Origin of the sequence: Chitinophaga sp. CC14 (assembly GCF_048957795.1) — a bacterium.
Taxonomy (GTDB): domain Bacteria; phylum Bacteroidota; class Bacteroidia; order Chitinophagales; family Chitinophagaceae; genus Chitinophaga; species Chitinophaga ginsengisegetis.
This window is the reverse complement of sequence record NZ_JARBFY010000003.1, coordinates 980,414-1,038,084: the sequence shown is the minus strand read 5'-3', so window position 1 is coordinate 1,038,084 and position 57,671 is coordinate 980,414. Positions and strand designations below refer to the sequence as shown.

The 57,671-nt window shown below is 45.6% G+C and carries 51 protein-coding genes and 1 tRNA gene (1 of these 52 cut by a window edge); 18 read left to right on the top strand and 34 right to left on the bottom strand.

The window, feature by feature from the left end:
- Positions 1 to 2,280: the 3' portion of a beta-L-arabinofuranosidase domain-containing protein gene (locus PV783_RS14360; protein ID WP_420988503.1), read on the top strand. It extends 90 nt beyond the left edge of the window; 2,280 of the gene's 2,370 nt are visible here — the last part of the coding sequence; its start codon lies off the left edge, out of view; its stop codon occupies positions 2,278 to 2,280.
- Between the two features lie 76 nt (positions 2,281 to 2,356).
- On the opposite strand, the gene PV783_RS14355 is transcribed toward PV783_RS14360, so the two are convergent.
- The 7 genes from PV783_RS14355 to PV783_RS14325 all read right to left on the bottom strand — a co-directional run bounded on the left by PV783_RS14355 (position 2,357) and on the right by PV783_RS14325 (position 12,822).
- Complete coding sequence (locus PV783_RS14355) at positions 2,357 to 4,339, bottom strand: alpha-L-arabinofuranosidase C-terminal domain-containing protein (protein ID WP_420988502.1); 1,983 nt, start codon at positions 4,337 to 4,339, stop codon at positions 2,357 to 2,359.
- Positions 4,340 to 4,707: 368 nt separating this feature from the next.
- Positions 4,708 to 5,427 (bottom strand): NUDIX hydrolase, encoded by a 720-nt coding sequence (locus PV783_RS14350; RefSeq protein WP_079468207.1) that lies wholly within the window; start codon positions 5,425 to 5,427, stop codon positions 4,708 to 4,710.
- A 90-nt stretch (positions 5,428 to 5,517) separates the two neighbouring features.
- Entirely contained in the window at positions 5,518 to 7,200 is a 1,683-nt protein-coding gene (locus PV783_RS14345) for a sodium:solute symporter family transporter (protein ID WP_079468208.1), read from the bottom strand.
- A 92-nt stretch (positions 7,201 to 7,292) separates the two neighbouring features.
- Positions 7,293 to 8,771: an L-arabinose isomerase gene (gene araA / locus PV783_RS14340; RefSeq protein WP_079468209.1), complete on the bottom strand. Its 1,479-nt coding sequence runs from the start codon at positions 8,769 to 8,771 to the stop codon at positions 7,293 to 7,295.
- A 10-nt stretch (positions 8,772 to 8,781) separates the two neighbouring features.
- Complete coding sequence (locus PV783_RS14335; protein WP_079468210.1) at positions 8,782 to 9,480, bottom strand: L-ribulose-5-phosphate 4-epimerase; 699 nt, start codon at positions 9,478 to 9,480, stop codon at positions 8,782 to 8,784.
- 7 nt (positions 9,481 to 9,487) lie between these two features.
- Complete coding sequence (locus tag PV783_RS14330; RefSeq protein WP_079468211.1) at positions 9,488 to 11,161, bottom strand: ribulokinase; 1,674 nt, start codon at positions 11,159 to 11,161, stop codon at positions 9,488 to 9,490.
- Between the two features lie 110 nt (positions 11,162 to 11,271).
- On the bottom strand, positions 11,272 to 12,822 hold the full coding sequence (locus tag PV783_RS14325) for an alpha-N-arabinofuranosidase (RefSeq protein ID WP_420988501.1): 1,551 nt from the start codon (positions 12,820 to 12,822) through the stop codon (positions 11,272 to 11,274).
- Between the two features lie 347 nt (positions 12,823 to 13,169).
- Here PV783_RS14325 and PV783_RS14320 point away from each other — a divergent pair, with 347 nt between their 5' ends.
- Genes PV783_RS14320 through PV783_RS14310 form a run of 3 tightly spaced genes read left to right on the top strand, consistent with a single transcriptional unit; the run spans position 13,170 to position 15,090 of the window.
- On the top strand, positions 13,170 to 13,703 hold the full coding sequence (locus PV783_RS14320) for a hypothetical protein (protein ID WP_420988500.1): 534 nt from the start codon (positions 13,170 to 13,172) through the stop codon (positions 13,701 to 13,703).
- Between the two features lie 39 nt (positions 13,704 to 13,742).
- Positions 13,743 to 14,450: a dipeptidase PepE gene (pepE, locus tag PV783_RS14315; RefSeq protein ID WP_420988499.1), complete on the top strand. Its 708-nt coding sequence runs from the start codon at positions 13,743 to 13,745 to the stop codon at positions 14,448 to 14,450.
- A gap of 49 nt (positions 14,451 to 14,499) precedes the next feature.
- Positions 14,500 to 15,090, top strand: a complete 591-nt coding sequence (locus PV783_RS14310; protein ID WP_420988498.1) for a TetR/AcrR family transcriptional regulator — start codon at positions 14,500 to 14,502, stop codon at positions 15,088 to 15,090.
- Positions 15,091 to 15,095: 5 nt separating this feature from the next.
- Here the strand turns inward: PV783_RS14310 and PV783_RS14305 are convergent, their stop codons facing one another.
- Both PV783_RS14305 and PV783_RS14300 read right to left on the bottom strand, forming a co-directional pair.
- Complete coding sequence (locus PV783_RS14305) at positions 15,096 to 15,815, bottom strand: SDR family oxidoreductase (protein ID WP_079468216.1); 720 nt, start codon at positions 15,813 to 15,815, stop codon at positions 15,096 to 15,098.
- 81 nt (positions 15,816 to 15,896) lie between these two features.
- On the bottom strand, positions 15,897 to 16,835 hold the full coding sequence (locus PV783_RS14300; RefSeq protein WP_420988497.1) for a helix-turn-helix domain-containing protein: 939 nt from the start codon (positions 16,833 to 16,835) through the stop codon (positions 15,897 to 15,899).
- Positions 16,836 to 16,875: 40 nt separating this feature from the next.
- On the opposite strand from PV783_RS14300, the gene PV783_RS14295 reads away from it, so the two are divergent.
- Positions 16,876 to 17,229, top strand: a complete 354-nt coding sequence (locus PV783_RS14295; RefSeq protein ID WP_420988496.1) for an ADP-ribosylation/crystallin J1 — start codon at positions 16,876 to 16,878, stop codon at positions 17,227 to 17,229.
- Between the two features lie 360 nt (positions 17,230 to 17,589).
- On the opposite strand, the gene PV783_RS14290 is transcribed toward PV783_RS14295, so the two are convergent.
- Entirely contained in the window at positions 17,590 to 17,997 is a 408-nt protein-coding gene (locus PV783_RS14290) for a winged helix-turn-helix transcriptional regulator (protein ID WP_420988495.1), read from the bottom strand.
- 88 nt (positions 17,998 to 18,085) lie between these two features.
- On the opposite strand from PV783_RS14290, the gene PV783_RS14285 reads away from it, so the two are divergent.
- The 4 genes from PV783_RS14285 (at position 18,086) to PV783_RS14270 (ending at position 21,223) form a co-directional block, all read left to right on the top strand.
- Positions 18,086 to 18,889: an SDR family NAD(P)-dependent oxidoreductase gene (locus PV783_RS14285; protein WP_420988494.1), complete on the top strand. Its 804-nt coding sequence runs from the start codon at positions 18,086 to 18,088 to the stop codon at positions 18,887 to 18,889.
- Positions 18,890 to 18,902: 13 nt separating this feature from the next.
- Positions 18,903 to 19,904 (top strand): NADP-dependent oxidoreductase, encoded by a 1,002-nt coding sequence (locus tag PV783_RS14280; RefSeq protein WP_420988493.1) that lies wholly within the window; start codon positions 18,903 to 18,905, stop codon positions 19,902 to 19,904.
- 138 nt (positions 19,905 to 20,042) lie between these two features.
- Positions 20,043 to 20,549: a hypothetical protein gene (locus tag PV783_RS14275; RefSeq protein ID WP_420988492.1), complete on the top strand. Its 507-nt coding sequence runs from the start codon at positions 20,043 to 20,045 to the stop codon at positions 20,547 to 20,549.
- A 20-nt stretch (positions 20,550 to 20,569) separates the two neighbouring features.
- Positions 20,570 to 21,223 carry a hypothetical protein gene (locus tag PV783_RS14270; RefSeq protein WP_420988491.1) on the top strand — a complete coding sequence of 218 codons (654 nt, stop codon included), beginning with the start codon at positions 20,570 to 20,572 and terminating at the stop codon, positions 21,221 to 21,223.
- A gap of 55 nt (positions 21,224 to 21,278) precedes the next feature.
- Here the strand turns inward: PV783_RS14270 and PV783_RS14265 are convergent, their stop codons facing one another.
- Together PV783_RS14265 and PV783_RS14260 are read right to left on the bottom strand one after the other, a co-directional pair.
- Positions 21,279 to 22,610 (bottom strand): DEAD/DEAH box helicase, encoded by a 1,332-nt coding sequence (locus PV783_RS14265; RefSeq protein ID WP_420988490.1) that lies wholly within the window; start codon positions 22,608 to 22,610, stop codon positions 21,279 to 21,281.
- 29 nt (positions 22,611 to 22,639) lie between these two features.
- Positions 22,640 to 23,596, bottom strand: coding sequence for a DUF6528 family protein (locus PV783_RS14260; protein WP_420988489.1), 957 nt, complete (start codon positions 23,594 to 23,596; stop codon positions 22,640 to 22,642).
- 115 nt (positions 23,597 to 23,711) lie between these two features.
- On the opposite strand from PV783_RS14260, the gene PV783_RS14255 reads away from it, so the two are divergent.
- Positions 23,712 to 24,182: a hypothetical protein gene (locus PV783_RS14255; RefSeq protein WP_133256216.1), complete on the top strand. Its 471-nt coding sequence runs from the start codon at positions 23,712 to 23,714 to the stop codon at positions 24,180 to 24,182.
- A 13-nt stretch (positions 24,183 to 24,195) separates the two neighbouring features.
- Here the strand turns inward: PV783_RS14255 and PV783_RS14250 are convergent, their stop codons facing one another.
- The 5 genes from PV783_RS14250 to PV783_RS14230 form a co-directional block, all read right to left on the bottom strand.
- Complete coding sequence (locus PV783_RS14250) at positions 24,196 to 25,242, bottom strand: SO2930 family diheme c-type cytochrome (RefSeq protein WP_079468227.1); 1,047 nt, start codon at positions 25,240 to 25,242, stop codon at positions 24,196 to 24,198.
- A gap of 26 nt (positions 25,243 to 25,268) precedes the next feature.
- On the bottom strand, positions 25,269 to 26,540 hold the full coding sequence (locus tag PV783_RS14245) for a parallel beta-helix domain-containing protein (RefSeq protein WP_420988488.1): 1,272 nt from the start codon (positions 26,538 to 26,540) through the stop codon (positions 25,269 to 25,271).
- Between the two features lie 24 nt (positions 26,541 to 26,564).
- Positions 26,565 to 29,315 (bottom strand): TonB-dependent receptor, encoded by a 2,751-nt coding sequence (locus PV783_RS14240; RefSeq protein WP_079468229.1) that lies wholly within the window; start codon positions 29,313 to 29,315, stop codon positions 26,565 to 26,567.
- Positions 29,316 to 29,452: 137 nt separating this feature from the next.
- Positions 29,453 to 30,331, bottom strand: coding sequence for a LytTR family DNA-binding domain-containing protein (locus tag PV783_RS14235; protein ID WP_420988487.1), 879 nt, complete (start codon positions 30,329 to 30,331; stop codon positions 29,453 to 29,455).
- Between the two features lie 62 nt (positions 30,332 to 30,393).
- Positions 30,394 to 30,909, bottom strand: a complete 516-nt coding sequence (locus PV783_RS14230) for a hypothetical protein (RefSeq protein ID WP_420988486.1) — start codon at positions 30,907 to 30,909, stop codon at positions 30,394 to 30,396.
- 174 nt (positions 30,910 to 31,083) lie between these two features.
- Between PV783_RS14230 and PV783_RS14225 the strand changes: the two genes are divergently transcribed.
- Positions 31,084 to 31,509: an SWIB/MDM2 domain-containing protein gene (locus PV783_RS14225; protein ID WP_336386195.1), complete on the top strand. Its 426-nt coding sequence runs from the start codon at positions 31,084 to 31,086 to the stop codon at positions 31,507 to 31,509.
- Positions 31,510 to 31,599: 90 nt separating this feature from the next.
- Here PV783_RS14225 and PV783_RS14220 read toward each other — a convergent pair whose 3' ends face one another.
- Together PV783_RS14220 and PV783_RS14215 are read right to left on the bottom strand one after the other, a co-directional pair.
- Complete coding sequence (locus tag PV783_RS14220; protein WP_420988485.1) at positions 31,600 to 33,195, bottom strand: Na+/H+ antiporter; 1,596 nt, start codon at positions 33,193 to 33,195, stop codon at positions 31,600 to 31,602.
- 1 nt (position 33,196) lies between these two features.
- Complete coding sequence (locus PV783_RS14215) at positions 33,197 to 33,757, bottom strand: flavin reductase family protein (RefSeq protein ID WP_420988484.1); 561 nt, start codon at positions 33,755 to 33,757, stop codon at positions 33,197 to 33,199.
- 172 nt (positions 33,758 to 33,929) lie between these two features.
- Here PV783_RS14215 and PV783_RS14210 point away from each other — a divergent pair, with 172 nt between their 5' ends.
- The gene (locus PV783_RS14210) at positions 33,930 to 36,188 is read left to right on the top strand and encodes a M60 family metallopeptidase (protein WP_420988483.1); all 2,259 of its coding nucleotides are present in this window, start codon (positions 33,930 to 33,932) and stop codon (positions 36,186 to 36,188) included.
- Positions 36,189 to 36,194: 6 nt separating this feature from the next.
- On the opposite strand, the gene PV783_RS14205 is transcribed toward PV783_RS14210, so the two are convergent.
- The 5 genes from PV783_RS14205 to PV783_RS14185 form a co-directional block, all read right to left on the bottom strand.
- The gene (locus PV783_RS14205) at positions 36,195 to 37,064 is read right to left on the bottom strand and encodes an AraC family transcriptional regulator (protein WP_420988482.1); all 870 of its coding nucleotides are present in this window, start codon (positions 37,062 to 37,064) and stop codon (positions 36,195 to 36,197) included.
- 36 nt (positions 37,065 to 37,100) lie between these two features.
- Complete coding sequence (locus PV783_RS14200; protein ID WP_420988481.1) at positions 37,101 to 37,436, bottom strand: hypothetical protein; 336 nt, start codon at positions 37,434 to 37,436, stop codon at positions 37,101 to 37,103.
- Positions 37,437 to 37,468: 32 nt separating this feature from the next.
- Positions 37,469 to 38,092, bottom strand: coding sequence for an SCO family protein (locus tag PV783_RS14195; protein WP_420988480.1), 624 nt, complete (start codon positions 38,090 to 38,092; stop codon positions 37,469 to 37,471).
- Positions 38,092 to 38,373 carry a YHS domain-containing protein gene (locus PV783_RS14190; protein WP_420988479.1) on the bottom strand — a complete coding sequence of 94 codons (282 nt, stop codon included), beginning with the start codon at positions 38,371 to 38,373 and terminating at the stop codon, positions 38,092 to 38,094. Before PV783_RS14190 ends, PV783_RS14195 begins: the two co-directional genes overlap by 1 nt.
- Before the next feature lie 131 nt (positions 38,374 to 38,504).
- Positions 38,505 to 39,011, bottom strand: a complete 507-nt coding sequence (locus PV783_RS14185) for a zeta toxin family protein (protein ID WP_420988478.1) — start codon at positions 39,009 to 39,011, stop codon at positions 38,505 to 38,507.
- 703 nt (positions 39,012 to 39,714) lie between these two features.
- Between PV783_RS14185 and PV783_RS14180 the strand changes: the two genes are divergently transcribed.
- Entirely contained in the window at positions 39,715 to 40,251 is a 537-nt protein-coding gene (locus PV783_RS14180) for a class I SAM-dependent methyltransferase (protein ID WP_420988477.1), read from the top strand.
- 62 nt (positions 40,252 to 40,313) lie between these two features.
- Here PV783_RS14180 and PV783_RS14175 read toward each other — a convergent pair whose 3' ends face one another.
- From PV783_RS14175 to PV783_RS14165, 3 genes are all read right to left on the bottom strand, one after another.
- The gene (locus PV783_RS14175) at positions 40,314 to 41,564 is read right to left on the bottom strand and encodes a hypothetical protein (protein WP_420988476.1); all 1,251 of its coding nucleotides are present in this window, start codon (positions 41,562 to 41,564) and stop codon (positions 40,314 to 40,316) included.
- 26 nt (positions 41,565 to 41,590) lie between these two features.
- Positions 41,591 to 43,993: a TonB-dependent receptor gene (locus PV783_RS14170; protein WP_420988475.1), complete on the bottom strand. Its 2,403-nt coding sequence runs from the start codon at positions 43,991 to 43,993 to the stop codon at positions 41,591 to 41,593.
- A 104-nt stretch (positions 43,994 to 44,097) separates the two neighbouring features.
- On the bottom strand, positions 44,098 to 44,790 hold the full coding sequence (locus PV783_RS14165) for a hypothetical protein (protein WP_420988474.1): 693 nt from the start codon (positions 44,788 to 44,790) through the stop codon (positions 44,098 to 44,100).
- A gap of 198 nt (positions 44,791 to 44,988) precedes the next feature.
- Here PV783_RS14165 and PV783_RS14160 point away from each other — a divergent pair, with 198 nt between their 5' ends.
- The 4 genes from PV783_RS14160 to PV783_RS14145 all read left to right on the top strand — a co-directional run bounded on the left by PV783_RS14160 (position 44,989) and on the right by PV783_RS14145 (position 47,965).
- Positions 44,989 to 45,528, top strand: coding sequence for a sigma-70 family RNA polymerase sigma factor (locus PV783_RS14160; protein WP_168771415.1), 540 nt, complete (start codon positions 44,989 to 44,991; stop codon positions 45,526 to 45,528).
- Positions 45,529 to 45,605: 77 nt separating this feature from the next.
- Positions 45,606 to 45,679 (top strand) — tRNA-Pro (locus PV783_RS14155).
- A gap of 299 nt (positions 45,680 to 45,978) precedes the next feature.
- A complete protein-coding gene (locus PV783_RS14150) occupies positions 45,979 to 47,400 on the top strand; it encodes a site-specific integrase (RefSeq protein WP_420988473.1) in 1,422 nt (473 codons plus the stop codon).
- 223 nt (positions 47,401 to 47,623) lie between these two features.
- Positions 47,624 to 47,965, top strand: a complete 342-nt coding sequence (locus PV783_RS14145; RefSeq protein ID WP_420988472.1) for a helix-turn-helix domain-containing protein — start codon at positions 47,624 to 47,626, stop codon at positions 47,963 to 47,965.
- Here PV783_RS14145 and PV783_RS14140 read toward each other — a convergent pair.
- Both PV783_RS14140 and PV783_RS14135 read right to left on the bottom strand, forming a co-directional pair.
- A complete protein-coding gene (locus tag PV783_RS14140; protein WP_420988471.1) occupies positions 47,958 to 48,740 on the bottom strand; it encodes a hypothetical protein in 783 nt (260 codons plus the stop codon). The two genes, PV783_RS14145 and PV783_RS14140, sit on opposite strands and share 8 nt — an antisense overlap.
- Positions 48,741 to 49,040: 300 nt before the next feature.
- Positions 49,041 to 49,559, bottom strand: coding sequence for a hypothetical protein (locus tag PV783_RS14135; protein ID WP_420988470.1), 519 nt, complete (start codon positions 49,557 to 49,559; stop codon positions 49,041 to 49,043).
- Positions 49,560 to 50,502: 943 nt separating this feature from the next.
- On the opposite strand from PV783_RS14135, the gene PV783_RS14130 reads away from it, so the two are divergent.
- Positions 50,503 to 50,925 carry a hypothetical protein gene (locus PV783_RS14130; protein ID WP_420988469.1) on the top strand — a complete coding sequence of 141 codons (423 nt, stop codon included), beginning with the start codon at positions 50,503 to 50,505 and terminating at the stop codon, positions 50,923 to 50,925.
- A gap of 845 nt (positions 50,926 to 51,770) precedes the next feature.
- On the opposite strand, the gene PV783_RS14125 is transcribed toward PV783_RS14130, so the two are convergent.
- From PV783_RS14125 to PV783_RS14105, 5 genes are all read right to left on the bottom strand, one after another.
- Positions 51,771 to 52,922 (bottom strand): hypothetical protein, encoded by a 1,152-nt coding sequence (locus PV783_RS14125; RefSeq protein WP_420988468.1) that lies wholly within the window; start codon positions 52,920 to 52,922, stop codon positions 51,771 to 51,773.
- Positions 52,923 to 53,233: 311 nt separating this feature from the next.
- Entirely contained in the window at positions 53,234 to 53,959 is a 726-nt protein-coding gene (locus PV783_RS14120) for a DUF4304 domain-containing protein (protein ID WP_420988467.1), read from the bottom strand.
- 887 nt (positions 53,960 to 54,846) lie between these two features.
- The gene (locus PV783_RS14115) at positions 54,847 to 55,593 is read right to left on the bottom strand and encodes a hypothetical protein (RefSeq protein ID WP_420988466.1); all 747 of its coding nucleotides are present in this window, start codon (positions 55,591 to 55,593) and stop codon (positions 54,847 to 54,849) included.
- A gap of 134 nt (positions 55,594 to 55,727) precedes the next feature.
- Positions 55,728 to 56,267, bottom strand: a complete 540-nt coding sequence (locus PV783_RS14110; RefSeq protein WP_420988465.1) for a hypothetical protein — start codon at positions 56,265 to 56,267, stop codon at positions 55,728 to 55,730.
- Between the two features lie 181 nt (positions 56,268 to 56,448).
- Positions 56,449 to 57,027, bottom strand: a complete 579-nt coding sequence (locus tag PV783_RS14105; protein WP_420988464.1) for a DUF4240 domain-containing protein — start codon at positions 57,025 to 57,027, stop codon at positions 56,449 to 56,451.
- Positions 57,028 to 57,671: the final 644 nt, after the last annotated feature.

The window sequence follows — 57,671 nt, the reverse complement described above, 5'->3', positions numbered from 1 at the left end:
AAAGAAAGCAAGATGAAAGTGTTGCCAACAGCCACCATTAAAGCATATCCCTTCCCGATAACGGAAGTCACCCTCCTGGATGGTCCCTTTAAAACGGCCATGCAGGCGGATGCACAATACCTTTTAAAGATAGATCCCGATCGTTTGCTGTCGGCTTTCCGCACCAATGCAGGACTGCCAGCCAAAGGGAAGCAATATGGCGGCTGGGAAACCGGCGGGCTCGCAGGCCACACAATGGGACATTATTTATCGGCCTGCGCCATGCAGTACGCGGCTACTAAAGACACCGCCTATCTTAACCGCGTGAATTACCTGGTAAGCGAGCTGGCCCTGTGCCAGCAAAACCGCCGCAACGGCTATATCGGGGCTTTCCCCAACGATAATAAGCTGTGGTCCGAAATTGCCGCAGGAGATATCCGCTCCAGGGGCTTCGACCTCAACGGCGGCTGGTCGCCCTGGTACACCGTACACAAAATTATGGCCGGGTTACTGGATGCATGGCTTTATTGCAATAACGCTGAAGCATTACAGGTAAACAAAGGTATCGCCGACTGGACCGGCAACATCATCAAAAACCTGTCGGAAGAACAGATGCAGAAAATGCTGATCTGCGAATATGGCGGGATGGCAGAAACACTGGTGAATACTTACGCCCTCAGCGGTGATAAAAAGTACCTCGATCTCTCCTACCGCTTTTATGATAAACGTATTCTTGATTCCCTGGCTATCGGGAAAGATATCTTACCCGGTAAACACTCCAATACCCAGATCCCCAAAGCCATTGCCAGCATCCGCAGGTATGAGCTGAATAAAGATCCCAAAGACGCCGCTATTGCCCGGTATTTCTGGGAGGTAGTAACCAGGGATCACTCCTATGCCAATGGTGGCAACAGCAACTATGAATACTTCGGGCCTGCAAGACAGCTCAATGAAGCGCTGACAGACAATACCACCGAAACCTGTAATACCTATAACATGCTCAAGCTCACCAGGCACCTGTTTGCACTGGAGCCACAGGCGCGTTTAATGGACTATTACGAAAAAGCATTGTACAATCATATTCTTGCTTCACAGCATCACGAAACCGGCATGATGTGTTACTTTGTTCCGCTCCGCATGGGTGGCCATAAAGAATACAGCGATGAGTTTGAAACCTTTACCTGCTGCGTGGGTTCAGGAATGGAGAATCATGTAAAATACGGTGAAAGCATCTACTACCGCGGCGCCGATGGCAGCCTGTTTGTGAACCTCTTTATTCCTTCCATACTTGAATGGAAAGATAAAGGCATCAAAGTAAAACAGGAAAACAACCTGCCGGCAGATAATCGTGTAACCCTCACCGTTAGCACAAAGAAAACAACGTCATTTACCCTGCGCATCCGTAAACCGGTGTGGGCACGCCCGGGTATTACGCTGAAAGTAAATGGTGCGGAACAATCATTACAAACAGATGAAAGCGGTTACTTCATTATTACACGGAGCTGGAAAAACAACGACCAGGTAACGCTTACCCTGCCAGCCGATGTTTATACAGAAGCACTTCCCGATAATCCCAACAGGCAGGCATTATTTTATGGTCCGGTGTTATTATCCGGTATTCTCGGGGAGAAAGAACCCGATCCGGTAAGCGGCGTACCCGTACTCGTAACGCCCAACCAGCAGCCCGGTACCTGGATCAACCGTACCGATGATCATAACACTTTACTCTTCCGCACTGCCGGTACCGCGCAACCAAAGGATGTTGCACTCACTCCTTTTTACCAGACCCGCAATGAATACTACACCGTATACTGGGATGTATTTACGCCGCAAAGCTGGGAGGAGCAACAGGTGAAATATGCTGCCGCCAAAAAAGCGCAGCAGGAGCTGGATGCACGCACTACAGATATTCTTCGTCCGGGTGAAATGCAACCGGAACGTGATCATGAATTCACCGGCGAAAAAACCAGCACTGAAGAAGAACACGGACGTAAATGGCGCATCGCCTGGCCCGGAGGATATTTTTCCTTTAACATGAAGGTAGATCCCAACTCCCGTCATTCGCTGCAATGCACTTACTGGGGCATGGATAACCGGGGCCGCACCTTTGATATCATCGTAGACGGCACAACCATTGCTACAGAAGATATCAACAAATTCAAGGAAAGCAGGTTCTATCCTGTCTCTTACGCCATCCCTGAACATCTCACAAAAGGAAAGCAAAGCGTGAATATCCGTTTTGTACCAAAAGCCAACAACAGCGCAGGTCCGCTGTATGGTTGCAGAATGATAAAAGAATAAAGAAACAGGCGTTAGCGGAGTGGTCCCGCTAACGCCTGTTTTATTTCCCTGCCGCCGGTATATGCGCTTCAGATCACTATTTATTTATCTTCACCCTGATCACATAAAAAGACCACGGCGCTATATCCGTCCGGATTGTTTTTCCTTTGATGTCTATATTTTTTTCTTCCGGAGAGATGCTGATGGGCTTGTCCAGCGAATTGAGGCCCTGAAGGTCATTGCTTCCCAGGGTAATTAACCTGCCGTTGGCAGCAATGCTTTTTACACCCTGCACCGCCACTGCTACAGGCTTAACGGTAGCAGCAGTATTTATCAGTTTTATTACCAGTTCACCGGTGGCCTTATCTACTACCGTAGACGCATATACGCTATCCTGTCCGCTGATCACCTGGTTGCCTTTCAGCATTGGTACCACATCGGTGCCTTTGTTATTGGCATATAATTTCTGTACATAGTAGTTAGGCGTGCCATAAGATCGCAGGTTATCAAACCAGATGAGGTCGGGCGACCACTGCCATCCGTCCACATGCGCCAGCAGGGGGGCGTAGGAAGCCATTACCACCAAATCGGCATTACGCTCCAGTCCAGTCATGAAGGCGGCTTCTGCCAATGCAGACTGCCAGTTGTTTTTATTTTCGCCATTGTTTACTCCTTTGGTATGCGCTGCATATTCACCGGCAAAAATCTTCGGGCCTTTACGGTCGTAGGAATCATAGCGTGCTGCATTGCTGAGGAACCACTCCGGGGAGCTGTAGTAGTGCTCGTCGAGGATATCCGCATTCAGTTTACGCAGCGTATCGTTGAGGAAAGTAAATTTATCGCCGTCCGGGCCGGGGCCAAGACTATTCACCAGCTTAATATCCGGGTATTTGCTTTTAATGGCTTTTGCAAAAATGGTGTAGCGTTCCACGTATTGCGGCCCCCACTGCTCGTTGCCTACGCCCATCATTTTAAGGTTAAATGGCGCCGGGTGGCCCATCTTTGCGCGGAGTGCGCCCCACTTTGTATTTACATCGCCATTCGCAAATTCAATCAGGTCCAGTGCATCCTGAATATAAGGATCCAGTTCATTCACAGCTACTACTTCCGCGCTGTTAAACTGGCAGGCCATGCCACAGTTGAGGATCGGTAACGGCGACGCCCCTATGTCTTCCGACAGCTGGAAGTATTCAAAGAAGCCAAGTCCGAACGACTGGAAGTAGTCCGGTGTGGCGCGATGCGCAAACTCGTTGTTCCAGCGGTTGATGATCAATTCGCGGTCGTTGACATCCCCTACTGTTTTTTTCCACTGGTAACGGTTTACCAGCTCCCGCCCCTCCACGATACAGCCACCGGGAAACCGGATAAAGCCGGGATGCAGGTCGGCCAGCAATTGTACCAGATCGGCGCGCAGCCCGTTGCTCCGTTCCTTCCAGGTATGTTGCGGGAACAGGGAAATCATATCAACATCTATTACCCCCTGACCGCTGAAAGTCACCTTCAGCTTGCCTTTTGCCGCTGCGGCGGTGGCGGTGAAACTGGCTTTATACTGTTGCCAGCTGCTGCCGTTGGGCGCTACGGTGGTACTGCCTATTTCTTTACCGGCATCATCCAGTAACGTAACGGTAAGCTTTACGGCGGCGCCTTCCTGTTGACGGGCATACAAAGAGAAATTGTACTGCTCGCCGGCTTTAATACCCATGCCACGGAAACCTTCATTCACTATTTCAAAGCTACGTGTAGCCGGCATCGTTATCCTGGCAAAACGGGGATTGGAGGGATGCTCTTCCTTACGGTTAAGAACCAGTATTTGCCCGTTGGATACCGCATCCTTTGGAATGCTCCAGCCCATGAGCGGCGTACTGAATTCAAAGGAACGGTTCTTGACCAGCTCCGCATAAATACCGCCGTCAGCGCTGAGGTTAATGTCTTCAAAGAAAATACCCCACATGTTGGGCGATACCGGCGTTTTTATTTCGCCGGCCTTCACCGTGAAATTCAGTGGTTGCTGCGCTGCTAACGGGATCGTATGTACGCCCATCAGCATGGTGAATGCCGCAATAATACGTTGTGCTTTCATATGTAATTATTCCAGTTTTTTCTTGCCCGGAGAGCGGTACCATTATTATTCAATGGCTTCCCGCAACTGCATGGAGTGCATTTGTTCTTTTCATAACGGAAATTCATTTTTCACACAGGATACTGATATCCTGGTGGAATACACCGGAATTTACGAAGACTGCTCTAAATTGATCCTGCCTGTTAACGGCGCCGGACAATGGCATCAGATTATGGCACCTTGCGTTTCAATTGTCAATTAAACAAGTATGTAATATTGGCTAAAAAGTGTTCCGGGGGAACACGACGATCGATTATTTCTATAACAAGACTAAATTAAGGGATCTTTTTTAATTGTCAAAATTACAATTAAATAATCCGGTTCCTCCCTCACCCTCCATTGTTATGCTGCAGCATGTGCGGATCAGGCACAAAGTTCAGGAAGGCATGGAAATTGGCGTTGTATTTTTTCCGGTCGATCCTGTAATAAAAGGCGCCCTTCTTGGAGCTTAGCTTGTCTTTGTCCGTAAGCTTTACCAGCAGTTTGGTAGACAGGATCTTGCGGCTGAAGTTACCCTTATCAAAAGAGATGTTGTAAACAGATTCGTACAGGTGTTGTAATTGAGGAATGGTGAACTTGCCCGGCAACAGTTCCAGCAGCAGCGGGTGCAATGCGGCTTTATAACGCAGCTTCTCCTTTGCCAGGTCTACCATCGCTTTATGATCGAAGATCAGGTCCGGGTGATGGTTAATAGGAAACCATACAGCGTGGAAATCTTCATTCAGCTGCTGTTTGTATTTCTGGATATCGATCAGTGCGGTATAGGCAACTGATACGGTACGTTCCACGGTGTCACGGGAAGGAGAACTGAAAGTATGGAGCTGCTCCATATAAATGCCATCCAGTCCGCTGAGATTTTTCAATACCCTGCTGGCGGCATCTTCAGCGCTTTCGTGTTCCTGTATAAAGCCGCCTACGAGGCTCCACTGCCCTTTACAGGGTTCAAACCCTCTTTGTATCAGCAGCAGTTTCATTTCCTGGCCATCGAACCCAAAAATGATACAATCAACGGCGAACAATAACCGGGTCTGCTGCGAATATCTTTTCATAACGATAAATTAGGCGGTGAAAGTACAAATTAATGGCGGGTATTTTTAAGGGTTTTGTCTTGCCGTGGCAAAACAAAACCCTTGAAAATATTACCAGAACTTGATGTACAAAGCAGATAACAACAGCAATGTGATTACAATCAGCACGGTGGTAGCCGGGGTGATCTTAAACATGGTCTTATCAAGTACAAAGGCTTTCGGATTCACTTTTGGTCCGGCAAAGCTGATAGCGATCATTACGATCATCGTAAACATGAAGGCCAGTCCCATACAAATGAGGAAAGGAATTTCGTACCCGCCTTTGCCATTTGGATAAGCGGTATAGAAAATAGTTTCATGACCCAATACGGCAGGTGCAAACTGGTTGAAGAAAACACACAGCGTGAAGCCGGTAATAACCCCTGCTACCGCAGCGGCGCCGGTAGTGCGTTTCCAGAACATACCCAGCAGGAACATGGCAAATACGCCTGGACTGATAAAGCCGGTATATTTCTGGATAAAGGTAAATCCACCTTCTCCGCCAATACCCAGTAAATCGTTCCAGGTAAAGAGGATGCCCAGCAACATGGCAGCTACCACGGTGATGCGACCGGTCCATACCAACTTTGCTTCAGAGGCATCCTTCTTAATATATTTACGGTAAATATCCAGTGTAAAAATAGTGGAGATACTATTGGCCTTACCCGCCAGAGACGCTACAATGGCAGCGGTTAATGCCGCTATAGATAAGCCTTTCAGCCCGGACGGCAGGAAGCCGAGAATCGCTGTATAGGCGCCATCTTTACTGGACAGGCCAGGCAGGTGGCCATTTTTTTGCAGCACATACGCCGCAATACCTGGCAGCATCACAATGATAGGCATCATGAGCTTCAGTAAACCCGCAAAGAGTATACCGTTACGGGCAGTTTGCAAATTGGCTCCCAACGCACGTTGTGTGATGTACTGGTTGCAACCCCAGTAGTTGAGGTTCACAATCCACTGGCCGGCGGCATACATCAGGATGCCTGGAAGCACCAGGTACTTGTTGATATATTCCTGCGAAGAATTAGCATCTGGTTTTGCGAGGATCATATGAAAGTGATCCGGCGCATCTTTCATAAGGGCGTTGAAACCAGCCAGGGCGTCGTGTCCCAGGCCAAACTTCTCACTCACCAGCGTTAAGGCCATGTAGGTAGTTGCCAGTCCGCCGATGATCAACACGCCTACCTGGATCACATCCGTATAACCGATTACTTTCATACCGCCAAGCGTAATGATGATGGCAAATACAGAAAGCGCAATCATTACCACATGCAGGTATTCCCCTCCTAACAGGCCGTTGATAGCTAATGCGCCGAGGTATAGAATGGAGGTGAGGTTAACGAACACATAGAGAAATAACCAGAAGATAGCCATGATCAATGCTACCGTTTCATTATACCGCGTTTTCAGGAACTGCGGCATGGTATAAATTTTATTCTTCAGGTAGATAGGAATAAACCAAACTGCAATAATGATAAGGGCAATCGCGGCAACCCATTCATAGGCCGCTACAGCAATCCCAACGAAATAGCCATCTCCGCTCATGCCGATAAACTGCTCCGCAGAAATATTTGACGCAATCAGTGAAGCACCAATTGCCCACCAGGTAAGGGTTCCCTCAGCGAGGAAGAAGTCTTTTGTATTCGTTTCTGTTTTCTTTTTTCGTCTGTATATCCAGTAACCATATACGGAAACAATAATGAAATAAGTAATGAAGACGAGTATATCGCCGGTGGAAAGGATGTTTTGCATAACGGGCAGTTTATTTGCTTTTGCTTTAAGAAGATGGCATGTTATAAAGCAGCCGGCGGCGATGCCCAAGCACCTGCCGCCGGTGGGTGGAATTATTTATAGGATACATCGTTCCAGCGCAGTTCATTCTTGAACTCGCGCAGGTCGGTATTCTTCCCTATCAGTGCCAGTTCAATACCTGCCATTTCTGCAAAGTCCTGCATATGTGTGGAGGTAAGGTTTTGGCTGTAACAGGTATGATGGGCGCCACCAGCCAGTATCCAGGCGGTGCAACCTTTCTTCATGTCGGGATAAGGCTTCCATAACACGCGGGCTACCGGCAGCTTTGGCAGATCCTGTGGTGGTTCCACCGCTTCTACTTCATTTACCAACAGGCGGAAACGGTTGCCCATGTCTACTAAAGAGGCGTTGATAGCCGGTCCTGCGGCGGAGTTGAATACCAGTCTTACCGGATCAGCCTTTCCACCTATGCCCAGCGGATGCTTCTCACATGATGGTTTTCCGCTGGCAATGGATTCACAGATCTCCAGCATATGGGAACCCAGCACCATTGGATTAGACGGATCAAAGTGATAGGTATAATCTTCCATGAAAGAGTTGCCGCCGGGTAAACCGCTGCCCATTACTTTCATGGCCCGCACCAGCGCCGCTGTTTTCCAGTCGCCTTCACCGGCAAAGCCGTACCCGGCTTTCATCAGGCGTTGCACTGCAATGCCCGGCAGTTGGATCATACCGTGCAGGTCTTCAAAGGTATCGGAGAAGCCCTTGAAGTTTCCGTCTTCCAGGAATGCTTTCAGGCCGAGTTCTATGCGTGCTGCATCTTTCAATGCGGGGTCCTGCAGCAGTGCGGAAGATATCGTATATGCGTCACCGTATTCTTTTACGAGGGAAGCCACGGCTCCATCGGAAATACCATTGATCACACTTACGAGATCGCCTATACCGTGGGTGTTGCAGGAGAAGCCCAGTTTGGATTCCGCTTCTACCTTATCGCCGTCGGTTACTGCTACGAAGCGCATGTTATCACCAAAGCGGACAAAGCGTGCGCCCTGCCAGTCGTGCCAGCCGGCGGCTACCCTTGCCCAGGCGCCCAGTTCATCCAGTACTTCCGGGTCCTGCCAGTGGCCGGTGATCACCTTGCGGCTCATGCGCATGCGGCTCATCATAAATCCGAACTCACGATCGCCGTGTGCGCTCTGGTTCAGGTTCATGAAGTCCATATCTATTTCGCTCCAGGGAATATCGCGGTTGAATTGGGTGTGCAGGTGACAGATGGGTTTGGATAATGCTTTCAGACCGCGGATCCACATTTTGGCCGGGGAGAAAGTATGCATCCAGGTGATCACACCGATACAGTTGGGAGCAGCATTGGCTTCCATGCATACGGCGTAAATTTCATCGGGTGTTTTTACAGTAGGTTTGTAAACCACGGTAACGGGTATACGTGCATCCTTATGCAGGGAGGCGGCTATTTCCTGGCTGTGAGCGGCTACCTGTTTCAATGTTTCTTCTCCGTACAGGTGCTGACTGCCGGTAACGAACCAGATCTCGAAATTTTTCAGATTAATCATGTTGCTTGGTTTATTGCCCGTAATAGGAATTGGGGCCGTGTTTACGTTCAAAATGTTTCCGGATCAGCGCATCTTTCAGTCGCGGTGCATTCCCGTTAATCGACTCAGTGAGATACGCCATTTGTGCCACTGATTCCAGTACGGCGCTGTTATATACTGCTTTGGCGGGAGTTTTTGCCCAGGTGAAGGGCGCATGGTTTCCTACCAGGATCATTTCAATGTCTTCGTAGGTGAGTCCCCGTTCCGTCAGTGCATTCATGATCTGGAAGCCGGTCTGGTATTCGTAGTCGCCGGCAATCATCTCGTCAGACATGGGCGGGGCGCAGGGAATATCCACCGTATTATGATCGGCGTGGGTGGTGCCATAGATAGGAATATCGCGCTGACTCTGTGCCCATGCGGTAGCATAAGTGGAGTGGGTATGCACGATACCGCCAATATGTTCCCAATGCTTATACAATACCGCGTGGGTGAGGGTATCAGAAGAAGGGCGCAGTTGCCCGTCTACTGTTTTACCATCAAAGTCCACGATCACCATTTTTTCGGGAGATAGTTCCGCATAGGGAACGCCGCTGGGTTTGATGGCAAACACGCCCAGCTCCCGGTCGGCCGCACTAACGTTTCCGAAAGTGAAGATGACCAGTCCCAGTGCAGGCAGTTGCATATTGGCTTCGTATGCGGCCTGCCGGATATGTTGATACTGTTGCATACAAAAATTAGTCAATAGTGATGGCGGCAGTAAATGCGCCTAATGCTTTATACTTCTGGTACCTGTTTTCGTATATGCCGGCACGTTGGGCATCCGGGTGATAGGTTACTTCAAATCCCTGACCCATTGCTTCCATTGCATCTTCCACCCTGTTAAACAATCCTGCGGCAGTGGCAGCAAACATGGCCGCACCGAGTGCACAGGTTTGTTCTGAGCGGTGAATACGGATGGGCATATTCATTACATCGGCCATCATTTGCATGATGAACGCAGATTTTTTGGCTACGCCGCCGATACCTATCAGTCCTTTTACGGGAACACCTTCCCTTTCAAATCTTTCCACGATGGCTTTGGCGCCAAAGCAGGTAGATTCCGCCACGGTGCGGAAAATGCGGGGCGCGTCTGTAGCGAGGTTCAGGCCGGTGAGGGTACCTTTGAGCGACTGGTCCGCGTCTGGTGTACGGCGGCCGTTGAGCCAGTCGATACCCAGTTCGCTGTGTTCTTCCGGTGGGATCTGCGCCGCCTGTTTGGCCAGTTCGGTGATCATCCTTCCGGAAGTTTCCTGCGCCAGCTTAGCGGCAGTTTCCGCATCAATCAGGGAAGACGATGGCAGGAGATGTTGTAACGGCCACGCCAGTACGTTGCTGAACCAGGCATATGCGTCGCCAAAGGCCGACTGTCCCGCTTCCATGCCCATCATACCGGGGATCACGGAGCCGGGTACCTGTCCGCAGATACCTTTTACCAGTTTATGTTTCATTTCCTCCATTGGCGCTACCAGCATATCGCAGGTAGAAGTGCCCATCACCTTGCTGAGGTGGTAGGGTTCTATTTGTCCGCCTACAGCACCCATGTGCGCATCAAACGCACCGATGCCAATCACTACACTGGTGGGAAGCCCCAATCGCTCTGCCCATTCGGGACAAAGATGACCTGCGGCTTCGCCGGATGTATATGTTTTTGTAAAGAGCTTTTGTGTGAATCCCTGCAGTAAAGGATCGATGGCGGAGAAGAAAGCATCCGGCGGAAGGCCGCCAAATTCTTCTGCAAACAGCGCTTTATGTCCTGCGCTGCAAACACCGCGTTTCAGCTGGCTGATATGTTTCCCGCCGGAAAGGAGGAACGGTATCCAGTCGCAATGCTCCACCCAGGAATGAGTGGCGTTTCTAACGGTTTCATCTACACGAAGAATATGCAGCAGCTTTGCCCAGAACCATTCCGACGAGTAAATGCCTCCCACAAAGCGGAGATAATTTTCTTCAAACGTAGCGGCGGTGGCGTTGATGGCAGCAGCTTCCTTCAGTGCGGTATGATCTTTCCATAACACAAACATGGCGTTCGGGTTATCGTGGAAGGCCGGTGTGAGCGCCAGCGGCGTACCCGTTTCATCAACAGCTACCGGTGTGGAACCAGTGGTATCTACCGAAATCGCTTTAATATTGGCAGCAGCTCCGGGACCTGCCTGTTGCAGGCATTGGCGGATGGTGGTTTCCAGCCCTTCTACGTAATCCAGCGGGTGCTGGCGGAACCGGCTCTGGGCTGCGTTGCAGTACAGGCCGTCTTTCCAGCGTGGGTAATAAAATACTGCCGAGGCGATTTCATTCCCGTTATGCACATCTACGATGATAGAACGTACCGAGTCGGTACCGTAGTCTACCCCTATTACCCAGGATGAATTCATATTGAATGTTATATTGACACTTATAAAAAAAGGCAAAAAATTACGAATGACGGCGGGTGGGTAAATATTGACTGGATTCCAGTTCAGTCAATCCACCACGCCGTTATTCGTTACTTTAACTCCAGCACTACTACTGAATAAGGAGGCAGTTTTACGCTGACCGTGTTATTTTTTAGCGTAGCGCCTTTAAAATCCACCGGTTTAATATTATCCGGCTTTGTAAAGCTGTTATAGTTCTGCAACTTGGCAGAGGCCAGCAGTTTACCGCTGATGGCTTTATATGCCTGGCTGCGGGTGTCCAGCGTTACTTCCTGTGTTTTATGGGCATCAATATTCACGAGGGAAATATGCGTGATGCCATTTTTATCTTTGGAAGCAGAAGCAGAAACTGCCGGCAGCTTTTCGTTTTCAAACGTATAGTCGTTGGAGTGAATATCTACCGGGATGAGTGTAGCATCCTGGTGTACGTTATACATCTCCATTACATAATAAGTAGGTGTGAGTACCATCTGATCTCCTTTGGTAAGAATAACAGATTGCAGAACATTAATGGCCTGTGCGAGGTTGGCCATACGCACGCGGTCGGAGTGATTATTAAAGATGTTCAGCGTAGCGCCGGCAATCATGGCATCGCGCATGGTGTTCTGCTGGAACAGGAAGCCGGGATTCGTTCCCCCCTCCACGTTATACCATCCGCCCCATTCGTCTACCAGGAGCGCTATCTTTTTCTTCGGATCATATTTATCCATGATCGCTGTATGCTTGCTGATTAAGGTGTCCATCAGCAGGGCAGATTTCATGGTAGCGAAATATTGTTTCTCCGTAAAATCAACCGCATCGCCTTTATGGTTCCAATCCACCGTAGAGTAATGGTGAAGGGCAACGCCATCGAGTAAATTTGCAGGGATGTTTTTCATGAGTACTTCCGTCCAGTTGTAATCTCCGTCGCTGGCGCCGGAAGCAATACGAAAGAGAGGCGCATTTTTCCAGTCGCTTTGCATGAAGGTGGCAAACTTGCGGTAAAGATCCGCATAGTATTCAGGACGCATATTACCGCCACAGCCCCAGGCTTCATTGCCTACACCCCAGTAGCGTACCTTCCACGGCTCTTTACGGCCGTTTTGCTGACGCAGGTCAGACATCGGGCTTTTACCGGCGAAGTTGGTATACTGCACCCAGTCGGCCAGCTCCTGCGCAGTACCGCTACCCACGTTACCGGACAGGTAAGGCTCTGCTCCCAGTTCCTCGCACATGTTGAGGAAGTCGTGCGTGCCAAAACTATTATCTTCCGTTACATTTCCCCACCAGGTATTTACAATGGTGGGTCTTTTATCTTTCGCCCCTATCCCGTCTTTCCAGTGGTAGGTATCTGCGAAGCAGCCACCCGGCCAGCGGAGATTGGGTATTTTCATTTTACGCAACGCCGCGATCACGTCTTTGCGTACCCCGTTGGTATTGGGGATATGGGAAGTATCACCCACATAAAAACCACCATAGATGCAATTTCCCAGGTGCTCCGCAAAATGACCATAGATATTGCGGTTGATAACTTGAGTTGGCGCATCCGGACGAAAGGTAACTGTATTTTGCGCTTGTGTTGTTTGCGTGGAAAGCAACAGGCCCAGGATACCCGTACGGATATAACGATATTGTTTTTTCATAACGAGGTTTTAAAAAATCCGGTATAACAGCACTGTTTTGCTGCGACAATTCAAAAGAACAAAATAATTGTCACATTTACAATTAAAACAGTAAAAAAAACATTTAAAGGCAACGAAAGACCTATCTATGGCTTATTTCACCCGGTAAATATTTTTTCAGGAAAGATGGAAATCATCAAGATAGTGCGGATTTACCGCCGGGTATTATAAATGGGATGGATGGTTTGGCCGAACGTTAGCGCCCGCCGGTCCAACCGGCGATATTGCCGTTATTAATTTACTGCGGCGGCTTTTCAATTCACACCGGAATTTCGATATTTGCGTAAAAATCTGCACAATCCATTCTTATGCCATTCACCAACCTGGAACTCTTGTCCCTTTGTTTGTTATTATTAGCGGGCTGTGTGCATTCCCCATCTCCCGGAAAAAAAACATTAACAGCAGATACTGTTGCGCTGCCGGCAGAACAACATATGATTATGCCGGCCGGTTCGCGGCCTGTGGACATTGAAGAAGACAGTATGTTTATACCCGCCGACGCCGAAATACGTATACTCACTGCCACGAAAACGGTAACCGGCACCAGGTACCCTGAGTATATACAACAGTGTAATACCTGGAAGCTCAGTAATCCTGATATTGAAAAGATTTTCCGTAACAGCCAGCCGGCAGAGAATGCTGTGATCCACTACCTGTACAGTACAATGGAATGTGAGGTAAGGGGACAGGTAATGATTAACGGCGATACCTACCAGTATATCATTAATGCCGGTTCCTGGTTTCGTTTGTATAACCGCCACCATAGCTATTCTTATAGCTGCTCCGCAGAAAACTGCCGGTATTTGTTCCTGGAACATGAGGAGGAACATGACGGGAAGTAAATTTAGCCGGAAGAATTACCTTTGCTTAATTTTTTTACTATGAGGCATTTTATACTGGCGAGTACGTCCACGTTGTTTGGAGAGGCCTACCTGGCGTATCTGCAACCCGCCATGAAGGCATTGTATGCAGGAGTGGAAGAAATTGTGTTTGTTCCGTTTGCCCGTCCGGGTGGTATTTCCCACGACGATTATACCAGCAGAGCGGCGGAAGCTTTTGGAGAGATTGGCATCCGCGTGCGCGGACTCCATACCTTTGATGATCCGGCAGCAGCCATTAAAAATGCCAAAGGATTTTTTACGGGAGGCGGCAACACCTTCCTGCTGGTAAAGCAATTACATGAACAGGGGCTGATGCCTGTACTCCGCGATGCAGTGAACAACGGCGCCCCCTATATGGGATGCAGCGCCGGCAGCAACATCGGGGGAGTAACCATGCAAAATACCAACGACATGCCCATTGTGTACCCACCCAGTTTTGAAACAATGGGACTGATCCCTTTCAATCTTAATCCACACTACCTGGACCCGCAGCCCGGCTCACAGCATATGGGCGAAACCCGTGAAACGCGTATCAGGGAATACCATACCCAAAATACCACGCCGGTACTTGGGCTGAGAGAAGGCAGCTGGATCTATGCACAGGGCGATACGTTAACCCTTAAAGGCACGCTGAGCGCCAGGATCTTTGAAGCTGGTAAAGACCCTTACGAACTACCCGCAGGCAGCTCCCTGATCCATCTGAAATAAAAATCGGGGCGACCCTTTAAAAGAACAATCATTCTTTTATCTTTGCGCCATGCGCGCAAAAGACGACAATAAAGAATGGACCATCCGGGAAAAGGCCATAGAAATGATTGTTCATGAAGGCTTTGATGGCCTGAGCATGCATAAACTGGCCAAGGCGGCCAACATTTCTGTGTCTACCATCTATATCTATTTCCGGAACCGTGAAGATCTGCTGAACCAGTTATATACGGCAGTAGTGGAAAATTTTGTGCAACATAGCCTGAAAGGGTTTGACCCCGACATGGACTTTGAAACAGGTTTATGGCTGCAATGGAAAAACAGGTATGAATATGTACTAAGCAATCCGCTGCATTACCATTTCTCAGAACAGTTCCGTAACTCCCCCCTGATCAAAAGGCAGGACGATGCACCGGAAATTGCTTTCAAAAAGGCAATGCAGCGGTTTGTGGCAAATGCAGCAGAGAAAGGCCAAATAGTGAACCTGCTACCGGAAGTATTCTGGGCCCTTGCCTATGGCCCGTTCTATACCCTTGTTAAATTCCACCTCGATAGCTCGGCGATGTCCGGCGTTCCTTTTTCACTGAGTGATGAACTGTTACAACTAACCTTTCAGCGCACCATGAGGGCACTGCGGGTGTAAGGAAATTACAAACTCAATCCGCCATCGCAACGTATTACCGTTCCCGTTATATTACCATTACGCATCAGGAAAAGAATAGTATCTGCTACTTCTTCAGGCTCTCCTACCCTGCCAACAGGCAATTGAGACGCATACTGCTGAAAAGTGGCTGCTTTGGCATCTGCCGGGAGGAAGTCCCACCATGCCGTATTTACCACACCCGGTGAAACAGCGTTTATGCGTAACGGTTGTATTTCTTTCGCAATGGAAGGAATCATCAGTTCCAGGGCGCCATTGATAGCTGCCAGTCCGGATACGCCCGGCGCCTTGCTGATAGCCGAAATAGCGGTGATCAATGTGATGCTGCCACCTTTATTCACGTAAGGCAACGCCGCCTGGAGCGTGTTCAGCTGCGGCCAGAACTTGCCTTCAAAGCCATCGCGCAGGTCCTGTAACGACAGGTCCGCAAAATTACCGGCGCCTTTGGCGCCGCTCAACGCAATCACCAGGTGGTCAAAATTGCCCTGCGAATGAAAAAATTCATCCAGTTCTTTCCGGTTGTTGCTGTCCAGCGCCGCTGTTTGAATACCGGGGTTTTCTTTTGCTGCTGCTGCGAGCTTTGCAGCAGCTCGGCCGGTAACGGTTACATTCGCTTTTTCTTTTACCAGTATTGCGGCGGTAGCCAATCCTATTCCGGAGGAGCCACCGGCAATAATTACTTTTTTACTTTCAAATGAGTCCGACATGTTATTGCTGTTTTATACCCACAAAGTTGGGGTATAATATGCCGTTCACTGTTACCGGAATGATGCATCGTATTAACCCGATCATGCATTTTTACGGAATGCCAGCGGCGTTTGCCCGGTCTGCTCCCGGAAGAAGCGGTTAAACCCTGCCGGGTCGCTGAAATTGAGCTGGTAAGAGATTTCTGCCACCGAAGTATCCGTATACCGTAACACCGCTTTCGCCTCCTGCACCAGCATTTCTGCAATAGCATCAGAAGCCGTGTGGCCCGTTACCTCTTTCACCATACGGTTAAGATGATTAGGCGTAACACCCAGCAATGCGGCATAATCTGCTACTCTTTTTTTAGAGAGAAAATGCTGGCTGACCAGCTTCTTAAACCGGGGCACCAGGTAAGTGCTTCGTGTATCCGTAGCCGTTAAATGTAGTTGCTGTGCCACATAACTTCTTTTTACTTCCAGCAGTAATAAATAGAGATACATCCTGATCGCTTTCTCACATCCCGGCCGGTGATGTTGCAGTTCTTCATTGATCTTACCACAAAAGTCCGCCACCGCTGTTATTTCCGCCTCCTGCAATTGTATAAAGGGCACGCCTGCATAATCGAAGAAGGGAAACTCTTCCGGAATTTTATCTACCGGGATAATTTCCTGCAGAAAATCTGCATTAAACAAAATATAATAGCCGAAAGTATCTGCGCTGATATTGCTTTTACTGAACACCTGTCCCGGAAAAGTAAAGCTCAATGTGCCGGGCCGGTGTTTAAACTGTTCCAGTCCCAGCTGCACATCCACGCTGCCCCTGAGCGTAATACTGATCCGGTAAAAGTCGGATTTCAAAGGTCCCACTGCCGGCCGCAATCCTTCACTGGAATAGATTTCCATGCCCGCAATCTTTTTCTCCGGTTCCAGGTTGTTATAACCAAAGCTGGAAGTATCTGTCTCCTCCCGGTGAAGGTGACGGAAATCGTTCAATACATACTGTGGTATTTCCGGTTTGTTGAGCTTGGTTTTCCTTGTCATTTGCCTATATTCGTTCTTTAAAAATAGATAAATATTACCAATGGAGTTAACCACCCTGTATCGCCCGGTAGGACCAGATGAACTGGTTTTGATTGAACAATCCGGCTGGAAACGTTTTCCGCCCAGAAGACCGGATCAGCCCATTTTTTACCCGGTGATGAATGAACCGTATGCCATCCAGATATCCGTGGAATGGAATGTGCCGGCGTATGGATCGGGCTTTGTCACTAAATTTTCCGTGAATAGCGATTTCCTGAAAAGGTATAATGTTGAAAATGTAGGCGGCGACATTCACAATGAACTGTGGGTACCGGCGGAGGAGCTGGAGGAGTTTAATAATAATATTGTGGGAGCGATTGAAGTGACGCAGCGGTATTATAAGGATGCGAAATGAAAGGCGCGGTTTTAAGTCTCTTGTCTGACTTCTTTCTTTATGTTAGCATAGCCGGAGGAATACTCTTTCTGTTCTTTTGCCACGCTTATACAAAAACCGACAGGATCTTTAAAAAAGCGCTTTCTTCCAGGAACTTTGAGTTGATTAAAATTGAGCATACGCATCTGACCTTTGCAGTTACACCGAAAAGAAAATGGTGGTCGAAATATATCAGGGGACAGTACGGAAGACCCTGGGAGGTTATTAAATACAGAATGATTACGTTTAACCATTCTGGGAAACAGCAAACAATGCTGGCCGCGGTTTACCTCGCGCCTTTTGTGAAACCGCAGTTGTTTTTTGAGAAGCACATTAGCAATATCAACGCTCCAGTTCTTTAATCGTTGCTTTAATAAATCCTGCCTTATCCTTTTTCACCTCTTTCAACAGCGCTTTTCTATCTTCCGGGATAGAAAAATATTTTTCTGCCCATAAATTTATTTCAATCATTACAGGAAGTAAATCGATCCCTTTTCGCGTTAACCTGTACAGCACTTTGGCTTTACTATCCGGGTGCGCTAATTTCTCAATAATCTTGTTTTCTTCCAGTGCCAGTAACCTGGCGGCTAAAATATTAGTAGCTATCCCTTCCCCGGACTTTAAAAAGTCTCCGTAAGTGCACTCTTTTGCAAACAATAAGTCCCTGACAATCAATAGTGACCACTTATCTCCCCATATATCCAGGGAACAACTAATCGGGCAATCCGACCTTTTTTTGACTTTAGACATAAAAATATTTTAAAAAACACTTGCATTTTGCAAGTAATTACTATCTTTACACTTGCAAAATGCAAGTAAAGTTACAAAACAACATAAAATGAAACAAACAATTTTAGTAACAGGGGCTTCTTCGGGTTTTGGCCTCCTCATTGCCAATAAACTTCACGAAAGCGGCCACCATGTAATCGGAACAAGCCGCAATCCGGATAAATATAAAGCCACACTGCCATTTAAGCTATTGCCATTGGATATTGCGGACGATCATTCCATCGCATCTTTTGCCAGGCAGCTGTTCAGTGAAATCAATCAGTTAGATGTATTAATAAATAATGCAGGATATTTGGTAACAGGGCTCGCCGAAGAAACTTCTGTAGAATTGGGAAAACAGCAACTGGAAACAAATTTTTGGGGAACTGTTAAGCTCACCAATGAATTGCTTCCTTATTTCAGAAAGCAAAAGCAGGGCAAAATAATTACCATTGGCTCTATTCTTGGCTTAATCGGGCTTCCTAATGTTGCTTACTACTCCGCTTCTAAGCATGCCCTGGAAGGATATTTCAAATCACTGCGATTTGAATTGAATCAATTTAATATCAAAGTAAGTATGGTCGAACCTATGGGGTTCAAAACCAACATTGGAGAAAATGCGATCACATCAAATGGGGGAATTAGCGATTATGATGTGTTCCGGCAGAAAATGGATGCGTACACAAAAAAAGAGTTTGATAAAGCAGCCGGGCCTGAGCCAGTTGTAAATACAGTGCTGAAAATTGTGAATGAAGAAGATCCTAAATTCAGCTCTCCTGTAGGTAAAGGTTCTTCTGTTATTCTTACGCTGCAACGTTTTGCCTACAGCGTTTTTGAAAATACCATTTTGAAAAGAGTGAATGGTGCACAATAAAATTTAAAAAACGATGAAAGCATTTATTATACATCGCTACGGCAAGAAAGAACAATTGCACCTGCATGAAATCGCGGAACCCGTTGTAAAGGAAAATGACGTACTGATTCAGGTATATTCCGCCAGTGTGAACCTATTGGATTCAAAAATCAAAAATGGTGAATTCAAACTTATTCTACCCTATAAAATGCCGCTTGTTTCAGGACATGATGTAGCGGGTGTGATCATCAAAACAGGCGCTAAAGTCAGCCGTTTTAAAGTGGGCGATGAAGTATATGCACGGCCGGCAGATCATCACATCGGTACGTTTGCGGAGCTGATTGCCATCAATGAAGCCGATGTGGCGCTTAAACCCCAAAAGCTCACCTGGGAAGAAGCGGCATCGATCCCCCTTGTGGCCTTAACGGCCTGGCAGGCGCTTGTTGAAAAAGCAAACCTGAAAAAAGGGCAGAAAGTTTTCATCCAGGCAGGCTCCGGTGGTGTGGGTACCATTGCCATTCAATTGGCGAAATACATTGGCGCCACTGTGGCTACCACAACAAGTACCGCAAACGTAGCATGGGTGAAAGCACTTGGTGCAGATGTAGTAATTGATTATAAAACGGAAGATTTTGAAACCATTCTCCGCGATTATGATGTGGTACTGAACAGCCAGGATACCCAAACACTCGAAAAATCCCTCCGGATACTCAAACCCGGCGGAAAGCTGATCTCGATATCCGGCCCTCCCGACCCTGCTTTTGCAAAAGAATTCCGGCTGGGCTGGCCGCTGAAGATAGTCATGGGGCTACTGAGCTTTGGCGTACGCAGGAAAGCAAAACGGCGGCACATAGGTTATTCTTTCCTTTTTATGCGGGCAGAAGGTAGCCAGCTAAGCAAGATAACAGCGCTTATTGACGCCGGGTTCATTAATCCTGTTGTCGATAAGATCTTTCCATTTGAGAAAACGAACGAAGCATTAACCTATGTCGAGAGCGGGCGCGCAAAAGGTAAGGTTGTCATCAAGGTTATCTGAAATTACTTTTAAGCCCTCAATAAATTTAGCGGCAACGCTGCCAGCCTCCCGGTAAATTTATCCAGTTCACCCCAACCATTGTTTTTGTAACCGGCTGCTGTTATATTTGAGCGAATGTTAACCTTTAAATCGTTAGTAATGTTCGAAACAACGGCACGTGAATTTCGTATAGGCGATGAAGATGGTTTTATTGGGATTGTCAATGCCACTGCTTATCATTCCTTTGTTGACAACGACTGGGAACTGGGTCAGTTATTCCGTCATTTTACGCAGGCGATTAACGATGAAACACTGATCGTTTGGGAAACTTCGCTGGATGGCGGAGACTGGACGGTTGAATTCCTGGAATCCGCCTCCGGCAAAGATGCATTCCGGCAATTTGAAAGTTCCATTGTAGTAACGGATGGTAAATTGTATCTCACCAATTATACAGACCTTACGATGGCTGCGCAATTTGAAGATTATGTAATCCCTGCTAAAATAAATGCGGATTTGTATATTACGCTGGCGCCGGGAAGGTATCACTGCACGGTACGGCAAATGTTTGTTCCCGGAGACGAAGGGGACCGTTTTGAGGTAATACTGCAACCCACAACACAAAAAGGGGATAATGTCAGTGATGTATATTGGAATACCAGCTTCTAACCCATGTAAATGATCAGATAATGATAACTACACAAATGCTGCATGATCTTGAGCAAGATTCAGTAGTGAAAAAAAATTACGCAGCAGCAGGCAGCTGGGGACAAAATAAAATTGTATTCCTGCCCGTAGTGGTGTTAATTTTCAGTGCGTTTGCACTCTATTTTTTTTACGACCTTTCTAAAACCGACAGCAGCTACTCCACCTATACACTGGTTTGTGGCGCCCTGATACTGCTTTCCATAATAGCCATTGCCCTTATCCAGAAAAGTGCAAAGCAGCAGGTGATAAATAATATTGCGTCGGTACCGGTTTGTGTAGCGAAGAAGATATATGGCAACGATACCAACGGCATTTACTATTGCATTTATACCACCGGCAGCAAGCGCCATGACCCTACATTTATTGATGCGATCGCCGACAGGATATTTAATATCGACCATGAACCTGAGGCGGCATCGTATAAGAAGGAAATAGATCGCCTGTTCAGCGTAAAGTTTGCAGATACCAATTCGGTGGCGGTACCGCTGCCAACCGGCTTTACAGCAGGCGAGCAGGTATATCAGAAGCAGTTTTCCACTGCCGCTTTAACTGCTGTAACAAAGGAGAATAACGGCAAATTTGCGGTACTGGCTTTTAACGGACTAAGTGTGCCGGTATTGAAGGAAGCGTTTTAACTAAAAAAGGCGTCTCAATATTCTTGAAACGCCCTTTTTGAATTATTTCATATCCCTATCTCGCTATATCAATCTTCACTTTCTTATTCTTGATCTTCTCATTCTTAATCATCTCCAGCGTATTCTGTACTTTCGATTTCACCACTGCTACAAAGGAGAAGAAATCTTTCACTTCAATTAAACCGATATCTTCTTTTTTAAGATGCGCCTGTTTTGACAGGAAGCCCACGATATCCACTTTATTCACTTTATCCTTTTTACCGGCGGCGATAAAAATAGTTGTCCATTTGGGTTTGTCCGGGATGGTGGAAGTAGCGGGCAGTTCGATGTCTTCTACCACTTCATCCGCGAGGTAAGGCATCCGTTTTTCATCGGGCGACAGGATAAGGATCGCTGTACCACTGGCTTCCATCCTGGCGGTACGGCCGTTACGGTGTGTCCAGCTGTCTTCCGTATGTGGCAGGTGGAAATGCACGATATAACGGATATTCGGAATATCAAGACCACGGGCGGCCAGATCGGTAGTGACCAATACGTTTACAGACCCGTTACGGAACTTGCAGAGGGCTGCATCGCGTTCCTGTTGCTCCATAGCGCCATGATAGAAAGTATTGATAATACTTTTTTCAGACAGCATTTTACTGGTGCGTTCCACTGCTTCGCGGTGATTGCAGAACACAATGGTAGAGCGGTTGCCCAGGTAGCAGATGAGGCGGAAAAGGGTTTCCACCTTATCATTTTCCGGCGACAACACTTCCTTGATCGTTAAACGGGCGGCGGGAGTGCCTTCTTCCGGGAGGAAGTCCAGCTTCTCCGGGTTTTCCAGCGCCAGGAAATCAGGGATGTCCACTGATTCTGTGGCGGAAGTCAGTATCCGTTTTTTGATATTGGGGAGTGATTCAATAATGAAAGACACTTCCTCCTGGAACCCGAGTTCCAGGGTTTTATCAAATTCGTCGAGTACCAGCGTTTCAATAGCTGCGGTGGTGATATTTTCCCTGCGGATGTGGTCTCCCAGGCGGCCGGGGGTACCTACAATCACTGCCGGTGGCTGTATCAGGTTGTTCTCTTCTGTTTCCCTCAGGTGTCCGCCATAGCAGGCGGTGATCTTATAGCCGGTGCCCATCAGTTTGAACACTTTCTCTATCTGTAAGGCCAGCTCACGGGAGGGCACCACGATCAGGGCCTGGGTATTTTTATTGGCTGGATCGAGGTTCTCCAGGATGGGCAGCAGGAATGCCAGCGTTTTACCGGAACCCGTAGCCGACAACAGGATAACATCATTGTGATGCTTGTTTGCGTCCACTGATGCCTGCTGCATTTCATTGAGTGAATCGATCTTTAGATTGGTAAGAATATTACCTAATGAGTATTTTTCTTTTTGCATTGCCGCAAAAGTACGAAGATTAACGGGTTTTACCTGCACAAATGCATCGGATCGCCCGCCGGATAACTGAAGGTATTGCGGACTACCCACCTGGCTTTGTAGATCTTCCAGCCCTTTTGGATAAACAGCCGCTTACCTTTGGCATCCAGCACCTCATCCGTCCACCAGGATTCTTTTGGCCGGATCACAATGGTGGGAAGGCCGTCCCCGGCGGATGAAACGCATTTAATGTTGTCCTGCAACACATCTGCCTTCGTGAGCTTTTGGGTAATAACATCAAATTTATATACGTTGGTGGTGTTGGTCAGCCATAGCTTATTTTCGCCATATACCGGAAAGAGATCATGTGCTTCTGTTCCGGGAAGGGAAAAAACAGTATCCTGTACCAGGTCCGGCGCATTGCAGTTGAAGTTATACCTGAATGAATGCATATGTTCCCTGGCGGCAGACCAGAGTCTTTGCTGCTTCGCATCCCACACCACATTATGCCCGAAATCAATAGGTATTTTTTTCGTATATACGTTATCGGGGAAATGAACGGTATCTGTTTTAAACACCATCAGGTAGTTACCGGTGCTGGAAGCGCTCACTATATTACCATCCGGCAACAGCTCAACAGAATGGGTATTACCGCCAGCATAAGCATAAAACACCGTTTTCTTATCTGCTACCCGGATCAGCGCCACGCCGCCGCCAGAGGCATTCATTAACACATACTCGTTGTTATATACCATTTTGGCGTCGCTGGGATTGCTGAACCACTTTACATGCGCCGGCTGTACATTGGAGTTTTCCGGCTTCCATTCCCAGATTACTGTGCCGGCAGGCATTGTTGCTATTACAATCCGGTGCTGCGACTGCTCCGCTATTACCATGCATTGATTACACGCCGCTACAGATGTATCCGGGTTATTTCTACTTTTGCCGGAAGCGGCAGTGGCCAGCAAACAAATCATGGCGGCCAAAAAGGATCTTCTTTTCTTCATTGTTAGTAAGATATATCACCACGTTTGGCTGTGGCGCCACATAATTACAATTTTTTCCGGGGAATAAAAAGGATCTCCCGGCATGCAATTGCCCCATTTTTCTTACTTTCAATATATGAAAACACCTTACATATTACTGGCGCTTGGCGCAGGTATCTTTGCATCCTGCCAACAACAGGGCCAGCAGCAGCAAACCAACGTTGTAAAAGATTCATTACCACCGGTGGTGGAAAAAGAGAAATCCAACCATTGCTTCGAAAAAGTACTCGGCCGGGATACCATCCAGCTCAGGTTAACGATGCACGACAGCGTAGCTACCGGCACACTGGTATATAATTATTTTGAAAAAGATAAAAATACCGGTGAATTTAATGGCCTTATCAGCAACGGCATCGTTCGCGGAAAATATGTTTTCTTCAGCGAAGGCGTGGAAAGCTCCCGCCAGGTGATCTTCAAAATATCCGACCACGAAGCATATGAGGCGTTACCCGACAGTATCGACCACCAGGGATTACCGGTGTTCAATACCCGGAATGAAGCGCTGAAATTTGATAATATCCCATTGGTGGAAGGCGCGTGTAAATAACGCGCCGTTCCTCCTATTTCTTCATCTCCGCGATCCATTGCCGGATCAATTCCACTCCTTCCGTATGCACCACCGTACGCGCCAGTTCCGGCATAGCAGTACCCGGTTCCACACTGTTCATGCGGTAAGCCAAAATAGAATGCAACGGGTCGCCGGGGATCACGTCGTAATCCAGTCCGCCGGCGCCACCACCCGCAGAAACGGGCGACTTCATTATGCCAAGATGATCCGGGGTAGTTTGTTCATATTCCAGGAATAAACCGGTATTGAATGCATCGCCACCTTTGGTGTGACAGTGCGCGCAGTTTACGTCAAGATAAGCACGGGCGCGTTCATTCACAGTGTAATGAATACTATCCTTCCAATCGGGCAGCTGCGGCACCTTATCCAGTGAAGGCATTCCCGCCAGCAAACCATTGGCGGCCCATTGCTGCAGCTGGTTCTGCGTTTGCCCGTGGCGCACAAAATTAAGATTGCGTGCTTTGGGACCAATAGGCGTAAGCACACTGTTATTAATATGACAGCGTTTACAATCATTGGTGTTAGGCATCTGGTACAGGGTAGATTGCTGATGCCCGTTGTCGTCCAGGAAAGTGATAGGGATCTTTTTTCCCAGGATCCATTTCTCTGCGTCCTGCTGATTGTTGTTCCAGAGATAGTTCATCACTTTCCACTGCTGGTCTGCCGGATCTTTGAACAGCAGGCGCGTTTCTATCATGATCTTTTCATGCGCCGGGTTGGTATACGCAAAGTTTTTAATGATAAAAGTAGAATCCGGAAAATCGAGGGCGCCATGATCTGTGTAACCAGCCGTTTTCCCTTCCGGTAATACAATGAAGCGGTCTTTCACCGCATAGTCGGTGAACAGTGGCGTCACCAGTTCATAATTCACTACGCCTTTACGCGGTTGCAGGGCTTTGAGCGCGCCGGTAAAAAATCCGTATTCAGATAATTTTTGTTTAAACTGGAACGGACCCGCGGGCGCAGACCGTTGCTGACAGCTCTGCGTGGCGGCAATCCATAAAATTAAACACATCACCAATAAACAAGACTTCCTCATCTCCCTAAAAAAATTTAATAAAAACACTATTTACATACATAAGGCGTAACATCGGTACTGGGCTTCCAGTTTTTCGATGTCATGTTCATGGCATCCACATTTACAAATAAATTAGGCCCCGTTTGCCGGATGCAGAGCGAATCAGGATTCACAGCCGTACCTTTTGTAAGAATGTTGGTGGTAATACCATCATAGGTAATGAAAGGCAGGCGGGCATTTTTACGCGCGGGATCATCTGCATTTAATTTCTGTTCTATGCCCACCAGGATCTTCCCGGTATGATGCTCATATACGGCCGGCGGGAAAGCGGCGCCCACTTCCATGATGTTGTCATGTATATGCACATTGCGGGGAATCGGGAAATAGTGATCATTGATTTTGTCGCCTGCTTTTTCATCTATAAAAAAACCGGATACCACAGAAATAGCGCTGGAGTTATTATTGATGATGCGGTTGTTGTACAGCTCTATATCAGACGCTGCGAGGATCACCACACCACTGCCGGGAGCGGCGTTGCCCACACCCCAGGTAGAACCGAAGCTGCCGGATTTGGCAAAGTTCTTTTCGTTGTTGTCGTGCATATAGTTGTTGTATGCCTTTACAAAACCGCCGCGTTTCGACAGGTCGGGCAAATCAAAAATGAGGAAGCCGGCGGTATTGCCCCAAAACTCATTATCGTATACCTGCGCATGCGAAGTATTTTCTATTTCGCAGCCGGCCACGTTTTTAAATGCCTTGCATTTACGCACGATGGCGCTGTCGGTTTGTCCTACGTAGATGCCGGCGTCAGAAGCGCCCTGGGCATAGCAGTTTTCTACCAGCACGTCTTTACACATCACGGGATAAATGGCGTATCCGCCGCTGGTGGAATCGGACACGGACCAGATGGCATGTACATTGGTCACCACTACCCTTTCGCTTTTATTAATCTTGATCAGATCCCCTTTGGAGTCGCGCAGGGTAAGGCCATCGATAGTAAAGCCTTTTACATCCGTTACCCGGATACCTTCCCCACCCTGGCTCTGGGCCGAAAAGTCGAAGATGGTTTTATCCGGACCGGCGCCCTGGATCAGGATATGATTTACCTGCGCAATGCTGAGGTTATCAAATTTATATGTCCCTTCTTTTAGGGTGATACTGCTGCTGTCTTTTAGCGACAGAAAGGCTTCCGCAATTTTTGTTTCCTCGCCGGGACCAAACTGAAGCCGGGTTTTATACCCGCTTTTCTCCTGTACATCCGGACCCTGGCAGGCTGCCAGCAGGGCAATCAATAACAAACAGATAGGATATCGTTTCATATTTGAAATATTTATTTAGATAAATCAGAAAACATTGTAAGCGAAGGTGACGTAGTACATACCTCCGATGGCCGGGCTGCCAAAGCCATTTCTGTAGTAAGTATTGGTGAGATTTACCCCACCCAGTTTAATCGTGGAATGCGCCTGCAGGAGCCGGTAGCTCACCTGTGCATCAATGACTGCCGAGGCGGGTACCGTACCGCTGCCAAAACCAATCTGGTAGAAATAGGCCGGTCTGTAACGAAAGGTAGTATTAAATGAGAATCTTTCCTTCTTACCAAAGCCGGTATTTCCAAAATCCACGTTGAATTTATAGTTGGGCGTATTGAAATTATTCACCTGGCTGTTATTCCTGTTTTTCAGGAAATCGGAAGAGAAGTTCACCTTTGCGAGGAAGTGGTGCGACAAATCCACGCTCACACTGGCGGCATAGCCATAGGTATTCACTTTTTCCGCGCCATTGTACGCAATATTATACTGGATATAGGTGCCATGATCCAGGAAGGCGTTGGGATCTGCCGTACCGGGGGTGTTGGCCACATTTACATAGCCGATGAAATTTTTCCAGGTAGAATAATAACCCAGCACGTCTATCAGCACCCGGCCGGCGATGAGGGACGAGTAACCTAACTCGAACGCATCTACGGACTGCGGTTTAATGTCATTCAAAGCAAACTGTTTCAGGTCGGCGGGGTTCTTTGTGCGCTGGAAGGAATCCACGCTTTCCAGCGTATAGGCCGGGTATTTATTAAACTGGTATACGCCGTTGAGCAGCCTGTCGGAGCCGCCGGAAGCGAAGCTGTTGTAATCCACCGGGGTGCTTTGGAGCGACTGGATATTAGACGGAAAGCTATACGCATTCTGGTACGAGAAGCGGATAAAGCTTTCCTTGTTTACTTCCAGCACGGCAGATACCCGGGTAGTGATACGCGGTTTGGCGAACAAGGTATTTTTATCGTACCGGAAGGCGGCCGCCAGGCTCAGTTTCTCGCGGATTACTTTTTTGGTGAGATGGGCGTATGCGCTGTACTCCGCCACATCAATGGGGCTGTCGTTATCCGGGAACAGGGTGCCTTTGGAATCCAGCCGGTAAAGACGGTAGTTCAGTCCTGCAATCAACTCTGCAAATTTTACCAGGTGCGTAAAATTATACTGGGTTTCTGCATTAAACAGGCGGCTTTTATCGGTGAACAGGGTACCTCCTTTTGAGGTGGGGATGTTGGAGATACTGTCTTTCAGATGCAGGAACTGCGCGCTGCCGGCGTCGGGACGTCCCTGATCAGCGAATGTCCTGGCCAGGTTGCTGGCATCGATATAGCTTTGGCCCTGCGACATGGCTTCGAGCAAAGCGCTGGTATACTGCGGGTACCAGCCATCGCCGGTGTTGCCGTCGTAGCTGGGCTTCCAGGCTTCGTTGATCAGCTGCGCCGTGGGCATGGCAATAATGGTACGACCCGAATTTTCGCGGGAAGTATAGGCCCGTACAAACCAATGCTCTGCTTTTAATTCAGCGCGGTATTGTCCCAGGTGGAAGTCTTTGAGTGCATAGCGGGTATCATTGCTGTATACCGCGTTGCCTTGCCCGTAGGTACCGGACACGATAGCTTCCAGCTTCGGTTTAATCTTATAACGCAGTTCCACATTGGCTTTGAACATTTTGGCATCGCTGCTCAGGTAGCCGTATTCGGGGTAGCCGGTGCGGGCTACCATATGCCTGCCTTCCGCGAGCATGGGCGAAATGATAGGTTCCAGTTCCGGCACCTGCGCCAGGGCCCCTTCCAGGAAAGGGTTGATGTCTACAGATGTTTTGCTGCCGTAAATATTTACACCGTTATAGTTAGGGTCCTGCCTGGGGCCACCGGGACCATTGGTGTTGGTGGTATCGTTCGCCATCCAGTCTTTCGCCTGGGTGTATTGCACATTTATTTTAAAGGCGAACTTGTCGTTTACCTTTTTGCCCCAGCGCACGGTCCAGTCGTAGTAAGGCGATGGGCCCAGCGGATCGTTGGCCTTCCCTTTTTTAACGTGATTCACCCCTTGCGTGATCTGCGCGCTGAGGCCCTGGTATTTGAAAGGGTCCTTGCCGGTCATCACCATTGTGCCATTGAGGCCGCGGGAGCCGTATAAGGCGGACGAGGCGCCGGACAACACTTCGAGGTTGTCCACATCCAGTTCCGTGAGGCCAATAATAGCGCCGATGGGGAAGTTGAGACCGGGCGCCTGGTTGTCCATTCCATCCACAATCTGGGTGAAGTTGGTGTTACCGCTGGTATTGAAACCGCGGGTGGTAATGGTGGTGAACAGGAGGCTGGAGGTGGTAACATCCACGCCTTTGAGGCCCTGCAGCATATTATAGTAGCTGGGCTGCGGGGAGTTGATGATGTCTTTGCTGCTGATCCTTTCAATGGTAACCGGGGATTCTATTTTCTTTTGTACAAACCGGCTGGCAGAAACCACCACTTCTTTTCCCAGTACCGATGCGGGCGACAGCTCAATGCGCTGGAAGCCGGGACCGGAAATGATGATTTCTTTTGTTTCAAAGCCTACCGATGACAGTATAAGGGTAACAGGATAATTTTTCCGGGTGGAGAATTTGAAGTTTCCCTGGTCGTTGGTATAGTCGCCGTTCTGTGCTTCCTTCATGGTAACGGAAACAACGGGCACTACTTCCTGGGTAACGCTGTTACGAACGTTGCCCGAAATCACAATCTGTGCATTAACCGTAAGGCATACCCCAAACAGGCAAACCATACTTATAATTATGGATCTTAACATCGGCAGGTGGGATTTAGATGGCTTGGTTGTGTATCATTTTATCGCCTTATGGGCATAGCGATATTACCAAAATACCGGGACGGAAAGTATTGGTACCATTGACTTTGGGGCGAAACCGGGGCTATTGGGGGTAAAAATCAGGACGTGGGGGCGAATCTTTCCTGGAAGGCGGTTAAACAGGTAGCCGATACCGGCACACTGATGTCATTAAGACCTTCCAATTCCAGGTAATGTCCTTTTGTATTTTTCTTAAAAAGAACCACTTTGGAAATGTTTACCAGGTAAGACCGATGTGCGCGCACAAAATTATCGGGCGACAGGTACGATTCCAGTTTCTTCAGGGACGTTCTGATGAGTTCTTTGCTGATCGTATTTCCGGAGATATAAAAAACCTGCACATAGTTATCTTCTGCTTTCATGAGCAGTAACTTCCCAGGGTGCAGGGTGAGTACGGGTTTATCATGTTCGTCACGGATCAGGATACAGGGATCACCGGTTTTGGTCACCTGTTCTTTTTCCAGGCTTTTGAGCTGGGCCATCTTCTCCCTGGTAAAAAACCACAGGAGGGAGATGCAGTAAGGCAGCGGTAAAATAAGGGCGATATAACGAAGGGTGGTGATAAACTCCGACCAGGTGAGGAAAAAAGTATCTGTGAGGGTTACATCCACAATGGTAACCATAACGGCCACGCCTACAATTTCACCCAGGAACCAGCAGAGGTAAGTGGCGTTGGTGAGCTTGCGGCGCCATTTTAACCGGGCCAGCCCAAACTGTGAGATGGTAAGCACTACCACCCCGCATAAGGTAAATATGAGGAACAATGCCATCAGGGATAACTGTTGTCCTTCATACCACATATTAATATTAAAGGGCAGGAAGATATACATGAACAGGAAGCTGAAAACGCTGCAGAATGCGATCAGGGAAATCCTGTTGGCTACGGAATCCAGTAACGTAAAGCGGGGTTGCTCTGCAGTATACCGGGAAATGAGTGGCAAAGTAGGCAAGCTTTTCATGTAGTGGATGATTTACTTTAATTAAGTTAAGTAAAAAAGCCGGAATCCGGATGCAGTGAAGGTTAAAAACGGGGCTCCTCTCCTGGCTTCAGTTCTTTTCCCCGCAGCTTTTCGGCTGCAGCAAAAGCGTCGTCCGGCAATGCCTTGAAACCCTTGGGCGCTTTGGCCGCAGGTCCTTTGTAAATGCCGATGAAAGGCTTCGGGAAGGTTCTGCGGGTAACGGGGTCGGTCATACGAAAAAACTGCGGATACCAGCCCTGAACGGGGCTATTGTCCGGCAGCGGTTTTTCCGTCGCCTTATTCCTGTTGGCGAGTATAGCATCCAGGGAGATGTGACTGACAGCGGCTGCCGAAAAGAAATAAACTTTGCGCCCGATCAACCTGCCATTCTTTGCGCCCTTGAAAACACCGGCGTGGTGCCATTCTGTGGAAAATACGCTCAGTTCCTTTGCCGATATTTTAGTGTTGAATTGCTTCGACAGCAATATTGCTACTTCACCGGCTTTCAATAAACCCTTTGCTTCGGCATCCTGGTAATTCTCAGACTTTCCCTGCCGCAGGTAATCACTCCTTTTCATGCCGGAAAGATACAATTAAGTGATATAAAAGCAGGCCCACCAGTGAATAATGCGGTCTTTTCAATAATCTGGCATATGTGTTGATGTTACGGGGCGTATATCCCCAACGGTTCCGCCTGAAAAACTGATGGAATCATTCAAGGAACTGCATCATATCATCTTAAAACAAGAAAAATGGCAAACAAAAGTACTACCGGCAAGAAAGCGGCTGCTGCAAAAGCACCGGCAAAGAAAGCAGCTGCAAAGGCTCCTGCAGCCAAAGCACCTGCAGCTAAAGCGCCCGCTAAGAAGGCAGCACCAGCCAAAGCAGCCGCCACAAAACCAGCTGCCGCTAAAAAAGCAGCAGGCGCCTCTGCCGGTTCCGGTCTTAAAAAACCACTCACACCCTCTGCAGAACTGGCCGCTGTTATAGGTACCACGGCATTGCCAAGAACCGAGATCGTAAAAAAAGTATGGGATTACATTAAGAAGCACAATCTGCAGGATACTGCCAACAAACGCATGATCAATGCAGATGATAAGCTGAATAAATTATTTGGCGGAAAAAAGCAGATCTCGATGTTTGACCTGGCCAAAGTGATCAGCGTTCATGTAAAATAAATACCGGGCAAAATAAGGTTAACCGGCAATAAGAGGGCGCCTCCGGCTAAATACCGGAAGCACCCTGTTGTTATTTTATGCCCTCCCCGCTCAGGAAGCAGGTTCATATTTCATTCTCAGGATCTCTTCCTCAATATCCACCAGCTCATGATACTTCCGGATCAGCTCATGCGCCGTAGCAGGATCCTTGTTTAGCTCGTGCAATACGCTGCGCTGGTGATTCAGCATCTTCAGGTATACTTTCTTATATAAAAGATGGTCCACCCCTTCTATCTTATTGTGCATGGACACGGTTTTACGATGCTCCAGGTCTTCCCGCAGCTGTTTCAGCGCGGGATTTGCCTTTACCTCTTCAGGATAATGATTATCCAGGAAACGGATGCTTCCTTCCAGTAACCGGTCGCGGATAATCCGCTCCTGTTCTTCCACGGGGAGCTGTTTGTCCGGGTCTTCCATGTTCACCCATTTGATCACGAACGGCAACGAAAGCCCCTGTGCCACCAGCGTAAGCAGGATCACCGTAAAGGTGATGAACAGGATCAGATTGCGTTGCGGGAAAAGCGCGCCGTTATCCATGTATACCGGGATGGATAGCGCCGCCGCCAGCGACACTACTCCCCTCATGCCCGCCCAGCCTATGATAACAGGGCCTTTCCAGCCCGGCCGGCTATCGGCGGTAGTGATATACCTGCTGATAAAAACGGTGAATGCGGAGGCCGACAGCGTACAAAGCAGGCGGGTTACAATCAGCACCACGGTGATTATAACACCGTATTTAATAGCTTCCGAAAGACTCACAGTACCCAGTTCTTTGATGATCACAGGCAGTTCCAGCCCGATGAGCATAAACACCAGTCCGTTCAGCATAAATCCCAGCGTGGCCCATACATTGGCGCCCTGCAGCCGGCTCCGGTAACTCAGGATATGCTGGCTCCGGGAAGAGAGGAACAATCCGCCGCTTACAACGGCCAGTACACCGGAACCATGAAAATATTCGGCCGTAATATACATTACGTAAGGCGCTGTAAGAGTCAGGATCACATCCATCTCCGTACCTGTAGGCAGCCAGCGGTGAACGGCATAATATAACAACGCCACCAGCAAACCAACGGCAATACCCATCACAATGGCCACCACAAAGCCCGTTGCCGCTTCATGCAATACAAATACACCGGTGGTTACAGCCGTTCTGGCAAAGGTGAACACAATCAAACTGGAAGCGTCGTTCATCAGGCTTTCCCCTTCCAGGATGGCGGAAATCCTTTTCGGTACTTTCACGTATTTCAGGATGGTAGTGGCAGATACCGCATCCGGCGGCGATACAATACCGCCCAGCACAAAGCCCAACGCCAGCGAAAATCCCGGGATCAGCGCATGCGATACCACCGCTACTACGCCGGAGGTAACAATCACGATTAAAAAAGCAAAAATGGAGATCACCCGCCGCCATCGCCAAAGTTCTTTCCACGACGTATACCACGCCGCTTCATATAATAATGGCGGCAGGAAAATCAGCAGGATCAGTTCGGGGTTGATTTCAATGGAAGGAAAAAGCCTCAGCATGCTGAGGCCCAGTCCGCCGAGCACGAGAATGATCGGATAAGCGATTTTCAGCTTCTGCGCAATCATCACCAGGACCAAAATAAAAAAGATCAGTAAAATGTGTTGGATAACGGTAGTGAGCATACTAAAGATTCTGGTTCTTAAATTTCTTTCTCAAGTTAATATGTTTTCCCGATACCATAAAGATGTCTTCTCCCCTGTAATGCACCGTTTTCGGGTACTTCGGATAAACAGCCGCGCGGGCGCTCACCACTTCCAGGATAAAGAAATTGTATCCTTTCAGGAGTTGCGTATCGGCCACCCTGCATTCATAGTTCGCATAGCACTCCTTTATCAACGGCGCTTTCACCATGTTTCCTTCCTCTTCCGTAAGACCGAATTTCCGGAACTTATCCAAATGAGCGCCGGTGGTGTTGCCGATACCTACGATCTCTTCTACCAGGTGAACAGTAGGAATATTGATCACACACTCGCCGCTTTTCCGGATCATCTCATAACTGTGATTGGCGGCAGTGATCATACATCCTATCAGCGAAGGGGAAAACTCCATCACGGTATGCCACCCCATCGTCATGATGTTGGTGTGGTTTTTCCAGCGGGAACTGACCAGCACAATGGGACCGGGTTCCAGGAATCTGCGGATCTCCGCTACCGGCAAATCTGCCTTTTTGTAAGCTCTTCTCATAACAGGCTGTTTGGATGCAGGGCTGCAATAATCATACACAACAATGGCCGCCACACATTGTTGACCTGCAGTGGAAGATCGTTAATCCTATCAAGCAAAGGAAGATCTTCGCCGCTGCGTTTATTCTTATTAAATTAGAAGACAGGCGCATCCGCCTGTTATTAATAAACCCATGACATCAAAGACATTTATATCCGTCATTTTCACCGGCTTTCTTCTTTTCATCCATCATTCATTACCGGCGCAGCAAACCGATGCAAGGCGCCTCCTGAATAATGTTCCCCTGGTAATGCTGCCGGCGGCTCCGGATGGTGCGGGTTTCACCATCCCTTTAAATGAAAAACCAACCGTTATTGCCACGGCGCCCGAAAAAGAAACAAAGCAGCACTTCCCTGTTATCATCAGCTCCCGGCTGGATAAAGGCCGGATACTGATTATAGGGTCTGATCAATATTTTAAAAAGCCCCTGTTAAAGGATAAGCACATACAGCAGTTGCTGCGGAATTCAATTGCATGGGCTGCCAATAGCAACAGCAAAACCATCCAGGTATGGGGCAGCAACAGCGATCTTCCATCATTTTTACATCTCCTGAAAGGATATAAAAATATAGCCGATACCGTTAGTATCAACCCGTCAACCGGCATTATTATCCTGACGCAGGAAATTACCGATACCGTTAAAAGAAATAACCTGGAAGCATTTGTAAGAAAAGGAGGCGCCTTAATATTTGGTTCTCCTGTTAACAGCATTTTAAACCAGCAGAAAATCAATTATTTTGACATGGGCTTAAACCAGCTTTTTATTAAAGCAGGTATGTTTCATGTTACCTCGACGCTGAAACCGGAAGATAAAAAAGGAACGCTGACGACCAGTTCCATTCCTGCTTACGTTAATATTTCTTCCTTACTGGCCGCATTTAGAACACCCGGATTTATACCCGCAGCTGCGGAGGCAGACAGCTACAGCAGTACCATCGCCAACTATTTGTTTAATAACCCCGATACCACTGCTATATCAAATGAAATCAGGGCAATGTTTGGGAACCGGCAGGAGCCTGTCATTCCATCTCCCGCACATCCTCTCTGGAAAGAGGATGTAAAAAAACGGCTCACCTACCACGTGCAAAACTACCTGGAAATGCAACGCCAGCAAGGACATACCGACACCGGGTATATCCATCCTGCCAGCAAAATATTTCCCGGAGAAGTGAGTAAAACCGCCCAAAGAGTGAACGAGCAGGTAGTGATCCCTATAAAAAAAGGCACACAGGGTTTACTGGAACCGGACGGCGTTTTTTACCGGTGGCACAGCACCGGCTTATATGTGGCTGCCGGCGGCACCGTAACTATTACCATTTCCCCCGGCTGTATTCCGCAACAGCTGAAAGCGCAGATAGGCGTACATGAAGACAATCTAAATCATATGGATTATTATGTGCGCCATTACGATAATCTGACGAAAACTTTTGAACTGGACCAACCCACTACTGCTATTTTTTCCCCGTTTGGAGGACTGCTCATGATTAAAGTGCCCGACACCAGTTCGCTGACAACAATTAACGTTCAGGTAAACGGAGCGGTTAAAAGTCCTTACTTCAAATCGGGCGTTACCAGCATGGCCGACTGGAAAAACACCATCCGCAACTACCCCGGGCCGTGGGCTGAACTGGCCACCGATAAAATTATTCTCACAGTGCCTTCCTATCGTATCCGTCAACTGGACGACCCTGAAAAACTCATGAAGTTCTGGGATGAAGTTATGGACGCTGATGCCAGGCTCGCGGATATTGCTCCCGACAGGGTTCATCCGGAAAGGATTATTATTGATCAACAGGTGGCATTCGGTTATATGTACACGGCGCCGTATAAAATTGTGGCGCCCGACGATGAAAGCTGCACCCTGATGCTGGATGAGGCGCAGCTCCGCAGCAAAGGCTCCTGGGGACATTTTCATGAACTGGGCCACCGCCACCAGTTCTGGGGCATTGATTTCAGCGGGCTCGGAGAAGTAACGGTAAACCTCTACACCATGTACGTATACGACCAGGTACTGCATAAAGGACTTTATAATCATGAAAATATCAGCAGCAGGCAGGCCGTTATTGATGAAGTGAAGCACTACATGAAAGGCCAGCCCGGCTTCGACAAATTTTGCGAAGACCCGTTTCTCGCCTTAAAAATGTACATCGAAATAATTGAACAATTCGGGTGGCAGCCGATTGCCGAAGTCTTCAAAAAGTACCGGTCACTACCCGCCTCACAATACCCTGTATCAGAGGCAGACAAAAGGGATTACTGGTTTACGTGCATCAGCGCCGCCACGCAAAAAGATCTTTCCCTCTTCTTTGAAAAGTGGCAGGTACCTGTTACTGAAAATGCGAAGAAAGCAGTAAGTAGTTATCCCCCGTGGTTACCGGAAGAACTCAGGTAAATATTTTTACTGTTGATTTCTCCGGAAACTTTCGGGTGTCATGCCGGCATTTTTACCAAAGAAGGTGACGAAATACGAAGCGCTTTCAAACTCCAGTTCTTTGGCTACTTCCGCCACCGACAACCCGGTGTAATGCAGCAGGCGCTGTGCTTCCAGCGTGATCCTTTTGCGGATCAGCTCTCCGCTGGACAGCCCGTTGTATTCCCTGCACAGTTTATTCAGGTAGTTAGTGGTGATATTTAATTGCCCCGCGTAAAAAGAAGGGGTTTTATGCTGTATGAAATGCTCTTCCAGCAATAATTTGAACTGCCGCAGTTTTTCTTCTTTATTACTCTTCCGCTCAATTCCGGTGGAAGGGTTGAAATGCCTGTCGAGGTTACAAAGCAGGATATTCAGGTACGACCGCAGCACGTTACCGGCGCCTTTATCCCGGCCATAAAATTCCTGATGCATAAACCGGGTGATCTGGTTCCATTCTGTTGCTTTGTTTTCTTCCAGGCATACTTCGTGTATGCTTTCTTTGTTCAGGAAAGAAAAGTTGAGCAGTACATTATTGTTATATCTCAGGGAGAAAAAACTTTCTGTAAAGCAGATCACGTTACCGCGGGCGGTGTTGTTAATATGTATGCTGCATATGCTGCCGGGTTTCACACAAATGATTTTCGGATGATCCAGCCGGATAACAGTGCCGTCAATTACCGCGGTGCCGTGTGCGCTTTCGATGCACAGCAGCATGTAGAACATTTGCCTGTGGGGCTGTTCCAGCAGCGGGTACTTTTCAGGTATACATCCGAGGCTGCCTATCCAGAAAAAATCATTACCGGTGTCAAACATGTCAGCAGATAACACAGCTATTTCGCTGGATTTCATACTCATGTAGTAGCTTAATGATGTTGAACGTAAGAGGAGGAATTACGCCATAGTAGCGGGAGGCCGGAATACCTGCCTGATAAGCAGTTGGGGAAAGCAGGGCGACTGGTAATCGCAGAAGGTGACGAAGCTTTCAGTCGATATGGGTTTTACCGGGGCAAGATCGTATTGCTGGCAGAAGAGGGTGATTTCTTTGAGCCGGAGGCCTGTGGTGTTTTCGGGTTTATCGTTTTCTTTTATTTTCTTTTCCAGGAAGCAGGAGCCTTTACAAACCGGGATGAGGTCGAACCGGTTGATACAAAGTTCGGAGGCGATATAGTTCCTGTTAAGATAAAATGCGGCTACTATCCAGCAGTTACCGGTGCTTTGTAAAAGCATGATACACAAAAGCCATATGGATAGTATTCTTTTCAATTTTCTTTTAGTAAGATGTTAATATCGTTTATCAGCCGGGTTGTTTCCTGCGGGTCTGTGCCGTTATATACCCCGCGTATGTGCCGGGCTTTATCCACCAGCAGGAGTCCGCCGCTGTGTACAAAGCCCCCGGGAGCGGTGCTGTCTTTATACGCCGTGGAAAAATATCCCTTTTCTGCCAGGCGGTAAATGGTATCCTGGTTACCGGTAACAAAGCGCCATTTGGGACCTGTCACCTCCAGGCTGGCTGCATATGCCTTCAGCCGCGGGATGGAGTCGTCTTCCGGATCAATGGTGTGCGACAGGAAGCGAATGCCATCGTTTGCTTTAAAGGTGTTGTACACTTTCTTCATCTCCACAGTCATCTTCGGGCATATATTGGGGCACGACAAAAAGATAAAATCCGCCACGTAGATCTTCCCGGCAAAGGACTGTTCATTTATGGCCAGACTATCCTGGTCAGTAAACGAAAACGGCGGGACGACCGGGTAAATGGTGTCATACACCGTTTTCCCGTTATCCTGGCGCGCTGTTACCGCGGGCTCACCCAGTATAGGCAGCTTTTTCGCCGACGATGCACATCCGGATACCAGTAAAGCAAGCAGGAGCATCTTCTTCATTATTTCATGACAATTGTGTAAGCCGCCGGCTTTAATAAAAAGCTATCCTTGCAGGCGGAGGAGCAAAATCCGAGAACGGCGCCCTGATAATGTGCAGTATCATAAATCCCTGCCTTGATGGGCATCCTGCATACGGGATCTCTCCGGTTGGCCACGAGCGAGGTATCGTACTGAACTTCCTCCGGGGTTGCCGCCATTGAGGAATCCCTCGTTTCGTGGCTGGTGTTGCCGCCGCAGGCTGCCAGTGCAGTTATTAAAAATAATCCTATATAAGCCTTCATGCCTGTTTATTTTTCATTACCAGCCGCAAAAATAGGGATTAAAATGAAGGGAGGGGAAAAATGAACGGGACAATAGTTTAGAAAAAGGTTACTGGGGAGGGAGTAAAATGCGATATTAATAACAGCGCCTTTTATGAATTTACAAAATTGATAACCTGCTGTGCCCAGACAGGAATGCGCTCTGCAACAAACAGGATCTTTCCATTTTCCCAATAAAGTACCTTTTCAGGAATACGCCCCTCATTATTCCAGGGAATACTGTTATCATATAAGGTTACGGAGTCGAACTCCTTAAAAAAGGCGTAGAGGTTTGCATATCCGGTCTTAAAATTATGAATAATGGCATCTTCAGGTACTTTATGACCACCTGCCTTTACTCTTATTGACACGCGCTGGATACATTCTTCGACCGTGTTCATCCCCATAAATACAAGATGTACCTGATGTACCTGGTATCCGGCAGCCTTAAATGCTCTCATGGAATAGAGGGGATCTTCAGCACTAAAGTTGGTTTCAAAAGCAAAATTTCCGCGGGCGGTAATAGCCTTCTGCTTTGCCGTTTTAAAGATCTCTTCATTGACAAAGTTTTCCAGCGCATCGCTGCCTGTTTCAGGATATTTCGCCTTAAGCCTGGTCATGTGCTTGTCTCCTCAAATACCTCAAAATCAGTAGCCGTCAATTCTGCGGAAAAAAGACTTTTCCCTGCTCCGTTAGGGCCAGCGACAATAAACAACTTGGGCATGGCACTATTTTAATTGGCGTACTACTATTTCCCTGGAGCTGCGAAGACTTTGACGAATGAGAAATTTTCTGCCGTCGGGGTACTCGTGGATAAACTCGTTAGGCCGTTTACAGCTAGGGTCTTTGTATACAAGTGGAATATCCTTACGGGCATGGCTTCTCAGCGCCCTTTTCAACACTAACCTGAGTCGTGCTTCAAGAGGAGAAGTGGGGTCTGCGACCGTATGAATTGCTTTCCTGGCCATAACTGATACCTTTAAACGACTACAAAAATAACAATTATTCCCTAAATCCACTCCCCTTCCCTTTATTCCCGGAATGCCGGCGGCGCCTCGCCCTGGACACTTTTTATTGCGTCCGTCACTGTTATCCAACCTTGTTTCAAGGGCAATAAGATATTATTCCTATACCAGGCCCAGGCATACGCCATTATAGGATAAGCCGTAGATAACCCGTATATAAGCCGTATGTAAGCCGTAGATAAGCCGTACCTATAAGGATACGGCTTATCTATAACTTATCAGTTTTTTACCTAATGCTTTAATACGGAATTTACCAACCTGGCATCAGGGTGCCCCCTTCTTTGTACCTTTATTGGCTATGGATATAAGAGATGCCATTGCGCTGATAAATCATACACCGGTTACTGACGGAGCCCAAACCGTTTGGGCGGATCTTGGATGCGGGTCAGGTTTGTTTACCTATGCCTTAGCCAACCTGCTGGCAACAGGCAGCACTATTTATGCGTGGGACAAAGCACGCCCTGCATTATCCAGCCTGCCCAATCCGCATCATATTACTATTCGACCGGGGCAACTGGATTTTCTGAAAGATGATATACCCGTATCAGGGCTAAACGGTATCCTGATGGCCAACTCCCTGCACTATGTATCCGGGAAGCCGGCCTTTATTGATAAAATAAGTGCGCACCTGCAGGAAAACGGTGCTTTTCTGATAGTGGAGTATGAAACTACAAAAGCCAATCCCTGGGTACCCTACCCTGTGCCGTTCCATGCTTTGAAAGCATTGTTTCATCAGGCAGGATTTACATCTGCTGTGAAGCTGAACGAAAGACCTTCCCTCTATGGGTCCGGGCACATGTATGCAGCGATGTTCAGCCGCAGGATGCCCGGATAAAAAAACAGCAAGGCGGATGGTACCACCTTGCTGTTTTTACCGGGATAACCAGCGTGTCCGTACTATTTCAACCGGCCTATCCTGCTGATACCTTTAATACCACTGTGTATTTCCACTCCTCTTTTGAGGGTATTGGCAGCCACATCATACTTAGCCACGAACCAACGGGCGTCGTCGGTTTTCAGCACTACATATACTTCGTTGCCGTTCTCGGTATAAGTGTCCATTGTAATTTGTACTTTACCTAATCCAAAACTGTTCAGGTCCTTGATTACTTTTTTATTGCGCACATCAATGATGTAAGAACCCATAAGGGCCAAACCGTTTTTAATATACACATGGTGATCCGAGCCGGCGTAGTCGCCCCAGCTAACGGCACCACTTATATTGCCCACTTCTTTCAGATCATATGCGTAATCAGGATCTATTACGGTAGTGCCGCTTTTTATGCGCAGCAGGCCATATGTTTTATTTTTGCTGATGGTAGAAAAATAGTAATCACCGTTTTCATCTGTAAAGCTGGAGGAGCTGGCATACCAGGCGCCGGATACGTGGCCCAACCGGTTGTCCTTTAACAGTTTCACATTGGTTAAGGCCGGGTAATCGCAAACCAGCATATAGGCGGTATCCAGTTTGGTAATCCAGTCGTAATAGAAACCAATAAATACCTTATTATCCCTGATAGAAAAACTGGATGGCGTAAGCGGAATATCTTTTTTTGCCATTGGGTTTCCGTTATTATCATAAATGGTAAAGGCGGGTACCGGGAACTTTACCGGGTTATTCGATTTAATGGTCATGGCTGCGGTATCAATAATATACAGGTTCTTTTCAATGACATCTTCCGCCTGGTTGTATTTTACTTCCCAGCTGAGAAAGTTTAAACCACTGTTATTGAAAAAGGTTTTCATCATCCCTAGCTGCCAGGATCCTGCACTGGCCACTATATTACCCAGCTCTTTATATTTACCGTTGATGATCCGTTGTTTACTGATAATGTTACCATCCTGCGTATAATAAAAACTGCCCTGGTAAAAAACGCTGTAGATATCTGCCCAGGAAGTAATATTATCCGGCTCAATACCGGAGTTCACCGGGCTAAGCAGGGTATCTTTCATGAGATCGGCGGTGGTTAATGTATAATAGTTCTCACTGCTGGATGAATTGCCTACCGTCACGAAAATAGCGTACTCCTTTGTTTGTTTCGTATCATCCGGTTTATTGCCGGTATCGGGCGTTTTACTGCATGATTGTATGAATGGCATAGCGAATGCAGTTGCCAGTAACATACCTGCTACATTTAACTTTTTCATTTTGTTATTTTATATTAAATATTGAACTACATTAATGATACTCTCAGCTTTACATAAAAAGCACGTCCGGGTTTCTGCAACCTGAAATTGTCGTATACCCTTTCATCTGTAAAGTTTCTCGCCTCCATAGAAATGTTGTATACATCCTGTTTCCAGCTGTAAGCCAAAATGAGGCTGTGTACAGTTTGCCCCGGAACAAAGTTTTTACTGCCAGGACTGCCTAATTTTGCCCAGGTGAGGTAAAACCAATGCATGTACTGATACATATAATTTAGCTGTACCCTTGTTCCTTTTCCAACCAGGTCGCGTTTGCCGAGCATTAAACTGGCGTTGCCATACATCCATGGGCGGTTGGGCAACTGTTCCTTATAGGTAAGACTGATCTGTGAATTGGTAGAATCGGTATACTTCCAGTTATCCACTGCTTTATCATAGCTGATGTTAGCAGAGAGGCTTACCATATCCTTATAACCGTACCTGGCCTCCGCCTCAAAGCCATAGAGTGTTACGCCGGGGAAATTGCGGCTTTGGGTGTGAATATTATCCGATAATACCTGCGATGCGATGTAATCTTTAGAATTCCTATAAAACGCCGATGCATCCAGGTTGATAAAATGCTCTCCTATAAAATGATTATAATAGGCGCCGAGATTGAAGTTGTCGCTACGCTCCGGTTTCAGATCGGGATTGGATACTACAAACTGTCCATTACCAAACAGGGCGGTCATCTCCGGTAAATTATATCCTCTTTCCACGGAACCTTTTATTCCCCAATCCGGCGTAATGCGGTAACGAAGCGCCAGTGATCCGCTGGGGAACCCGAAGAAATCTTTACGGGTATAAATTTCACCGCCAACAGGCTTCCCGGCATCGTCAAACACTCTTCCGTCTAAGGTTGCTTTGGTGGTCATACCGTAATATTTAAAAGAAGCCACACTGATCAACTTCTTCTTCAGCCACTGTCCCTGCCAGGCCAGTCCTAATATATGTTTGCCCTGTTTACTGGGTAAGCCCGAAAGATCTTTTTTATTGGGATTGGTTTCCGCTTCGTCATATATCTTCCGCCGGGTAGTATTAAATGTATAGTTCAGGTTAAGACTGTGATTATTTTCTTTATCAAGATTATAATTAAAGTTGGCCCTTGCCGTATAGCTATTATCAAAATACTTTGTAAATACTTCGGGAATCCTCTCTCCTCCGGCGTTGGCGACCCAGTGACCGGTCCAGTCGTAGCGATACAGGGCTGTATCCCTGTTCACATCTTTATTGCTGGCATAGTTTGCATAGAGATTGGCAAATAACCCGGGAACGATAAAATTATCTTTCCGGTATTTGATGGTTGGCATGAGATATTTGTTTTCCGTCCAGAAGCCTCCCATTACCGAATTAACGGTAGATCCCAACTGATGCTGCTTCTTATTTTCTCCATAGGTAAGGCCGATGGTGAACCAATCCGCCCACTTTACTTTTTCATAGCCTACTTCCACTTCTCCCATGGCGGAACGGTAGGTATCGTAAAAACGCCTGGCTTTATCGATGCTTACCTGTCTGTACGTGCCGGTTGCCTCATCGCGCTTTACAATGCGCAAATCCACGTTGTATACGGAGTCGCTGTACATCATATAATTATTATCGGAGTAGTTGTAATAGGTGCTGGCTCGTAGTTTCAGGCCGGTTTTACTATCCCTGATCCCGCCTGTAAGCGCTACCTGGTGGGTATTGAAAGAGCCATAGCTATAACTGGCGTCTAAAAACTTACGGTTCTTTTGTTTGGTAATAATATTAACGGCGCCTCCCATCGCATCTGATCCCAGGTGAGCCGGCACAACACCTTTATATACTTCGATCCGGTCTATCAGGTTTACGGGTATATTGTTCAACGTCATTGAGCTGCCGTATTGATCCATAGGGATATCATCAATATAAATTTTGGCAGCCAGTCCATTTACCTGGAAAGTAAAATCAGACCCAACACCTCCCGACTCCCTTACCAATACGCCTGTAGTACGTTTTAACACCTGGTTAATATCTGTTGATATGTTACCATATTCGTTGACGTCTATCACATTTACATTAAACCCCGATTCTTTCAGCTGTTTTACTTTATACTGATTATTACCTGTTCCTGCAACGATGACCTCATTCAGCTGGCGATTATCTTCCGTTAATGTAAAATCAATATGGGTGGATTGCCCTGCTTTCAGATAAACATCCCTTGTTTGCGGACGGTATCCGATGGATGATACATATACCGTCACCTTACCCGACCGGCTGGTACTGATATCATAATTACCAACGGAATCTGCAATTGCGCCCGCATATTGTTCGTTGTTTATTTTAATAGATGCGCCGATCAGCGGTTCTCCCAGTTTGCTTTTTACCTCGCCGTAAATATGACTATCTGTTTTGGTTGCTTGTTGTTGGCCCATAGCAAGTCCGGTTACCAGGAGCAAAAGTCCTGATAATATCAATGTAGAAATATGTTTCACCTTCTTTTACACTTAAAATTTAAAAAAATCGGCAGATACTATATTCAGATAATGATGGTGGTATAGCCACTATATTTAGCATTGATCTTCGCCGCATCCAGCTGGCTGTTTATACCCGCTGCAATGGCTTCCGGAACCGGCGCAGATTGTTGGGAATAGAGATATTTACGGTTACCGCTTTCCCGGTGTTCCGTGATAAATCCTGCTACATAAGTTCTTTTTCTTCTGCACAGAAATCTGATCATACCACTCCCTTTCTCACTACTTGTTTTTAAATACACCCATATATCCTCCCCTTTCTGGTTATTAATGATCAGAGAATTTGTATACAGCAGGCAGTTCTTATTGTCCACATACCTTAATCCACTGTTTGCCGATTCGGACAATAAAAGATTCCCGATATGTTGCTGCGCCAGCAAGTTGTTCCGTGTGTTATCAATCACTACGTAAGCGCTTTCGGGAGGCAGCCTGTTAAATCTATTCCACGAAATGATACCTGCACTGAAAAGCAGGAGCAAACAGGCAACCATCTCCACATACCTTCTTCTCCGTTCCCCGCCTATGGTATGCCTATGAATCTGCTTCCACATACGATGTTTCGCATCCTCATTATCGCCTGCTGACCGGTTGCCACTAAAAGCGCCCGGTTTCAACAACCATTCTTCCACGGCTTGTTTTTCCTCCTCATTGCAATGTTCATGATAGTACCTGTAAAGCAAGGATTTGTTTACGTTCATAATAACATAGTATCGAATACCCGCACGATGTCCCGGTGCATTTTCTTTTTATTCTGCTTATGACACTTTAATGGCTTTCCCTGTTTAATTTTCCCGAATGCGAAAGTCTTTTTCCCGAATTGTAAAACGCCGTATGTACAATGCGTTTACTTTTATGCCCGGCAGCATTTTTTATCAAAAATATTTCAATCATGCTTTGTGGTTAACAATGATCCTGTATCTAAAAGATCTACCTTCATTATTGATGAAGCATCCTTTGTTGCGCTATATAATCGTTACTGGTATGACGCATTATCATTAGCGCGGCAACTGATACAAGATGACTTTGTTGCTGAAGATATTGTACAGAACATTTTCATTTCACTGTGGAAAAGAAAAGACTCCCTGCGGATTGATCAACCTGTTGGACACTATATAAAACGTTCTGTAAAATTTGCGGTGGCTGCCTATATCCGGGACCGGTCGAAGAAAGAAACCATTCCCCTGGCATCATTGCCGGATGTTGTTCACACCACCACCGACGCTCCGCTGCTTCACAGGGAACTGCTGAGCAAACTGACTGGCTTTATTGAACAACTACCCGACCAAAACCAGAAAGTATACCATATGCGTTTCAACCATGCGTTGAACAATCCACAAATAGCCAGTTTACTGGGCATCTCTGAAAAAACGGTCCGCAACCAGCTTTCGCTTGCACTTAGGCGTATACGGGCTTATCTTATAAAAGAAGGGTATTAACGTTGTTTGTGGTGCGATGAAAATTTGTGGGTGAAAATTTGCCGGATAAAGAAATATTTTTAATTTAGGGCCTCCTTCGGGATGTAGCGCAGCCCGGTAGCGCGCTTCGTTCGGGACGAAGAGGCCGCTGGTTCGAATCCAGTCATCCCGATTTTTTGACATTGCCTTCGAATTAAAAAGCCCGCAAATACTAGTATTTGCGGGCTTTTTACATTTTCACCATATCAATTTATATCAATTTATATCAAGTTTTTCGTGAGTAATTCCGTGAGTCTTTTTTAACCCTAAATTTGACTCACGAAACACCACGTAAGCAATTGAATACCAAAATGGTAGATCATTTTTTTTGAAGCCTTTTGGTACTGTTTAGCTGCGGAATTCCGGTGAGTAATCGGAACAGAAATGTGAAGAAGGAACAAATAGTATCAAAAACCTTTAAAAAATGCTCTTATGTCAGATCAAAATTCTCTAGGTATCGACTTTGTCGTGCGTAAACTTAAATCCGACAAACGCCTGGCATGCCTTTTTGCCAGAGTTACCGTTAATGGTGAGGAAACGGAAATTTCCCTTAAAGAAAAGGTTATCCATTCAAAGTGGAACAATAAAGGCAAATTCTTAGAAGGCAAACCTAATGAAGTAGCGCTCACCAATGACTTCATTAATAATTCACGGGCAAGGATTAAAGCAGCTTACCGCGCTTTAGAAGAAACGATGATACCCTTTACCGCAGAAGAAGTAAAGGAATTCTTCCTGGGGAAACATTTTTCCCAGATCAATAAAGATCACACTGTTTTAAAACTGATTAAGAAACACGAAACAGAATGTTTGCCGCACCTGGAAAAGGGAACTACTAAGAATTATGTAGCTACCGAGACCTATGTAAAAAATTTCATTTTTCATAAGTATAAAAAGGAAGATATCCTTGTCCATTATCTGGACTTTGTTTTCATTACAGAGTTTGAAAATTATATTCCCTCACACCCCATAAAAGCCCATGATCCCTGCACGGAAAATGGAACGGCCAAACACATAGAAAGGTTTAAAAAGATCGTAAAATGGGGAAAGGACCTGGGTTGGTTAAAATCGGAGCCCTTTAAGGGATTTACAGCCACAACAAGGAAAAAGAAACGGGCCAAATTAAAACTTCACCAATTAGTAGCCCTTGAGAAATACCTGTTTGCTAACAACGACCTGCGTTATGCAAGGGATTTGTTCGTATTTAGTTGTTATACCGGTTTTGCTTTTGCCGATGTGATGGCCCTGACAACCTATTACTTCTCCATCAGCTCAAAAGATAGAATCTGGTGTACAAAATACCGCGAAAAATCTCAGGAATTAGCCGCAGTCCCAATCCATCCAATTGCAGCATTTTTGATTCAAAAATATATGAACACCCCCAAAGCAATTGCTGCCGGCCGGATCTTCCCACCCATCAGCAACCAGCATATAAACCGGTTATTAAAAGTTATCCAGGAAATTCTCGGGATCACCATCAAATTTACATTTCATCTGGCACGGCACACCTTTGCAACTGTCATTGCATTACAGAATGGCATCCCCTTAGTTGTTGCTGCCAAAATGATGGGTATAAAAAAGCTTGACACCATGCTTGTGTATGGAGAGGTTGACGAGGAACTTATGGAAAAAGAGCTGGATAAAGCCGATGAAAAGTTGAACAGCCGTAAAAAGCTTCTTCCACCTATGGAGAAAATTGCAACCTACCAGAATTTACCAACCGGCATGCAGTTGCATCCTTTGGTACCTGTACCCAATTTGGCAGATAAAATCGAATTGGAAGGCGCAGCAATCAATAAAGAATCTAAAAACATTGCGCCGAAAAGGGAAAAAAAAGCAGCTAATTTACTAACGTAGGCGTATACTCAGCTCTTTTATCTTAGGACGTTAACGCAACGAAGGCCGGCAAATAAAGCTGGCCTTCGTTGCGTTATACCGAAGCCCTTCCGGGCAGTTGTCAGCGACCAATATCCTTCCCAAATTAAACCGCTCCTTCAATTCTATTTAATTTGACGGTACTAGGGAAAAGCTGGGAATTATTCCTTTCAAAACATGACATATTGGGTCAAAACGGACCACTTTGAAAAATAATAACAAAGACACTCGTACCGACAAACCGTCGCTGCTGGACCCCTGGATTACCCTTGCAGATCTTGCCAGATTCAAGGCTGATTTAATCAATGAGATAAAAAGCATTCTTTCGGAAGGCAAAATAGACGAAAATCGGAAATGGCTTAAATCATTTCAGGTTAGACAAATGCTCAATATTTCTGCCGGTACCCTTCAGACACTTCGATCCAATGGCACTTTACCTTTTACCAAAATTGGGGGAGCGCTATATTATGAATACAAGGACATCCAAAATATTCTTGATAAAGCAAAGGTTGACAAATCAAAATTAAAATGGAAATTCACTAACTAGATATCTTCTCTCTTTTAGCGCCTAATACATACCCTTCCTTCCGAAAAGGTAATACCCAGATTAACTTGCGATCTTTCCACCCAGGACCGCAGGCCTGAGAGCGAGCAAACCCTTTTCCATTCTCCCCAGAAACAGGAAACCCTTCCATATTGATGCATATCTTATTCCAATTGCTATTTACAATAGTAAATGGGAAAGACTCCTCATTTAATAGTCTGTCAGAACTATTCCGGGTCCCATGCTTGCGACCTGGGGGTACGATATAGGTTTCAACCGGCGCTAATAGTATAAAAGTGAGTAGCTGATAAAATAAAGTAAGTCCCTGTTGCGCAATTGGTAATTTGTAATTCCCTTCCGTACTTTCAACCACATTTATTGCAAGGTTAAAATCATAGATAGCATAGTTAATTCCTACTTCATTTGGCAACCTTAGTTGATCTTTGGGCATAGCAACAGATTTACAATACAAAGCCATTAGCTTATCAGCCTTTCTTACATACCTTATGAACTCCCCGCCAAAGCTATACTGCTTAACATTTTCGTCTAACTTTTCTGTTAGCCAATTGAGATCAAAAGAGGATCTTAATCTAATTTTTTCACAGTCGTTCAAAACTGTTTGTGTGATATAAAAATGTTGGCAACGTTTCTCAGCAAGCATAGGGATGAGCTCAGGTACTTCACGTTTCTTCAGTTCACTATATTGCTTTAATACCAGTGAGCCAAACTTGTCTACATTCTTTACAAAGTGAACACCTAGTAAATGCCTGGTTTGCATAATATTTTTTTTAATAAGCAGCGCTTTTAAACTTTTACAATCAAAAATAATAAAGAGGTAATAACCTCAATAAAAATCTACAGCGTCATTTGCGCCTTAAACAATCCAGAAGCAACAACTACGAAAAAAACGAAATCCAGCAGCATTTTATTTAAAATTCTCCCTTAAATCAAGTCCGTTATCTTACAAACAGCTACACAGCCATCTGGGTTAAAAACTTTGCTGCTTACTGGTAACGATGCAGGCAAAAAATATCTTCACAGTTCTTATCTGCTGTCGCCGCAGATTTAATGTTTTTTTTTAAATTAGCTTTAGGCAAGAATACTTCTTTGACAGCAGTTCAAAAATGGTCTTTGACGTAGGGTATTTGGCTTGTATTAGGTCTATTTTATTTTTAATTTCCCGAGCCGTTAGGTACAAGTCCATTTGCTTACTTAACGCATCTTTGAGCCTGGATATAAAATTTGCTTCTATTTTGAACATGCGTATCATTTTAAGCTCAAACAACTCATTATCCACCAAAAAGACGGTCCCCTGTTCATTTAAGTTTGATATCCACTCCTCAGTTGACACCGAACTGACTCCTCTGATATTAAAAGGGCTTTCCAGGTATATACTACCTGCAAATAATCCAACAAAAAAGGGTATTCCATCCTCTACAAATAGTCCATATTCTATCTCCATGTTTTGCCAAAAGGTGATTTCAGCCTCGTTCACGTTGTCAAAAATCACAATAACTTCAATACCACCTATCTCAGAGACATCGATGAAGCCCCCGGTTTGTCCGGCGTATTTGTCCCTTGGAATAGGTGCTCCCACCTGGTAATGTATAAACTTCAAGGTGAAAAAATTATGTCTGCAAGATTAAAATTCTTTTTAATCCCCCACCAATATTTTAACCAAGGGGCGCCGGTAAATGATAAAACGACCTTTCTGCAGGACAAAAGCGGAACTTAAACTACGATGACTCACAAAAGACAAATAAAATACCCGATACCCCCTCTAAAATTCTGTCCAAAGGGTTTTAATAATTAGATATCCCGATTTCCAGGAGATAGGTCGGAGCATAGTAAGTTATCGGGAGACTAAAAAACTATCGGCCGGTGTGAATATCCTAAAAGCATCAACAAGTTAAATTAGCAGAGTACCGGTAGATGGTCTTCTTTAACATCAGTAAAAAAACAATAACATGAAATATCTCGTGGGGCCTGCAGTTGGAATATTAGGATATGCCGTACACTGTGCAAAAACACCGTCGTTGCTTCAGAGCCAGTCTCTTATCTATCAATCAAGTAGGTAGATAAACCTAACTAACCATATGAACCTATCACTAATGATTAATTAAAAAGCCAGATCATAGACATGATCTGGCACGATTGTAAGAAAACCGATGGAGAAAATGGCAATCCATAGTTCCAGATTTTCTTGCATTTTTAACAATTCTCAATACGTAGAAATTACGATTTTAACAAAAGGAAATATTCATCTTTTTTGATATTTCTCGCCATCCTAGCCGGATAGCAAATACCAGAGGGGAGGAAAGCTACCTCAAACAGATGGCGGCTGCTGACAGTAGTCCCATTCTCCGATGGCTTTTTACAAAGGAACACCTTACAAATGCCTGGTTTGCTTAAAAATTCAATTAAAAAGCCTCGCATTTAAACATTTCCAATGAAAAATAATATGTAATAGTTAGTATTTGATCTGGCACTTTTCTAACTTAGACTTATACTTTATCGCACATTTAAACTTATTTTTCCTAATGTTAATGAACAGAAAAAATAATGTAAGTGAAACACATGATGTTATTGCCCATTTATCGCGAGAAACAATGCTTTCTGAATTAGCAAATGGCTCCACTCGCTATATTGTAATACTCGTTTCTGCAAAAACAGAATATCTAATTACCATTTTCTCAGTGGAATTAAACGATGCAATAACAATATTTAACTCAGTTGATCTTTCAACTTTTGATTATATTCCAGGTGAATCAAAGTTGCAGCTACGGCGATTTGAAAATGATGAATCTTGGGATATTATCGATTCATTTCTTTATGCCAATCAGCCACGGAATAGAGAAAACCCAAAGTTTAAAGCGTATCTTGATCAGGTGACTGATGATTTTTTACGGCTATCTTACCTCCAAGCCATTTCAGGAGCTTTTCTTCAAGAAAAATTCCTATAGCTGGGGAAACTGAAATATGTCCTAATATTCAGGGACTCAATCATACAATAAAGTACAGCCTGTAAAAACAGGCCGCCGTTTAACCAAATCCAATAAATAATGCAATTCAAACTGACTGTGGGGATTAACCATAAGTCAGAGGCTCCCCTATTTACTAAAGCACCTGGGAGATATGATGCTACACTAATCGATCAGAACTTTTTTTTAAATGGGTTACCCAATCACCAGGCGACTAAAAATTTCAATTGTCTCTTTTGCTGCCATGACCTTCTTATCCGGATTTTAAAAAAGCCGGACCATACTTAATCACCTGCGCTTTCGAATCGTAAATCTTGCCTTAATGGTCTTATCCGCTTGCATTAAAACCGATCTTCCTGTTGCACTAACACCGTCGTTGCTTCAGAGCCAGTCTCTTATCTATCAATCAAGTAGGTAGATAAACCTAACCAACCATATGAACCTATCACTAATGATTGATTAAAAAGCCAGATCATAGACATGATCTGGCACGATTGTAAGAAAACCAATGGAGAAAATGGCAATCCATAGTTCCAGATTTTCTCGCAATTTTACCAATTCTTAATACGTAGAAATCACGATTTTAACAAAAGGAGACATTCATTTTTTTGATATTTCTCGCTATCCTAGTCGTATAGCAAATACCAGAAGGAGGAAAGCTACCTCAAACCGATGCCGGCTGCTGACAGTAGTCCCGATTCTCCGATGTCTTTTTACAAAGGGAACACCTTACAAATGCCTGGTTTGCTTAAAAATTCAATTAAAAAGCCTCGCATTTAAACATTTCCAATGAAAAATAATACAGGTCTAACAACCGCAAGGAACGCCTACAGCGCCATTTGCGCTTTTAACGACGCAGAGGCAACTTCTACACAAAAACCGAAATCCAGCAGTATTTTATCTAAAAACAGTTTGTGTTGAGGTTCCACTTCAATATTGACATCAATTGACTTCGCTTTGCTTCTGGTTGCCTCCACAAGCAGAAAATCAAGTAAGTAGTTAAGCAGCCTTCCATGCTCATTATCTGAATAGCTCAAGTCTGTAATATTCATCTGGTCTTCCTTACAAAAAGTCTCCATGATACAATACTCAAATTCTTCACGGACCAAATCATACCTAATAAGACCATCGGTGTCATACCTTCGAATATGATAGTATTTATCTGCGAGCTGTACAAATCTAACTATGGTAATATTTAAATCACTATCATTAAGCTCCTTGGCAGCCACACGTCTAAAAACGCTGAATTCCAATTCCTCCGTAATATAGTCGAAGGGAGAAGTTCCAGCTCTCTTCGTTAACCGCATCGGCTTCTTATGCTCCACCTGCAGGGGGGTACAAAACACACCTATCCCAAAATCATAAAAGGCCTGGATTAATAGCATCGTGACAGTCGGACCGCCCTGAATATTAACTTGTCCTCCCGTAAACCTTTTGCTGGCAATTGCGACCAAAACAAATTCCAATAACACGGCAATGGCATTCTTAGTTAAATCAGGATCCGTAGAGATGGTAATCAATAATTCTTTATTTTCTGAGATAACCATATGAATGTCTAAAATATAGGGAAAGTAGCCATCGCAATTCAGGCCCCAGGCAAATTGATCCCCTATATCCACTTTAGTAATGCCATGATATTTTCCATCTATCAATCCTACCCAAACCAATTCTCTTTTCGTACTTAACAAAGGATCGTCAAATCGGATATCTTCGGTTGCCTGGTTAGAAATAGAAAGATCATTCGAAAAGTCATATAGAAAATCAATGGGCTTTCTATGCTCTGGATAATTCATGGCAGGTAACATTAATGGATGAGAAAAATTGAGCCCCAAATTACTTTTTATAAAGGCAGAAACAGCAATTTGAGCATGAAAGGTTAACTTGGGCTGATTAAACACCTCTTCTTTCCGGACAAAGCTGTATTGGATAACCAGCACACGCGATCGCAGGGTATTTACCCGGTGGCTTGCCTGATGCAATATGAAATAATTGAGAATTGGCCCTGCAAACTTATCTCCACGTTGATAAACGTTTGCCAGTCATTATTATGGCTTTGTAGCTCTTCTTTTTAAATTTAAAAAAAAGCACGGATGACTTATAAAGAAATAGCAATTGCTATAAAAAAGGACCTGCTAAGGGCAGAAACCGAAAGAGATAGACTGTTTGCAACACCAGAGATTAAAAGAGGCGTTGAGTCTCGTTATTTCGCCTTCAAACGATGGAGTTGTGAGAATTAAATAAAATGTAGATTTTTCGTCAGCCGGCAGTTTTTTGCAGAGGTGCCAAATGGCTATTTCATTACAGCGATCCTTTTAAGATCCTCCATACCAAAAAACGGCTCATCCTCCGGGTCACTACCAAAAATCGAACCGGTCAAGTCACCATCTTCTACCATTTTCTTCAATTTTCCGGTAATTTTCACCTCCTCTCTCTCAACATAGGCTAATCCTTTTTTAGCAAATTGAGCGGCTCGTTTTGGATTGACATTCTCCTGGTACAGAGCAAGCATCCAGGCCGTTCGGACGTGAAGCCCCGTTGGATATACTCCACCTAATTTTTGTTCAAGAATGTAGTCATTATCAATATCTGATGGGGTTATGGTGTCTAAGATCGAAGGATTGGTGATATAGGCCTGGATAACCGGCATCGCCTTCAATTGGATCAGCTCAACCATTTGCTCTGCAGATCTTTCGTTTTCTGTTACATTATCTGACATTTTCCACGAGGGCTTTTTGAAACACCAGGTCAGCACTTTCGTAAGTTCACAGCTACCGGAAGCTATTGTGCCTAAGTTGATAAAACCCAGATCCCCCTTCTTTTTCAATACAATGGGCTGGATACCAAAACCGATATAGGATTCCAATTTTTTAAAATTAACGTCTATATCAATTACAAATAGGAATTTATCGGTTTTCATCCTGTAACTCAGACCAGATCCTTTGAATCCCAACCCTTTCATTCGTTGCCTGAACGTGCCATTTAACTGGCTTCTCATTTCTTTCTTTGTTATTGCCATTTCAGCATGGATTGGAGTGGGGGTAAGGTACAAAAGGCCGGCTAATCAGATAAAAAAGATGGTAAAAATCTTCAACAAGAACATGTTTCCAACAGGACTGCCTGCTAATGTACTAATATCCAGGGACTCGGTTATACAATAAAGAACAGCCTGTAAAAACAGGCCGCCGTTTAACCAAATCCTAAATAATGCAATTCAAACTGACTGTGGGGATTAACCATAAGTCAGAGGCTCCCCTATTTAATAAAGCACCTGGGAGACATGGTGCTACACTAATCGATCAGAACTTTTTTATTCAATTGGGTTACCCAATCACCAGGCGACTAAAAATTTCAATATTTTCTTTTGCTGGCTTAACCTTCTTATCCGGATTTTAAAAAAAGCCAGGCCATACCAGAATGACCTGCGCTTTCGAATCGTAAATCTTACCTTAATGGCCTTATCCCCTTCCATTAAAGCAGATCTCATTGTTCACCGGCCCCATCGTTGTTTAGGAGCCAGTCTCTTAGGTCTCCAATGGGTCTGTTATTTTAACTAATCTATTGTAGGCTACGTCAGTGGGCACTCACCAAAAAGCCAGGTTATAGACATAACCCGACCTAACAACCATAGTAGTCAATGTTGACTTTCAACACGGCTACTTGTATATGATATTTACTTTTACAATACGTAGAACTGATGTTTTTAACAAAAGGAAATCCTCTTTTTTTCAAACTTTATGATGGTTCTGTGGGGTTAGCAGCGGCCGAAGAAAACAAATACTTGCATTACAGGTGTAATCGGGATTAAACTATGTTTAAAAGCTTAAAAGAGGAATTTAGGCATCGGGACGGCAATATACCTCAGACAATTAGGTATTCAAAGGACAACTCACTATTGCTTCTTACTCATGGTTTGCTGGGTTTACCAATTGTCTTATTGAGAATTCTGGTTAGGTCCTGCTCACCGAAAAAGGTTTCGTTTATATCACTGGGCTCAATGCCAACGGCAGAACCGAAGGGAATTTCCAGATCCAGCAATTCCTTTAAAGTTTTGCTACGGTCCACCAAACTACTTCTATGATTATCAACAGCAAACTGAGCGAAGCTCTTAGCTCTTGCTATGTCCGAATGCTCATAATAGACAGCAAACATCCATGCGGTTCTTGTCTCCTCCCCAACAGGCCAGGCTCCACCAAATGTTGCTGTAATACCCTCCCGATCTAACAAATCAGCCGGACTAATGCTGTCAAATAGATCTGGATTTGCCACAAACCTGTTTACCACAGGCATTACCTGTCTTTTTATAACTTTTAGCATTCCATCGACATTCTTTTCAATCCCTGCAGCCCCAGCCGAGGTTTCCCAATAGGGTTTACCACCTGACCTATTGATCATTTTCCTTATTTCGCAATCGATAGGATCTAACTTTTTAAAATCATAGGTAACGAAGGTTCCTAGCTTTTTTATTGCTTTTGGCTGCAGCCCAAAGTCAAGATCCAATTGTTTGAACCTATTTGAATCTATCTTTATAATAAATAGAAACTTTTCGGTTTCTAATCTAAAGCGCATACCTAATCTGGAAAAACCAAATTCTTTCAGTTTCAAACTGAGCTGTTTACTAAGCTGCTTTTTATAATCGGTAAATTCTGCCATTGGGTAAATTTGTATCAAACTTACAAATAAATCTCAAAGCCTCCATGAGGAAGAATTATAGAATGAAATGTGTTGAAATATCCCCTTAAAAGATGGCATCCCAAAAACATGTCTCTTAGGAAAAAATAATGGATTTATTCATTGTATACTGAATAAAATAATCTAGGGACCTTTTCCATCATCAACTCTGAGGTGCAATACAAGTGTTGAATCTGGGAAATTTTACCCTCCACCTCTTTAAATGTTTCATAGTTTTCCTCCTGCTCACTCATAACACGTTTTAAACTATTTGTAAATTCCTCGGTAACCTCAAACTCACGGACTGTCTTTAACAGACTGGTTTGGCTATCAACTAGCAAAACCAGACATTTCATCGATGGCAATTGCATCCACCTGGTTCTTTCCTCCTTCGGGAAACTTTTGATATTAAATGAGCTGTCAATCCATATTGTTCCACCGAAAAAGCCAACAAAAAATGGGATTTCATCCTTTGTGAACAGACCGTATTTAATGGTTGACGTTTTCCATTTCAATGCCTCCTTTTCAGAAATGTCGGGAAGAATCACTATAATTTCAAATCCATAATCTGTCACCCTGAACACCGGCCCACCAAATCCCTTGTATAGGCCGAGCTCAAATTGTAATCCAGGAACGTATTGTTCTGTGTAGGCCATCCTTAGTTATTTGACATAAATTTAGCCTAGCGGTAGCCTTCAAATGGATTAATACACCAACGGGTTAAAAACCTCCACGGGCGCCTTCTTTTTAAGGATTAACCCTTAGGCCATGTCAAACAGAAAGCCACCCTATACAACCACTGTGTTTTCATTTCAAAAAATATCCTATAAGGGGGGATTAGGAGAGAAATTTTGCAAAAAGCGATGGACAAATTTGGCGAAGCGTTTCAGGCTGATCGGCCGACCAAGAAAATTTAAATTTTTTATACCGACCCTCGTTATAAAGGAAATTACTATCAATATAATTGTAAATTTCCTTTTGGGTCATATCCTCAAAGGCCCTGGAAGGGATATATGAAAAACTTTCAAAATCGTAATGTTTGAGCCTGGGATTGATCTGGTCGATTAGAGAGTCAGGATTGCCGATAGCGTTATAAAAAACCTTTCTGCCCCTTGAAATTATCCAGCATCGAAAATATCGAAAACCGTCATCGGAACAAAAACCCCGATTCATTATTATTCCCGCGCACCATAAGGTAGAAGTATAACTATCATAAAGTAACTTCTCGGTGCGAAGCATAAAGGATATTACCTGGGTAGCAGAGAGCTCTTTAAGTGTTTCTGTCAGAAATATCTCCTGCTTTCTTAAAGTACTGGTGGTATTTAAGGAAGCTGCTACGATTCTCCAATACAGATCCTCATCCATCAGCTTCGCGGTTGCGACCAAACCAGGTATGTTGAAATTTCCATAATCCATACTCCCAGGAGGATTTCCTGTAAAGATAGAACTTTTCAAAATGTCATTTCAGCCTACCCAAAAGACACGTAAATTTCAAAAGATAAGACTCATAACATCGGCTATCGCTCAATGGCAAATAGCGCGGATAAGATTTATTTGTCGCTACGTCGCGTTGTTAATGGGAAGTTAATCCATTTTATGGTTAAAAACGCTCTATCCTCTGCATATCACCAGTCTATACTTTAGCGCTGATAAAAGATCCGCCTGCTGTGATGGGCAGAACGGATCCGTATTTATAAAAGAAAAACAATAAAATTATGATTGCAAATCTGGAAAATGCTGTACAAGCTTTATCCCTTGTGGCTAAAATCTGCCTGGCGCTGCAGGCAACTGTCTATGCTTTGTATGTTTTATTTAACAGAAGAAGATAATGGACATTATTAATCAACCAGATTGACACATGTATTGACTGCCCTGTGATATATCACTTATTATCACGGGGCATTTTTTTTGATCTGATACCTGAATGAATATTAAAAATCTTTGATAAGGACTCTTTTACTTTAATAATACCTGTCGGATAACTAACCTGCTATTCTTTGGTCTGGTTTGGTGGACTCGTTTTTAATCTGTTATGCAAAGTTGCATCAGAAATTCGTCAT

Bases quoted from the DNA above. Each gene is read 5' to 3' on its own strand.
- PV783_RS14355 (WP_420988502.1), bottom strand. From the start codon at position 4,339: ATGAAAGCACAACGTATTATTGCGGCATTCACCATGCTGATGGGCGTA.
- PV783_RS14350 (WP_079468207.1), bottom strand. From the start codon at position 5,427: ATGAAAAGATATTCGCAGCAGACCCGGTTATTGTTCGCCGTTGATTGT.
- PV783_RS14345 (WP_079468208.1), bottom strand. From the start codon at position 7,200: ATGCAAAACATCCTTTCCACCGGCGATATACTCGTCTTCATTACTTAT.
- araA (WP_079468209.1), bottom strand. From the start codon at position 8,771: ATGATTAATCTGAAAAATTTCGAGATCTGGTTCGTTACCGGCAGTCAG.
- PV783_RS14335 (WP_079468210.1), bottom strand. From the start codon at position 9,480: ATGCAACAGTATCAACATATCCGGCAGGCCGCATACGAAGCCAATATG.
- PV783_RS14330 (WP_079468211.1), bottom strand. From the start codon at position 11,161: ATGAATTCATCCTGGGTAATAGGGGTAGACTACGGTACCGACTCGGTA.
- PV783_RS14325 (WP_420988501.1), bottom strand. From the start codon at position 12,822: ATGAAAAAACAATATCGTTATATCCGTACGGGTATCCTGGGCCTGTTG.
- PV783_RS14320 (WP_420988500.1), top strand. From the start codon at position 13,170: ATGCCATTCACCAACCTGGAACTCTTGTCCCTTTGTTTGTTATTATTA.
- pepE (WP_420988499.1), top strand. From the start codon at position 13,743: ATGAGGCATTTTATACTGGCGAGTACGTCCACGTTGTTTGGAGAGGCC.
- PV783_RS14310 (WP_420988498.1), top strand. From the start codon at position 14,500: ATGCGCGCAAAAGACGACAATAAAGAATGGACCATCCGGGAAAAGGCC.
- PV783_RS14305 (WP_079468216.1), bottom strand. From the start codon at position 15,815: ATGTCGGACTCATTTGAAAGTAAAAAAGTAATTATTGCCGGTGGCTCC.
- PV783_RS14300 (WP_420988497.1), bottom strand. From the start codon at position 16,835: ATGACAAGGAAAACCAAGCTCAACAAACCGGAAATACCACAGTATGTA.
- PV783_RS14295 (WP_420988496.1), top strand. From the start codon at position 16,876: ATGGAGTTAACCACCCTGTATCGCCCGGTAGGACCAGATGAACTGGTT.
- PV783_RS14290 (WP_420988495.1), bottom strand. From the start codon at position 17,997: ATGTCTAAAGTCAAAAAAAGGTCGGATTGCCCGATTAGTTGTTCCCTG.
- PV783_RS14285 (WP_420988494.1), top strand. From the start codon at position 18,086: ATGAAACAAACAATTTTAGTAACAGGGGCTTCTTCGGGTTTTGGCCTC.
- PV783_RS14280 (WP_420988493.1), top strand. From the start codon at position 18,903: ATGAAAGCATTTATTATACATCGCTACGGCAAGAAAGAACAATTGCAC.
- PV783_RS14275 (WP_420988492.1), top strand. From the start codon at position 20,043: ATGTTCGAAACAACGGCACGTGAATTTCGTATAGGCGATGAAGATGGT.
- PV783_RS14270 (WP_420988491.1), top strand. From the start codon at position 20,570: ATGATAACTACACAAATGCTGCATGATCTTGAGCAAGATTCAGTAGTG.
- PV783_RS14265 (WP_420988490.1), bottom strand. From the start codon at position 22,610: ATGCAAAAAGAAAAATACTCATTAGGTAATATTCTTACCAATCTAAAG.
- PV783_RS14260 (WP_420988489.1), bottom strand. From the start codon at position 23,596: ATGAAGAAAAGAAGATCCTTTTTGGCCGCCATGATTTGTTTGCTGGCC.
- PV783_RS14255 (WP_133256216.1), top strand. From the start codon at position 23,712: ATGAAAACACCTTACATATTACTGGCGCTTGGCGCAGGTATCTTTGCA.
- PV783_RS14250 (WP_079468227.1), bottom strand. From the start codon at position 25,242: ATGAGGAAGTCTTGTTTATTGGTGATGTGTTTAATTTTATGGATTGCC.
- PV783_RS14245 (WP_420988488.1), bottom strand. From the start codon at position 26,540: ATGAAACGATATCCTATCTGTTTGTTATTGATTGCCCTGCTGGCAGCC.
- PV783_RS14240 (WP_079468229.1), bottom strand. From the start codon at position 29,315: ATGTTAAGATCCATAATTATAAGTATGGTTTGCCTGTTTGGGGTATGC.
- PV783_RS14235 (WP_420988487.1), bottom strand. From the start codon at position 30,331: ATGAAAAGCTTGCCTACTTTGCCACTCATTTCCCGGTATACTGCAGAG.
- PV783_RS14230 (WP_420988486.1), bottom strand. From the start codon at position 30,909: ATGAAAAGGAGTGATTACCTGCGGCAGGGAAAGTCTGAGAATTACCAG.
- PV783_RS14225 (WP_336386195.1), top strand. From the start codon at position 31,084: ATGGCAAACAAAAGTACTACCGGCAAGAAAGCGGCTGCTGCAAAAGCA.
- PV783_RS14220 (WP_420988485.1), bottom strand. From the start codon at position 33,195: ATGCTCACTACCGTTATCCAACACATTTTACTGATCTTTTTTATTTTG.
- PV783_RS14215 (WP_420988484.1), bottom strand. From the start codon at position 33,757: ATGAGAAGAGCTTACAAAAAGGCAGATTTGCCGGTAGCGGAGATCCGC.
- PV783_RS14210 (WP_420988483.1), top strand. From the start codon at position 33,930: ATGACATCAAAGACATTTATATCCGTCATTTTCACCGGCTTTCTTCTT.
- PV783_RS14205 (WP_420988482.1), bottom strand. From the start codon at position 37,064: ATGAGTATGAAATCCAGCGAAATAGCTGTGTTATCTGCTGACATGTTT.
- PV783_RS14200 (WP_420988481.1), bottom strand. From the start codon at position 37,436: ATGCTTTTACAAAGCACCGGTAACTGCTGGATAGTAGCCGCATTTTAT.
- PV783_RS14195 (WP_420988480.1), bottom strand. From the start codon at position 38,092: ATGAAGAAGATGCTCCTGCTTGCTTTACTGGTATCCGGATGTGCATCG.
- PV783_RS14190 (WP_420988479.1), bottom strand. From the start codon at position 38,373: ATGAAGGCTTATATAGGATTATTTTTAATAACTGCACTGGCAGCCTGC.
- PV783_RS14185 (WP_420988478.1), bottom strand. From the start codon at position 39,011: ATGACCAGGCTTAAGGCGAAATATCCTGAAACAGGCAGCGATGCGCTG.
- PV783_RS14180 (WP_420988477.1), top strand. From the start codon at position 39,715: ATGGATATAAGAGATGCCATTGCGCTGATAAATCATACACCGGTTACT.
- PV783_RS14175 (WP_420988476.1), bottom strand. From the start codon at position 41,564: ATGAAAAAGTTAAATGTAGCAGGTATGTTACTGGCAACTGCATTCGCT.
- PV783_RS14170 (WP_420988475.1), bottom strand. From the start codon at position 43,993: ATGGGCCAACAACAAGCAACCAAAACAGATAGTCATATTTACGGCGAG.
- PV783_RS14165 (WP_420988474.1), bottom strand. From the start codon at position 44,790: ATGAACGTAAACAAATCCTTGCTTTACAGGTACTATCATGAACATTGC.
- PV783_RS14150 (WP_420988473.1), top strand. From the start codon at position 45,979: ATGTCAGATCAAAATTCTCTAGGTATCGACTTTGTCGTGCGTAAACTT.
- PV783_RS14140 (WP_420988471.1), bottom strand. From the start codon at position 48,740: ATGCAAACCAGGCATTTACTAGGTGTTCACTTTGTAAAGAATGTAGAC.
- PV783_RS14130 (WP_420988469.1), top strand. From the start codon at position 50,503: ATGTTAATGAACAGAAAAAATAATGTAAGTGAAACACATGATGTTATT.
- PV783_RS14120 (WP_420988467.1), bottom strand. From the start codon at position 53,959: ATGGCAATAACAAAGAAAGAAATGAGAAGCCAGTTAAATGGCACGTTC.
- PV783_RS14115 (WP_420988466.1), bottom strand. From the start codon at position 55,593: ATGGCAGAATTTACCGATTATAAAAAGCAGCTTAGTAAACAGCTCAGT.
- PV783_RS14110 (WP_420988465.1), bottom strand. From the start codon at position 56,267: ATGGCCTACACAGAACAATACGTTCCTGGATTACAATTTGAGCTCGGC.
- PV783_RS14105 (WP_420988464.1), bottom strand. From the start codon at position 57,027: ATGGATTATGGAAATTTCAACATACCTGGTTTGGTCGCAACCGCGAAG.